Source organism: Agrobacterium sp. H141 (assembly GCF_057158725.1).
Window position 1 is genome coordinate 1 of sequence record NZ_JBXENI010000003.1, and the last position, 47,500, is coordinate 47,500.

The following is a 47,500-nucleotide window of genomic DNA, read 5'->3' on the forward strand; positions in this document are numbered from 1 at the left end:
GCCGGGATGCCACGACGATATTGAAAAGGCGGTGGCGGCAATTATTGCCCAGGGCGTTCTTCCGCTTTCGGTCGGGGGCGATCATTCGATCTCCCTGCCGATTTTGAGAGCCCTTGGCGCCAAACACGGTCCGGTGGCAATGATCCATATCGACGCCCATTGCGATACCGGCGGCCCGTTCGAGGGTAACCGGTTCCATCACGGCGGCCCGTTCCGTCATGCCGTTCTGGAAGGCAAGCTCGATCCGCGCCACACCATCCAGATCGGTATCCGCGGCTCTGCGGAAATGCTGTGGGAGTTCTCCTATGATTCCGGCATGACGGTTATTCACGCCGAAGAATTCGCCGCGATGGGCATCGATGCGGCGATCGCAAAGGCCAAGACCCTTGTGGGCGACATGCCGGTCTACCTCTCCTTCGACGTCGATAGCCTCGATCCAGCCTTTGCCCCCGGAACCGGCACTCCGGAAGTGGGCGGCCTGACAACCCGCGAGGCGCAGGCTTTGTTGCGCGGCCTGACCGGACTTAATCTCATCGGCGGCGATGTCGTGGAGGTCGCACCACAATATGACGCGACGACCAACACCGCGCATGCCGGCGCGCAGATGTTGTTCGAGATCCTGTCGCTGATGGCGGTTGCCAAGGCAAAATAATAGCCGAGCGAGCTTGTTTCGTTAAAACGACAGCGGCCCGGCGAATGACGGGCCGTTTGTCATTCCGGATTGTATTGGCCAAAGGAATTGGCCGGACGCCGATCAATCTTCCGAAAGTTCCAGCTTGCGGCTGACAGCCAGTGCGCCGAGCGTACAGAGCGCACCCGACAGAAGATAGATGCCGACATATTGGACGCCAAATGTGCTGGCGACACCAAGGGCCACAAGCGGTGCGAAGCCGGCGCCGATCACCCATGCCAGATTGGATGTGAGGGCGGCACCGGAATAGCGATATTCCCGTCCGAACCGCGACGACACGGCACCGGCCGCCTGACCGAAGGACAGGCCGAGAACAGCAAAGCCGATCAGCACGAAGGCATCTTCACCCCAGGTGCCGGCCGCCAGCATGAAGGGTGCAGTGACGCTGAAGATGGCGATGATGACGGCAGCAACCGCCAACTGGCCACGTCTGCCGATACGGTCGGCAAGAACGCCGGAAAAGATGATCGTACCGGTGCAGATCAACGCACCAACCATTTCAACCAACAGGAAGCTGGTGATCTCGTGCTGGGAGTAAAGACTGATCCAGCTGAGCGGAAACACAGTGACCAGATGGAACATGGCAAAACTTGCAAGCGGCGTAAACGTACCGATCAGCACGTCCAGACCATGGTTGCGCAGAAGGTCTATGGTGCGCACGGGTGCCAGTTCCAGACGGTCGAGCATGGAGCCGAATTCGGTGGTCGCCACCAGCCGCAAGCGAGCGAAGAGAGCGACCACGTTGATGGCAAAGGCGACGAAGAACGGATAGCGCCAGCCCCAGTCGAGGAAGTCTGCCGAGCTCAAAGAGGCATAAAAGAAGGCAAACAGGCCACTGGCAAGAATGAAGCCGAGCGGGGCTCCGAGCTGCGGCATCATGGCATACCAGCCGCGCCGGTTATGCGGTGCATTGAGCGCCAGAAGCGAGGCAAGTCCGTCCCAGGCGCCGCCAAGTGCGAAGCCCTGGCCGAGCCTGAAGATGATGAGGAGAATAATCGCCAGGCTGCCGATGACATCATAGCTTGGCAGAAAGCTTATGGCGGCCGTGGAACCGCCCAGAACGAAGAGTGCCACGATCAGCTTGGTGCCGCGTCCATAGACCCGGTCGATCGCTGTGAAGACAACCGTGCCGATAGGTCGTGCAATGAAGGCCAGCGAGAAGATTGCAAAAGACAGCAAAATCCCGGTGAGGCGGTCATACATGGGAAAGAAATGCGCTGGAAACACAAGCACTGAGGCGATTGCGTAAACGAAGAAGTCAAAAAACTCGGAGGACCGTCCGATGATGACGCCAAGCGCAATATTGCCCGGATTCGAGCCGGTATCCGCATGCATTGAGCGGGCATCGCGTTCCATATCGGACGATGTGGGTTGATCCATCGTGAAAATTCCTGCGCTCATGTCGTCTCCGTTATTTCGGCGCTGCCATTATCGGTGTGAAAGCAGTTGTGGCGAACCCGATACCACACATCCCGTTAACCGCAGCATTTGATTGCGTAGTATGCGCCGGTGGCCAATGGCCGTCAAATCGCTTATAAGAAAATTATCATACGTGTTGAAAAATGCCTTCTGCATTCGTGTCTCGCTGATCTTCCAACTTGGTCCCGGCATTTTTTTGGGGGCGCGGCATCTTACCTCATCGTAATTTGATTGCGATCAATTATGATCTGGTTCCTGGGAGGGCAGACAACTTGGAAATGAAAGCTTGCGCACTCCGTTCAAAAATCTTTGCAGATTGGCAGTTGTAGCGTCCCTCGCGGCGATTCTCTCCTCGTGCAATCTCGTCGTCATGGCGCCATCTGGCGATATCGCCTCGCAGCAGCGTGATCTGATTGTCGTATCGACAATCCTCATGCTCATTGTGGTCGTCCCGGTCATATTCCTCACGCTGTTCTTTGCCTGGCGTTATCGACAGTCGAACACAGAAGCCAAATACGATCCCGAGTGGAGTCACTCCACGAAGCTCGAGGTGATTATCTGGTCTGCTCCGCTGGCCATCATCATTGCCCTTGGCGCCATCACCTGGATCAGCACGCATACGCTTGATCCCTACCGGCCGCTCGACCGTATTTCCGCGACAAAGGAAATCCCGGCCGATGTGAAGCCGCTGACGGTGGAAGTTGTCGCGCTCGACTGGAAGTGGCTGTTCATCTATCCCGATCTCGGTATTGCTACCGTGAATGAACTCGCGGCTCCGGTCGATGTTCCGATCAACTTCAAGATCACAGCATCCTCGGTCATGAACTCGTTTTATGTGCCCGCCCTTGCCGGACAGATCTATGCCATGGCGGGTATGGAAACGAAGCTGCATGCGGTCATCAACAAACCGGGCGATTATGACGGCTTCTCCGCAAACTATAGCGGCGCAGGCTTTTCCAACATGCGTTTCAAATTCAAAGGGCTTGAGCAGGCCGATTTCGATCAATGGGTCGACAAGGTCAGAAACGACGACCAGAAACTGACACGCGATGTCTATCTGGAACTCGAAAAGCCGAGCGAGAAGGAGCCGGTCCATTACTATGGCGGCACCGATCCCGAGCTTTACACCGCCATCCTCAACATGTGCGCAGATCCATCCAACATGTGCATGAGTGAAATGGCGATGATCGATGCGGGCATGATTTGCCGCGCACCGGAAAACTTGCCTCAGCAATCGGCAGCCATCGACGAACGGAAGCGTTACCTGCCCTGACACGATGGCGAAGCCTTGTGGGTCTCGGCCCATGCGGAAAATGGCGTCCGGTGCATCACTGCCCGGATATGGAAAAGACGTTCAGCATTAAGGAAATCCGATGCTATCAGATCCGGATTTGATGAAATTTATATTTGGCAAGCTGACATGGGATGTGATCCCGCTGCACGAGCCAATTCTTGTCGTCACCTTTGCGGTGGTGGCTCTCGGCGGTATCGCGGTCCTGGGCGCGCTTACCTATTTTCGTCTCTGGGGTTATCTCTGGAACGAATGGTTCACGTCGATCGACCACAAGAAGATCGGCATCATGTATATCTTCTTCGCCATCATCATGCTGTTGCGCGGTTTTGCCGACGCGCTGATGATGCGTTTGCAGCAGGCCATTGCCTTCAATGGTTCCGAAGGCTTCTTGCCGCCGCATCACTACGACCAGATCTTCACCGCCCATGGCGTGATCATGATCTTCTTCGTGGCCATGCCTTTCGTCACCGGCCTGATGAACTTCGTCGTGCCGTTGCAGATCGGTGCCCGCGACGTCTCGTTTCCGTTCCTCAACAATTTCAGCTTCTGGATGACCGTGGCTGGGGGTGTCGTTGTGATGATTTCGCTGTTTATCGGCGAATTCGCAAAGACCGGCTGGCTGGCCTATCCTCCGCTGTCAGGTATCATCTATAGTCCGGATGTCGGGGTCGATTATTATATCTGGGGTCTACAGATCGCCGGTATCGGAACGCTGTTGTCCGGGGTCAATCTGATCGCCACCATCTTGAAGATGCGCGCTCCCGGCATGTCCATGATGAAGATGCCAATCTTCACCTGGACTGCATTTTGCACCAACGTTCTGATCGTTGCTGCATTCCCCGTTCTGACAGCCGTTCTGGCGCTCCTGACCCTTGATCGCTATGCGGACATGCACTTCTTCACAAACGACATGGGCGGCAACGCCATGATGTATGTGAACTTGATCTGGATCTGGGGCCACCCGGAAGTCTACATCCTCATTCTTCCCCTGTTTGGCGTCTTTTCCGAAGTGGTCTCGACCTTCTCGGGCAAGCGCCTGTTCGGTTACACATCCATGGTCTACGCGACGGTGGTTATCACGCTGTTGTCCTACATGGTCTGGCTGCACCACTTCTTCACCATGGGATCGGGCGCCAGCGTCAACGCCTTCTTCGGCATCACCACCATGATCATCTCGATCCCCACGGGCGCGAAGATGTTCAACTGGCTTTTCACCATGTATCACGGGCGCATTCGCTATGAAGTGCCCATGCTGTGGACCATCGGCTTCATGGTGACCTTCGTCATCGGCGGCATGACCGGCGTTCTGCTGGCCGTTCCACCGGCCGACTTCGTGCTGCACAACTCGCTGTTCCTGATCGCCCACTTCCATAACGTGATCATCGGTGGCGTTGTCTTCGGCGTCTTCGCCGGCATCAACTTCTGGTTCCCCAAGGCGTTCGGCTTCAAGCTCGATGCATTCTGGGGCAAGATGTCCTTCTGGTTCTGGCTGACCGGCTTCTACTTCGCCTTCATGCCGCTCTATGTTCTGGGCCTGATGGGCGTGACCCGCCGTATGAACCAGTTTGACGACCCGTCCTTGCAGATCTGGTTCATTATCGCGGCCTTTGGTGCCTTCCTGATCGCGCTCGGCATCGCTGCCTTCCTCATCCAGATTGTTGTCAGCGTCAAAAATCGCGAGCAGCTTAAGGATGTGAGCGGCGACCCATGGGGTGCCCGGACGCTGGAATGGTCGACATCATCGCCACCGCCTTCCTACAACTACGCATTCACACCGATCGTTCACGATCACGATGAATGGTGGTTCATGAAGAAGCACGGCTATAAGCGCCCTGAGGAAGGTTTCATACCGATCCATATGCCGAAGAGCACGGCAACAGGTGTGATTATCGGCGGTCTGAGCGTTGCCTTCGGCTTTGCCATGGTTTGGCATATCTGGTGGCTGGCAGTTCTGTCCTTCGTTGCCATCGTCGGCGTTACCATCGCCCACACCTTCAACTACAAGCGCGATTTCTACATTCCTGCAGAGGAAGTGGATCGCGTTGAAAGAGAACGCACCCGCATCCTTGCGGCGGAGGCTTGATCCATGACTGACGTGATCGTTGAAAACGGCAAGAAGCCGGACTTCTACATGACCACCGAGCATCACCCGGAATCCGGCACGATGGTCGGGTTCTGGATCTATCTGATGAGCGACTGCCTCATCTTTGCGATGCTGTTTGCAACCTATGCTGTGCTCGGCCACAGTTATGCCGGAGGCCCGAATCCAAAGGAATTGTTCGAGCTTCCATTGGTGGCCGTCAACACTGCCATGCTGCTGTTCTCGTCCATCACCTACGGCTTTGCCATGCTGCAGATGGAAAAGGGTGCAAAGAATGCGGTTCTGGGTTGGCTGGCTCTAACCGGGCTGTTTGGTCTGGCCTTCCTGTGCATTGAACTCTACGAGTTCTCGACCTTGATCCATGAAGGGGCAGGACCTGGCCGCAGCGCCTTCCTGTCAGCCTTCTTCACACTGGTGGGTACCCACGGTCTTCACGTCACCACCGGCCTCGTCTGGATGGTCACGCTGATGGTTCAGGTATCCCGTTATGGCCTGATCCCGGAAAACAAGCGTCGCTTGATGTGCCTTTCGATGTTCTGGCACTTCCTTGACGTCATCTGGATCGGCGTCTTTTCCTTCGTCTACCTCATGGGAGTCCTGTGATGAGCGCACCAACCCATTCAGATACTGCCGCTGATCACAGCCACGATCATCATCACGGCGATCATGCCAGCCATGGCTCGTTCAAGTCCTACATGACCGGATTCGTGCTGTCGGTCATCTTGACGGCCATCCCCTTCTGGCTGGTCATGGGCGAGGTCTTTGCCAGCAGCACACTGACGGCCACTCTGGTCATGGCCTTCGCGCTCGTTCAGATCGTCGTGCACATGGTCTACTTCCTGCACCTGGACACCAAGTCCGAAGGTGGATGGAACATGATGGCGCTGATGTTCACGGTCGTGCTGGTTCTGATCGGCCTGACCGGATCGCTCTGGGTCATGCATCACCTCAACACCAACATGATGCCCATGTCGCCCGAGATGATGAAAAACCTTCCCTAAAGGGCCATAGCTATTCGCATCAACGCTCTTCCCGTCTGCAAATGACGGGAAGAGGTCGCGAGACAACCATGACAGACACTCCCGATCAGCCAACAGCATCGCCAGCGCGCCCGCGTAGATCGCGCATGCTTGTTCTGGCTGGTCTTTCGCTTTTCTTCGTTGCGATCTTTGTGGCGCTTGGCATCTGGCAGGTGGAGCGCCTTCAGTGGAAGCGTGATCTCATCGCCCGTGTCGATGCCCGCGTTCATGCGCCTGCATCAGCGCTGCCCGACCCGTCGAACTGGGCCTCGGTCACTGCGGCCGATGACGAATATCGCCATGTCAGCGTGACCGGTCGATTTGCCCAAGGCAAGGAAGCCCTTGTCTATGCATCGACGGCTATCGGTCCAGGATACTGGGTCCTTGCGCCGCTGATTAGGGAAGACGGTGCTGCCGTGTTCGTCAATCGCGGCTTTGTCCCGCTAGACGACAAGGATGCGCAGTCGCGCCGGCCCGTCGCGCAAGACCCCGTGACCGTAACCGGGCTCCTGCGCCTGAACGAGCCGAACGGGACCTTGCTCAGATCCAACAATCCGGATGACGATCGCTGGTATTCGCGCGATGTGGTGGCAATGGCAGCACATCTGCATGTGACCAACGTCGCGCCTTTCTTCATCGATGCAGATACCAGCCCACACGTCAAAGCCGATGGCTCCCCCATTGGGGGACTGACGATCGTTCAGTTCCCCAACAGCCATTTGTCCTATGCCATCACCTGGTTCGGCATGGCGCTTCTCTCGCTGGTCGGTGGATTCATTCTTCTGCGAGCCGAGAAGGGCAGGGGCGTCTCTGCCTGAAATGCCGCACTGTCGAATTGAAGTCCGCCCCGACACTTTCGAATAGCATCACTGTGCCGAGCCCACCGAGGTAATTCCGTATTCTGGCCTGCCAGTTTCACCATTGGTTAACCATATTTCCTGCATGATTCAGGGGTCTTAGAATACGTAACGGCTGCGCGCGCAGCCAGCCCCAGGAATGGAACCGGATATGGCCATAGTGACTTTCGCCAACACCAAAGGTGGCGCAGGCAAGACGACGGCGGTTCTTCTGATCGCCACGGAACTGGCACGGATGGGCTTGCGCGTCGCAGTACTCGATGTCGATCCGCAACACTGGATCTCGCGTTGGCATGAGCAGTTGGGCAAGAACTGCCCCGAACGGCTTGAGGTTGTTCCCTATGTCTCCGGCGCCAATCTGGAACGGCATATTCGCAACTACCGCGACAATGTCGACTTCGTTCTGCTCGATCTCCCGGGCGCCAGAAGCCCGCTTCTGGCCCAGGCACTCGGTTATTCCGATTATGTGCTGATCCCCGCCCAAGGCTCGGCCATGGATGCGCAAGGCGCTGCCAACGTGATCGATCTGCTGCATTATCTGGAAGACAAGGCAGGAATCCGAATTCCGCATTCGGTGGTGCTGACACGTATCAATCCGATCATCACCACGCGCGCCTTGCAGGGTGTGAAAGCTCTGCTGAAAGAGAAACGCGTTCATCTGATCGGCACGCCAATTGTCGAGCGTGCGGCCTTCCGCGATGTCTTCAGCTGCGGCGAAACGCTTTACACGATGGATCCAGACAAGGTCAGCAATCTCCCGCGTGCGCAGGAAAATGCCCAGCTTCTCGGTCGCGAGGTGCTGGCCCGCGTGCTCAGATATTGTACGAACGAGGCCCATCTGGCCGAGGCCGCTCGACTGGTTGCCTGAACCACAGTCAATTCAATACTGAAGCCTGACCGAAGCCCTCAAAAAAGGGCATCGTCGAACAGATCGTCGTCCGACATGGTCTGGGCTGCGGCAGGAGCCGCCTTGTCTTCAGTCCCGGATGGCGTGCCGAAGATGACCGAGTGGACATCGCGCTCCGACTTCATCGTATAGGTGGAGAAGATCTCGGCAGAGACACCTGCCAAGATGTCTTCCAGACCATCGCAATGCGGCTCATAGGGGAGCGCCGCTGCGGCAAGCGATGAGCAATCGCGCAAGATTGTTGTCAGCTCCTGATGGAAATCCAGCCCCGCGGTCGCTGCCGCCACCTTGATGGCGACGTCCTGACCACGATCGACAAGATCGCCGACTTTCGCATCGAGGGTCTCTCCGGCCAGTGTGACATGGGCGAGCGCGATCTCAATGCGCGCCACAAGATCCGGACCCGCATCGCCATCGTCGTCGCCTTGCATCTGGCGCAGACCCAGCGCCTGCTCGTTGAGCTGCCTCAGATTTTCCAGGGCGCGGTCGGTCACATCATCGAGCCTTGCCGAATAGGCTCGCAACTCGTTGGTCACAACATTGATGGCACGGCTTTCTTCGCCCAGTTTGCTACAGCGCAGATTGGTATTGAGGGCCATATACTGGATGTCGGTTCTGACGATCTGGATCGTTTCCACACTTTCCACCAGGTGCTTGACCATGGAACTGGCTGCACCGCTCAGCCGTGAGGCTTCACCTGCGGATTGCTCGATGGTCCCCACGACAGTGCGCGCGGTCTCGAGGCTTTCCTGCACGCGCCCCATGGCCGAACGTTTGGACGTGTCCGTGTTGCCGGGAAGCATGGCTTGTTGCAGGTTCATCAGGGCCGTCACGTCATTGGTAAAGGCCCCGATATTTTGAACGATCGCCGCGCACTGCGCCTTGAAGTCAACGGAAATCGCCTCAAGCTGATCGCGCACGAGCCGGATCGCCAGCAAGACAACCCGATTGCGATCATCGGACGAAAGATAGGCAGCATCGTCGCGGGCAAGATGGTCTTTCGCGATCTCAAAGGCTGCCTGGCAGTGTTCGATCCGCTGGCGCGTCACGTCTCCGATCTGCAGAGAGGACAGAGTGCTTGCAAGCCGGCCCTGAACCTTCATGGCAAGACCCGTCACCTGGCGGGCCATATCGGCAAGTGCGGTGCGCTGGGTCTGGATGGCTTCCGCATTTTGCCTGAGATCACCGACGATGGCGGAGATGTCGTGCCGGGGCGATGCGATCGCCCCGGTGCCGATATGGACGTGACTGATTAGTTCCTGCAACGCATGAATCCGCTCGGCAAAGCCCTTAACCTCAGAGCTTGCAAACTGGATGCGCTCGACAATTTCTTCGGCAAAGCCGGCGAAATCGGCAATTCCGGCGCCCGTGATCTTTGCGGTGACGGCAAAGGTGCGCAGATAGCGCAGGGTATCTTCCATTGCCACCACTTCGTCTGCCAGTGACTGGCCGTGTTCGCTGATATGGGAAAAGCGCTGATGCCGTTCCAACTGTTGCGCCGGCAGGGCGGCGATCAGTTCGCCGGTGCGCATGAGCTCGGCGGTGGCTTCGGCTGCCTCGTCCTCCTTCAACGCATTCGAAATGCCTTCAAGCGCGCCCAACAGATCGGTAAAGACATCGAGCACGGAGACGAGCACAGTTCCGCCATCGAGGAAGCGCTGTTCGATCTGGACCAGTGCTTCTTGCAGCTTGGCGCTGATATGTGCCGTCGGCGCGAATATCTCTGCTGCCTTGTGCGATCTCTTGGTGTTCATTTTGAACCCTCGTTACTCTTACTAATGCGTTCCCGGCCGGAACGTCCGTCCGGCTGATTGTTGTTCAGGCGAGATGGCGGCGATCGGCTGCCAGGATTTCCCGCGCGATCTGTTCCAAGGGCACCACCCGGTCGACGCCACCCCGGGCAATCGCTTCCTTGGGCATGCCAAAGACCACGGATGTCGCCTCGTCCTGCGCCAGCGTAAAGGCACCGGCCTTGTGCATTTCGTCCATGCCGCGCGCGCCGTCATCGCCCATCCCGGTCATGATCACGCCCATGGAATTCGAACCGGCAGAGCGGGCGGCAGAGCGAAACAGCACGTCCACCGAAGGGCGGTGGCGCGACACAAGGGGGCCTTCCTTGATTGCCACCATGTAGCGGGCCCCTTGCCGCTCCAGCAGCATGTGCTGTCCGCCGGGGGCAATGAGCACATGGCCGCGCAAGACGGGATCGCCGTGCTCGGCCTCTTTGACCTCGACCTGGCAGAGCGTGTTGAGCCGTGAGGCGAATGCGGATGTGAACTTTTCCGGCATGTGCTGAACAATCACGATACCCGGCGCGTTGGCCGGAAGCGCCATCAGAAGCTCACGCAGCGCCTCGGTCCCACCAGTGGATGCTCCGACGCAGATGACCATTTCGGTGGTTTTTGCCATTGCCCGTCCGGTTGGCGGCGGCAGAACGGCATCGGCCGTCAGCTTGGCTTCCGTGGCACCGGCAAAGGCCACTCGCCGGCGATCGGATTTCACTCTGGCAAGAGCTGCCCCCTTGACCGTCTGGCGGATCATCTCGCCGGCTTCGGCAAGGTGATCCGCTGCACCGATCTTCGGCTTGAGAATGATGTCCACCGCACCGGCTTCCAGCGCCTGCATCAGCGTCTGCGATCCAGCCTCGGTCAGAGACGAGCACATCACGACAGGGATCGGATGCTGCGCCATCAGTTTACGCAGGAAGGTGATGCCATCCATTTTCGGCATTTCCACATCCAGCGTTACCACATCGGGCACTTCTTCCTGAATGCGACGCGCTGCAACAAAGGGATCCGAGGCAACCCCCATCACCTCTATATCGCCATCGGCTTCCAAGACACGCGTCAGCGCCTGGCGGACGCTCGCGGAATCATCGACGATCAACACACGTATCTTTTTCGCCATTTGAGCGCTCAGACTTTCTGGAAAACCGTATTGGCAACCTGCTTTACGGGCAGATCAAAGCCGGTGATGGTTTCGGAGTGACCGACATAGAGATAGCCGCCGGGCAGAAGCTTGTCGCAAAGCCGCTGAAGCACTTTTTCCTGCGTCGGCTTGTCGAAATAGATGAGCACGTTGCGGCAGAAGATCACATGCATGGCATCGCCCACGACATAGGACGAATCCATGAGGTTCAGCCGGGCAAAGCCCACCTTCGACCGCAGCTTGGGATGGATGCGCACTTCGCCGCGATTGCGGTCTAGCGGCTCCATCACATACCGTTTTCGTCGCTCGGTATCGACGGGGTCGATCATGGCGGTCGAGAAAACACCGCGCCGGGCGACCTGCAACACATCGGTGGAGAGGTCGGTGGCAAGGATCGAATAATCCGGTCCACCCTTGGCCTTGATGAAATCCTCAATCACCATGGCAAGTGTGTAGGGCTCGGCACCGATCGAGCAGGCCGAACTCCACACACGCAAGCGGCGGTGTCCCTTGGATACGAGATCGGGTAGCGCGTTATCGATCAGATGCTCGAAGTGTTTCGGCTCCCGAAAGAAGTCGGTCTTGTTGGTCGTGACCACATCGATGAGGTGAATGGCCTCGCTCTGGATGCCGTCATGCTTGAACAGATAGTCGCAATATTGGTCGAGGCTATCGATGCCGACCACGCGCAAACGACGGCGCAGGCGGCCTTCCAGCATCGTCTTCTTGCCGATCGGCATCTTGATCCCGCTATAGTCATAGATATAGCGCGAGAGGAGCTCGAAATTGCGCGCACTTAGACCTTCAATGGCCGGATCTCGCAAGGAAACGTGGTTTGTCTCTCGGACCGATGCGGCAGCAGATGACATTCTCGAAGCCATAGTGCTCATGCGGGTTCCATCGGGTTTGCAGCAACCGAACCCAATGAGCGTGCATCTGTTCCCGCAAACAGTTTCGTCAGGTTGACGATCACGACAAAATCGCTGCTGCGGCGAACAACGCCGGCAATATAGTCTGACGGCCAGCGCACGCCGATATCGGGTGCCGCCTCGATCGCGTCACAGCGGAATGAGGTGACTTCGAACACCCTGTCGGCCACAAGGCCGAGCGTCAGCGAACGTCCGTCTATTGTCACGTCAATGACGAGGATCCGCGTATGGGGTGTCTTCTGTGTCTGCGACATACCAAGACGAAGGCGAAGATCGATCACCGGCACGCCCTGACCGCGCACTTCGCGCAGGCCGAGAAGATAATCGGGGCCGTGGGGGATCTTGAAAGGGTCCTCGTGATCGAGAATTTCCCGTACGACCTCGACTGGAACGGCGAAGCATTCATTTTCGAGGCTGAAGGTCACATATTGCGATTCAGATGCTGCATTGGCCATGAGGCGCTCTCCTTGAGATCGGCTCCGCTGTGAGATCGGTTGTCGCAACTATGACGAATAGCAGGACACCGATCGGTGGCGGTTGGGCTCCGGCCCACGTCTCGAAAATTGACGTGGGCCGGTTATCTGATTTTGTTTCTGCGGCGCGGTTATGCCGTCTGGCGGAAGTCGGCGTCGTCGCTGTCTGGACCACCCATGTTCATGTCCAGCGCAAAGCCCGAGGATTTTGGCATCGGAGCGGGCTTGGCCGTCGGACGCTTTGCAGTCGGGTTTGAAGCCATCTTTTGCGCGACGTTTTTCAGCTGTTTCGCCTGATGGCTGCTGTCCTTGTTGGTGCCGGTATCGACCTTGAAGAAGGCGATGGATGCCTGAAGCTCTTCTGCCTGTGCCGCCAGTTCTTCCGAAGTCGCGGACATCTCCTCGGATGCACCGGCATTCTGCTGGGTCACCTTGTCGAGCTGCTGGATGGCTTCGTTGATCTGGTTGGAGCCGATATCCTGCTCGCGGCAAGCGGCCGAGATTTCGGAAATCAGTTCTGCGGTCTTGCGGATATCCGGCACCAGACGCGTCAGCATTTCGCCGGCCTGGGTGGCAACCGTCACGGTCTCACCGGACAGGCCGGAGATTTCGGCTGCGGCCGACTGGCTGCGCTCGGCAAGCTTGCGCACTTCAGAAGCAACGACTGCAAAGCCCTTGCCATGTTCGCCGGCACGGGCAGCTTCGACAGCCGCATTCAGGGCAAGCAGGTCGGTCTGGCGGGCAATTTCCTGAACGATGGAGATCTTTTCGGCGATTGTGCGCATGGCAGTGACGGCCTTGTCGACTGCCTGACCGCTCTCTTCTGCATCGATTGCAGACTGACGGGCGATCTTCTCGGTCTGGGCAGCGTTGTCTGCGTTCTGCTTGATGTTGGCCGCCATTTCTTCCATCGAGGCGGATGCCTCTTCGGCAGACGATGCCTGTTCCGTGGCCCCTTGCGAGAGCTGCTCGGAACCCGAGGAAAGCTGCTGGCTTCCGGCAGAAACATTGTCCGAAGCCGACAGCGCGTCAGCAACAACCCCACGCAGACGCTCAACCATGCTTTCCAGTGCCAGACCAAGCGTATCCTTGTCCGACAAAGGCTTGGGGGCAACGGTCAGGTTGCCGTTGGCAATTTCATCGGCAAGGTTAGCGGTAACGCGCAGATTGCCGGTCATGATATTGACCGTATCGACGAGATCCTTGATTTCGTCGTTCGTCTTGATCTCGATATTCTGGTCGAGATCGCCGATAGCAACGCCGTTGATAACAGCCTGGATCTTTTTCAGACCGCTGTTAATGCCCAGTGCGATCCACAGAGCGATAGCAGTAGACATAACGAACATCAAAGCGAGAGAGCCGATCAAGAGATTGCGGGACCAAGAATATTGTTCGTTGGTCGCATTATCCGTCGAGCGCAGGTCAGCGGCAATTTGTTCATTCAACGCGCCGAGGGACGCCAGCACAGCAGCTGCGGCATCTCGTCCTTCGCTCATCGTTATGTCTGAAGCTCGCCGATTGCTGAATTCGGTGTTTTCAACTGCCAATGCGATCACGCTGTCTTGCAGTTTTTTCCATGCTGGGACGAGCCCAAGAAATTGCTGTATTTTTTCTTTGATGCCTGGATCACGATCCTTGCCGATTTCGGCAGCCAAGGTTTGAATTTTCTCTTGGTTCGCAGCAACTTCCTGAACGAAGACCTCGATCAACTTAGGATCCGTATTGAGGACTGCATTCTTTTCGTTGCGAATCGCATTCAGAACTGCATCTGACAGGTCACTGGAATTACGGAGATTTGTTGCGGGACCTTGGATGATGTCGGTAATCGCTGTGTTGAGCGACGAGAGGTTTGTGATTGCCATAACCGACATGATTGTCGACATGACGATCAGAAGACCAAAAGCGAGTGCCAGTTTAAGCTTGATAGTAAAGCGCATGGAACTAAATCCTGAGATTTGATGACAGTAGTTTGGCTAGGTTTCATTCGACGGATCGTCGTCGCACGTCTGAAGACTAAGACACTCACTCTTCTGAAGGCCTTATGAGGCCTCTAACCCGGCAACATCATGTGCCGGGGTGTTCGACGCCTCTTGGTGGCGCCGAACGTTTTTAAAGACTGGACCCCGCCTCACGCGCTCTGGCGAAAGTCGTCGTCGTCGCTGTCGGGGCCACCCATGGCCATGTCGAGAGCGAAGCCCTGCGGCTTGGCGTTCGATACGCTCGGCTTTGAAGCCGGGCGTCTGGCTGGCTGATGGCCAGCCATCTTGGCCGCAACCGTCTTCAACTGCTTGACCTGTTTGCCGGTCGCCTGCTTGGACGCACCATCGACCCTGAAGAAGGCGATGGATGCCTGAAGCTCTTCTGCCTGTGCCGCCAGTTCTTCCGAAGTCGCAGACATCTCCTCGGATGCGCCGGCATTCTGCTGGGTCACCTTGTCGAGCTGCTGGATCGCCTCGTTGATCTGGCTGGAACCGATGTCCTGCTCACGGCAGGCCGCCGAGATTTCCGAGATCAGTTCTGCGGTCTTGCGGATATCCGGCACCAGACGTGTGAGCATTTCGCCAGCCTGGGTGGCAACCGTTACGGTCTCACCGGACAGGCCGGAGATTTCCGCTGCGGCCGACTGGCTGCGCTCGGCAAGCTTGCGCACTTCGGAGGCAACGACTGCAAAGCCCTTGCCATGCTCGCCGGCACGGGCAGCTTCGACAGCCGCATTCAAGGCAAGCAGGTCGGTCTGGCGGGCAATTTCCTGAACGATGGAGATCTTTTCGGCAATCGTACGCATGGCAGTGACGGCCTTGTCGACGGCCTGACCGCTCTCTTCTGCATCGATTGCAGACTGGCGGGCGATCTTCTCGGTCTGGGCAGCATTGTCAGCATTCTGCTTGATGTTGGCCGCCATTTCTTCCATCGAGGCGGATGCCTCTTCGGCAGACGATGCCTGTTCCGTTGCCCCTTGCGAGAGCTGCTCGGAACCCGATGAGAGCTGCTGGCTACCGGCAGAGACATTGTCGGATGCCGACAGAGCATCGCCGACGACGCCGCGCAGACGTTCGATCATGGAATTGACGTGCCCCAGCAGCATGCCGATTTCATCGCTGGTCCTGATCTCTGCAAAGCTTGTGAGATCGCCATCCGCAACACGCTGCACCGTCGTAACAGCAGTATTGATGCCCTTGCTGATGGAGATGATGATCCAGATCGCGGCCCCCAGCGCTGCAAGCGAAGCAACGACTGCAACACCGACGACGATCGAACGGATATTCGTATACTCATCGGTTGCATTTTTATCTGCAGCGATCAGGCGATCGCGTTCAAGGTCGAAGACCTCCGTCAGGAGTGCGTCGATCTCCGAGGTCGTTGCGCGGGCCGTCGTGGACGACACACGAAGGGCAGCCTCCGGATTGCCGGCCAGCATGTAATTGCGGATCTGATCGTCCTGCTTGCGGAAGTCAGAGGTCAGTCCCTTGAGCTTGTTCCAGAGAACCATACCCTTGTCTGTGGCCTTGCTGAGGATGACCTCAAATGTCTCGTCAAATTCTGTGCGCGCACTATCGCTATTGGCGATATATTTTTCCGTCTCGGCCGTGGAATTCGACGACAGCATATTTTTCTGCTGCCGGATCTGCTGCAGCTGAGCGATGTTGAGATCCTGAGCAGCGCTCAGGCGTTCTGCCGGCCCATGCAACGTATCGCTCCAATGATCATTGACGTTGGCCAGGCTCGACACGCTGTAGATGGCCGTGCCGACCAGCATTGTGACGATGAAGCCAAAGGCCAGGAAGAGTTTGAGTTTGATTGTGAAGCGCATAGTCCCCTCGCGTTCTATCAAGCTGTCGCTTTGATGTTGGATCCGCGCTGCGACGAGAAAATCGCCTGCAGGTTTGGAAGAATGATGAATTCGCCGTCCCTCTTCACGAGGGCATGAATGTAATCGGGCCGCCACCGCATCCCCACGATCGGTGGTGGTTCGCTTGCCGATACCGGAAGCCTTGTGACCTCGTGCACCTTGTCGGTGCGGATGCCGATCAGAGCCAGTTCGCCGTCGAGGTCGAGTTCGGTTACAACGATCCGGCTGTCGATCGTCACGTCGCCGGCCTCCATGCCGAAGGCAACACGGATATCGGCCAGCGGAATGACCTTGCCGCGGAAGTTGATCACGCTGCCAACGAAGGGCAGGCTGCCGGGCACACTGGTTTCCGGCAGAAGATCGAGGATTTCCTGAACCACAGTCGCCTCGATGGCGAAGGTTTCGCCGTTGAGGGTGAAGGTGAGAACCGATAGGTCGTCTGCGCCCATGAAGACTGCGCGGTGGTCTGTCTGGATCTGTTTCTCACTCATCCTGCTGCACGCATTTGCGCCTCCTGTTGCTGGCCGGCTGCGATCAGATGCGCGACATCCAGGATAAGCGCGACATTGCCATCGCCAAGGATGGTTGCGCCTGAGAATGACGACACCTGATCATGCAGCTTCGACATGGATTTGATCACCGTCTGGTGGTCGCCGATAATCTGGTCGACGACCAGACCGACGCGTTCGCGGCCGGTCGAGATGACCACGACCTTCTGGTACTGGTCCGGCTGGCTGCCGGTCCGGAACAATTCCCGCAGACGCAGAAACGGCACGAGGTCGTCTCGAAGCGAGATGAAGCTGCGGCCGCGCGAACGGAGATCTTCTTCTATGGAAAGCTCGAGGCATTCCTCAACCGCAGACAGTGGAATGACGTAGTTTCCGTTACCAACCCGCACCAGCAGTCCGTCGATAATGGCCAGTGTCAGCGGGATGCGCAGGGCAATTTCGGAGCCTGCACCCTGTTCGCTCTTGACGTCGATGGAACCGCGCAGGGCTTCGATGGTCTTCTTGACCACGTCCATGCCCACGCCGCGCCCGGAAAGATTGGTCACCTTCTCGGCCGTCGAGAAACCCGGCTGGAAGATCTGCTGCAGCAATTCCTGATCCGACAGCGTCTGACCGGGTTGGATAAGTCCGCTGGTTTCCGCCTTGGTCCGCACACGCGCCCGATCGATACCGCGGCCATCATCCTTGATGGTGATGACCACTTCACTGCCGGTCTGATGAGCCGAGAGCGTGACTTTCCCGGCTGCAGGCTTGCCGGCGGCAATACGGTCTTCTGGCAATTCCAGTCCGTGATCGATGGAGTTGCGCACAAGATGGACCAACGGATCGGCCAGCCTGTCGATCACAGTCTTATCGACCTCGGTACTTTCACCGGTGGTCACAAGCTCGATTTCCTTGCCGGTTTCGCGCGCAAGATCGTGCACCAGGCGGCGGAAGCGACTGAAGAGGCTGGCGACCGGCATCATGCGCAGGACCATCATCGTGTCGCGCAGTTCACCGGCCAGTCGCTCGATTTCTTCAGAAACGGAGCGGAGGCCCAGATCAACAACCGAGCCTGCCATCTGGCTGAGACGCGACTGGGCGATGACCAACTCGCCGACCCGGTCCATCATCTCATCGAGACGAAGTGCCGGAACACGAACATTGTCAGCCTGCCTCTGGGACTTGGCATCGTTTGCCGGCATGCGCTGCTCGTCCCGGGACATGCCGCTGGTGTCGGCCTGCGCTGTCGCCGGCTGAGCATCTTCAACGACGCGTGTTGCGGCTACAGCTTCCGGCGTGACGTCCTTCAGCTCCATGACCATGTCGTCCATGACGAAGATGAAGACATCCTCGATGTCGGAGCGCGGCTTTTCGGTGACGATGGTTGCGCTCCAGCCGAGATGAAGTTCTCTCGGATCGAGCGCTTCCAAAAGCGGTAGCGCTTCGGCGCTGACACTCAGCGAGCATTCGCCAAGGTCACGCAATTCGTCGAGCAGCCCCAGCGGATTGGTGCCGTTGATCATGGAATCGGCGGGCAGCCGGAAGTCCAGTTGCCAGGTACGCGTCGACGCCTGCTCAGGCGTGTCAGCCTTGTTAACGGAGACAGAAGGCTGCCTGGAGCCTGTGGCCTCGCGACCGACTGCCTGCTGCAATTGCTCAAGAAGTCGCGAGCTCGTTGCATCATGCTCGCCATTGGGTTGGTCGAGCAATGCCTGCATATGACCCTGGGCGTCGAGCACCGCGGAGATGAGTTCATGCGTTGCCGGGGCTTCGCCCTTGCGCACACGGTCAAATGCCGTTTCGCAATGATGGGTGAAGGCTGCAAGCTGGTCGAAACCGAACATCGAGCCCGATCCCTTGAGGGTGTGCAGGCCGCGGAACACCGCGTCTATCTGCGCCTTGTCGCCGAGGTTACGCGTAAGGTCCAATAGACCCGCCTCGATCACCTCCAGCTGTTCGGCAGCTTCCGTCCGGAAAACCGCAATGGGGTCGAGATTGTTCATCGGCCGAGAACCTTGCGCGCAATCTTGGTGAGGCTTTCAGCGTCGAATGGCTTGGTCAGCCAACCGGTCGCGCCGGCAGCCTTTGCCTGCTGCTTGATTTCCCCGTCGGATTCGGTGGTGAGGAAGATCACCGGCGTACCCATATAGGCCGGGAGCTGCCGCAGGTTCCGGATCATCGTCAGGCCATCCATGTTGGGCATGTTCAGATCGGTGACGATCAGATCAAAGCTGCCAGCCTTCATTTTCTCCAAGCCGTCCGCGCCATCAACCGCCTCGGTGACGGAATAGCCGGCGTTTGTGAGTGCGATCCGCGTGGTCATTCGAATGCTGGCGGAATCGTCTACTGTGAGAATGTTTGCACTCATCTCTGGTCTCCATTCATGGTCAATAGTGAGCCACTGTCGATGGCGGCGGTAATGCCCGCCCGTTCGAGAGTGGCAGCAAATGCGCCGTTGACGGCTGTGCGGATTCGAAGTGCGATGCCCTCTTTCTCAGCCGTTTTTTCTGCTGACAGCAGAAGCTGCGGGAGTGTGAGATCGCATTCGCAATCCGCGGAAATATCGATTTCCAACGGCTGCTTGGCTGTGCGGGCTTCGCTAAAAGCGGCGATCAGCCGATCGCGCGTTTCAGCAACCGTCTTAATCGTCAATGCCCCTTCGAGACGGAGCGTCGTAATGGCTTCGGTCATGCTGCAGTTCCCAGTTTCTGGCTTTTTGAAGGGGTGTCGCGACGGGCATCTTTGATCAGCAATTCAGCTTGCTCGACACCCGCAGACTTGCTGTAGAGAGGACGTATCTGTTCCCATCTGCGATCGAAGGCAGCGACACAGACCGGGTCAAAATGGGTTCCGCTGCATCTCAGGATCTCGCGATGGGCTTCGTCTATCGGCCACGCCTTCTTGTAGGGACGTTCAGAGCAGAGAGCGTCGAAGACATCGGCGATGGCAACGATGCGTCCCTCCAAGGGAATCTCTTCCCCCGACAGCTTTTGCGGATATCCCGTACCGTCCCATTTCTCGTGGTGGCTTTCGGCGATGGTGGCTGCCGTACGGATAATGTCGGAGGCGCTACCGCCGAGGATCTCTGCTCCGAAGGCGGCGTGCTCGCGCATCTGAGCCATCTCGTCGTCATCAAGAGGACCAGGTTTCTGCAGCACCGCATCCGAGACACCGATCTTGCCGACGTCGTGCAGCGGGCTTGCCACATAGATTTTCTCAGCGGCGTTTGCATCGATCCCAAGTTCCTCTGCGATCATCTTTGTAACGACTGCGACCCGTTCGAGATGGAGGGCCGTCTCGCCGTCGCGGCATGCCATGGCTTTCGACAGCCGCCAGATGATCTCCCTTTCCTGGTCGGCGATCCGCTTCTTGGCAGCATCGATTTCCGTTTCGAGATCTTCTGCGCGGCGCGAGAGTGCCCGCTGGGCAATCCGCAGGCCGAGAAGATTGCGCACACGGATAGTCAGCTCCGCCTTGTCGATCGGCTTGGTCAGGAATTCCGTTGCACCGGCTTCGATCGCTGCAAGCTTGATGGCCGGATCGGTTTCCGACGTCAGCATGATGATCGGAATGTCACTGTAGCGTGGCAGCAGGCGAACCTGTGAAATCAGTTCGATACCGTTCAGCCCCGGCATATTGTAGTCGACTAGAATAAGATCCGCCTGCTGCGTTCTCAGGACCTTGAGCGCATGATTGGGGTCCAGAAATGTCAGGACTTTGCACGCATCAATAGCCTCGATGCATATCTGCATAAATGAAAGAACTGATGGGCTATCGTCTATTGCGAATATATGCATAGCTTCTCCTGGGCCAGGCAGGATTAACTGCAGGGCAGGACAGATTTATTGTGAAAAATGTGATTACTTCCGCGTCATGCGGGGAAAGCCTTCATGATGAAGGCTGGAATATGCAACAATAGGCGGCACTGCATCTTAACGCAGACTTAAGCCTATATTGTTTTTGAGCTTCACACCAAGAATATGCGCGTTCGTGATAAGCTTGCGTTTTTGTGATGCCGATAAGCGTGCTTACTGGTCGTTCGCGCGTTCTCTGCGGGTGGCAGATGGCGATTCGCCAAACATGCCGCGATAACGGGCCGCGAAATATCCCATATGGCTGAAGCCCCAGCGCGATGCGATCTGTTCGATCGTTTGGCTCTCATTCCCATACAGGAGTTCGTGGCGCACGCGGTTCAGCCGAATTTGCTGGATATAGGCATTGGGGCTTGTGGACAGATACTGCCGGAACGAATTCTGCAAAGTGCGGATGCTGGCGCCTGACCGCCGGGCAAGTTGTTCGATCGAAAATTCCTCGCCTGCATGTTGGTCGAGCCAATCGACGGCACGCTCGAGATGTCGTGGCAATGCAACCGTGGGGGCCAGTGAATCTTCGCGTCGAGGCCAAAAGCTTGCAAAAGTCATGATCAACGCATCTCGAAGCAGAAGCGCACCAGTCGGGGCTTCGAGGAAAGGATGCGATTGGTCGATATCGCCGATCAGCAGCATGGCGATTTGCAAGATGACCTCAATGCCGGCAACACTAATCCCGACTTGGGAGAGAAAGTTGCCAAGCAGTGCTGCTTTACTGGAGTGCTTGCTCCCTAAAAGAGCGGTCAAACGATTGAAGGGAACGGCAATTCCGATCTTGCTGGAGCCCTGGCTCGCGATCACTTCGACATTTTTGGTATCCTTTAGGAGCACAGCGCTGTTGGCAGATGCGTGAATTTCTTCACCGTTGGCGCGAAACGTGAATTTGCCGGCTTCGATGAAGTGAATTTCGAAATGATACTGGTTTGGGCATCCGTAACGGACGCCGTAGCCAGACTGTGAGGCTGAACGCCAGAACGTCATATTCTGAACAATTGCCAATTCCACCTTCAGGTCGAACGTGTCCGAGGGTTGGTGAAGATCCAGATCTATTGGCCTGAACACTTTTTCGACAACGGTCTGCGCGTCAATTGTACTGTTTGATTCGATGATATGTTTTCTCAGATGGGGCATAAAATACGGCTTTGTCGCAAATTCGTTTAGTGAGAAGAGTTGGCTGAGCGACAGTTGCATCCGATCGCGCACGGCGAGTTGCACACTTCATCGCTGTAAAAAGTGGTTGTGCCGTTGCTGATATTTGCGGCGTCACATTTGGACCCACTGCAGTATCAAGCTCGCGGTACCACATGGAATTTCAAGCCTGCATACCTGCTTGTTTGCAAAATTCGAATATTTCAATCTGAGGATAAGGTAACAAAGCTGTGATGGCAACAAAGTGTATGCGACGCAAATTGGAGCGACGCGATCGCAGTGGTTCCACATCCAAAGAGGTTGCTTTTCTGCCCATGCCTTCTTCGTGAAGCGGGTTGTCGCCAAACGCAAAACCGGGGCGCTTCAGCGAAGCGCCCCGGTCCATTCTCACTCACAACTTGAGTGGAATTATTTCTGCCAGCTCTTGACCAATTCGTCATAATTGACAGTCAAAGGCTTTTCTTTCTCGTTCTCGATCTTCAGCTGCGGTGCAAGGTTGCCCTTGGCGACCGCATCCTTGTTCCAGTATTCCAGATCATGCTCTTCGGCGAGCTTCGGCCCGATATCACCCTGGATGCCGGAGCGCTCGATACGCGCCATGACCTTTTCCTGCTCTTCGCAGAGCGAGTTCATGGCTTCCTGCGCGGTCTTTGCCCCGGAGGATGCATCGCCGATGGCCTGCCACCAAAGCTGAGCCAGCTTCGGATAGTCAGGCACGTTGGTGCCGGTTGGCGACCACTGAACACGGGCTGGCGAACGATAGAACTCGATCAGGCCGCCGAGCTTTGGTGCGCGCTCGGTGAAGCTCTTGTCCTGGATCGTCGATTCACGTGTCAGTGTCAGGCCGACATGGCTCTTCTTCACATCGACCGTCTTGGATGTCACGAACTGCGCATAGAGCCATGCGGCCTTGGCGCGGTCGTCCGGGGTGGACTTCATCAGTGTCCAGGAACCCACATCCTGATAGCCGAGCTTCATACCGTCTTTCCAGTAGACGCCGTGTGGGCTTGGAGCGAAGCGCCACTTCGGAGTGCCGTCCTCGTTGACCACTGGCAGGCCATCCTTGACCATGTCTGCGGTAAACGCCGTGTACATGAACATCTGCTGGGCAATCTCGCCCTGGGCCGGAACCGGACCGGATTCAGAGAAGGTCATGCCTTCGGCTGCGGCCGGAGCATAGGCCTTGATCCAGTCGAGATATTTCTGGATGGAGTAGACAGCTGCAGGGCCATTGGTGTCACCACCACGGGCAACGCAGGAGCCGACCGGACGGGAGTTCTCGTCCACCTTGATACCCCATTCGTCGACCGGCAAGCCGTTCGGCAGGCCCTTGTCGCCATTACCAGCCATGGAGAGCCAGGCATCGGTGAAGCGCCAGCCAAGCGACGGGTCCTTCTTGCCGTAGTCCATGTGGCCATAGACTTTTTTGCCGTCGATCTCGCGTCCGGTAAAGAATTCGGCGATGTCTTCATAAGCCGACCAGTTGACCGGTACACCGAGGTCGTAGCCATATTTGGCCTTGAAGTCGGCCTTGTTCTTCTCGTCGTTGAACCAGTCATACCGGAACCAGTAGAGGTTGGCGAACTGCTGGTCGGGCAGCTGGTAGAGATCGCCATCCGGTGCCGTGGTAAAGCTCAGGCCAATGAAATCGTCGAGATCGAGCATCGGATTGGTGACATCCTTGCCCTCATTGGCCATCCACTTTGTCAGCGAGCGGGCCTGCTGGTAGCGCCAATGGGTACCGATCAGGTCACTATCGTTGACATAGGCGTCATAGATGTTCTCGCCGGTCTGCATCTGCGTCTGCAGCTTCTCGACCACATCGCCTTCACCGATCAGGTCATGGGTGACCTTGATGCCGGTGATGGCAGTAAATGCGGCGGCCAGTGTCTTGGATTCATATTCATGCGTGGTCAGCGTTTCGGATGCGACCTTGATATCCATGCCGGCAAATGGCTTCGCGGCATCGATAAACCACTGCATTTCCTTTTCCTGGTCGGCGCGCGAGAGCGTCGACAGATCGCCGATCTCGGCGTCCAGGAATTGTTTTGCCTCGTCCATGCCGGCAAAGGCCGAGCCGGTAAAGGCCAGCAGCATGGCTGCTGTCGATGTGAGTAGGTGCTTTCGCATAGGTTTCCTCCCAAAGTGTGCGATTGCCATTTCTTAAGTTCTGGATGGCGGATGATGCCGCCAGCAGCCTTGGCTTGCCTCAGACGAAGCGGAAAACGCCGATCGCGTAAACCACCGACAAGGCGAGAGCCCACCACAGGCTGGGGCCTCCCAGGCCCAGCCATGCGAGATGAATGAATGCGGCGCCGAGCAGCGACACGAACAGGCGGTCGCCCCGCGTCGTCTCGAAGCGCAAGATACCGACGCGCGGATTGCCGCCCGGCGAGACATATTCCCAGACCGCCATGCCGGCGATCAGCGAGAAGATGCCGATGAAGAACAGGGCCGTGGGCAGCGTCCAGGCCATCCATGAAAAATCCATAAGAGCCTCCCTTCTTCACACCCGCCCGAGGGCAAAGCCCTTGGCGATGTAGTTGCGGACGAAATAGATGACGATGGCGCCGGGAATGATGGTCAGCACACCGGCAGCAGCCAGCACGCCCCAGTCCATGCCCGATGCAGAAACCGTACGGGTCATGATCGCGGCAATCGGCTTGGCATCCGTCGTCGTCAGCGTACGGGCGATCAGGAGTTCTACCCAGGAGAACATGAAGCAGAAGAAGGCTGCGACCCCGATGCCCGATGCGATCAGCGGCACGAAGATGCGGGCAAAGAAGCGCGGGAACGAGTAGCCGTCGATATAGGCCGTCTCATCGATCTCCTTCGGCACGCCCGACATGAATCCTTCGAGGATCCAAACCGCCAGAGGTACGTTGAACAGGCAGTGCGCCAGGGCAACTGCGATATGGGTGTCGATCAGTCCGAAGGCTGAATAGAGCTGGAAGAAGGGCAGGGCAAACACGGCCGGCGGTGCCATGCGGTTGGTCAGCAGCCAGAAGAAAAGATGCTTGTCACCGAGAAAGCGGTAGCGCGAGAAGGCATAGGCTGCAGGCAAGGCGGCGGCCACGGAGATCACCGTGTTCATCACCACATAGATGATCGAATTGATGTAGCCCTTGTACCAGGACGGATCAGTGAAAATCACCACGTAATTGCCGAGCGTCGGATTGTGCGGATAAAGCGAAAACGATCCGGTAATCTCGATATTGGTCTTGAAGCTCATGTTGAGGAGCCAGTAGATCGGCAGCAAAAGGAACAGGATATAGATTGTCGGGATGAGCCAGGACAGGTTCCGTCCCTGCGTCTGGCCGGCTTGGGTCTGTTGCACGTGAGCACTCATGATCTCGCCTCCCTTCAAGACTGTTCGTCACTGCTGGTCATGATCGTATAGAAGACCCATGACAGCAGGAGGATGATGAGGAAGTAGACAAGCGACATGGCAGCAGCCGGTCCAAGGTCGAACTGTCCGACGGCCATCTTGACCAGATCGATGGACAGGAAGGTGGTCGAATTGCCAGGCCCGCCGCCGGTCACCACGAATGGCTCGGTATAGATCATGAAGGAATCCATGAAGCGCAGCAGTACCGCGATCAGCAACACGCGCTTCATCTTCGGCAACTGGATGTAACGGAAGACGGACCAACGCGAGGCGCCGTCGATCTTGGCCGCCTGGAAATAGGCATCCGGAATGGAGACCAGTCCGGCATAACAGAGCAGAACGACAAGGCTCGTCCAGTGCCAGATATCCATGACGATCAGCGTGACCCAGGCATCTCCGACATTGCCGACATAGTTGTAGTCGATGCCGAGCGAATAGAGCGTGTAGCCCAAAAGGCCGATATCGACGCGACCGAAGACCTGCCAGATGGTACCGACCACATTCCACGGGATCAAAAGCGGTAACGCCATCAGCACCAGGCAGACTGGCACGCCCAAGCCCTTCTTCGGCATGTTGAGGGCAATGAGAATGCCAAGCGGTATTTCGATGGCCAGGATGACGATCGAGAAGAACAGGTTGCGCGCCAGCGCCTGCCAGAAACGATCGGAGTGCAGAAGATCGACGAACCAGTCCGTACCGGCCCAGAAGAACTGATTATTGCCGAACGTGTCCTGAACCGAATAGTTGACAACTGTCATCAGCGGAATGACCGCCGAAAATGCCACCAGCACCAGCACCGGCAACACCATGAACCAGGCCTTGTTGTTCCAGGTCTTTTCCATGATCAGCCCTCCATCCCAGTGCGCCAGCTATCGGCGTAGATTCCGATTGCAGCGGTGTCGAAGGTCACCCTTGCGTCTGCCGGTATGTCGCTGTCTTCGCTAAGAACAATGGCGAGCGGTTCGCCGCAGAATTCTGCGCGCACGATTTTCTGTCGGCCGATGTCTTCAACCTTGCGGATCGTCACTGGCATGCCTTCATGACCGAGCCTGACGAATTCCGGGCGAATGCCCAGCTCTGTCTTGGGTTTGCCGGTTATTTTCGGCGTTGAGGGCAGGGCGATCGTCTGGTCGCCGACGACGGCGCTTGCGCCATCAATTCGGGCAGGCATCAAGTTCATGCCGGGCGACCCGATGAAGTAGCCGACAAAGGTGTGGCTTGGCCGCTCAAACAGCTCCGCCGGCGTGCCGATCTGCACGATCTCGCCATCATACATCACCACCACCTTGTCGGCGAAGGTGAGCGCCTCCGTCTGGTCATGGGTCACATAGACCATGGTGAAGCCCGATTGCCGATGCAGGCGCTTCAATTGCGAACGCAAAACCCATTTCATATGCGGGTCGATCACAGTCAGCGGTTCGTCGAACAGGATGGCATTGACGTCGGCGCGCACCAGACCGCGACCAAGCGAGATCTTCTGCTTCTGGTCTGCAGTCAGCCCTTGCGCCTTCTGCTTTGCCATGTCGGCCAGATCGATCATCGCCAGAATTTCATTGACGCGTTTGGTCACATCCGCTTCCGGAACCTGTCGATTGCGCAGGGGAAAGGCGAGATTGTCGAACACGCTCATGGTGTCGTAGACCACCGGGAACTGGAAGACCTGAGCGATATTGCGCTGCTGGGTGGACAAATGGGTGACGTCCACACCGTTGAACTCAATGCGGCCGTCCGAGGGTTGCAACAGCCCGGAAATGATGTTGAGCAAGGTGGTCTTGCCGCAGCCGGAGGGACCGAGCAGCGCATAGGCGCCACCATCGTCCCATTCGTGATGAACTTCCTTCAGCGCATAATCGCCGGCAGCTTTTGCCTGGGCGCTGTAAGCGTGGCGGATGTGGTCGAGATTGATGCGAGCCATGGTTCTCTCCCTTAATCCGCTTCGTGACCGGCACCGGCCAGCGAACGGCCTGTCCGCTGGTCGAATGCCATCAGGTGGCGTGTATCGAGATAGACCTCGATGGTCTGGTCCGCGTCGATGTCGTGAATGCCGTGCGCCAGCATCACCCAGCGGGCGCCGGCATATTCCAGGTGAATGAAGCTTTCCGAACCGGCAATTTCCGAGACCAGCGTGCGCGCGCTCAAGGCGGTGGATAAGCCGTCACGGGGCTTCAGGAACAGGTGATGCGGTTGAAACGCAACCGTCACCGGCCCGTCCGGAATACCCGTCAGATGGACGGGCAGGGGCATGACGGTTGCGCCATTCAGCGTCAACACATCGCCGGACTTGACCAGTTCCAGGGTGTTGAGCGGTGGATCGGCAAAGGTCTTGGCCGTCAGCAGGTCGACCGGATTGCGATAGATCTTGATGGTTTCGTCGAACTGCGTCACCCGCCCCTCGCTGAGGGTCGCCGTGTGCCCGCCCAGCAGAAGAGCCTCGGACGGTTCCGTTGTCGCATAGACGAAGATCGCGCCGGATTCGGCAAACAGCTTGGGCAGCTCTTCGCGCAATTCTTCACGGAGCTTGTAGTCCAGATTGGCAAGAGGCTCGTCGAGCAGCACCAGATTGGCTTTCTTGACGATGGCGCGGGCAAGCGCTGTGCGCTGCTGCTGGCCGCCGGACAGATTGAGAGGCGTGCGATCCAGATAAGGTGTAAGCCGCAGCAGTTCGGCGGCCTTGCGAACCTCCTGATCGATGGTTGCCTTGTCGGCCCCGGCAATACGCATCGGCGAGGCAATGTTCTCATAAACGCTGAGCGCCGGGTAGTTGATGAACTGCTGGTACACCATCGCGACATTGCGCTTTTGAACCGGCATGCCGGTGACATCCTCGCCGTCGAAATGGATGCTGCCGTCGGTCGGCTTGTCCAGCCCCGCCATCAGCCGCATCAGCGAGGTTTTGCCGGACAGCGTTGGCCCGAGCAACACGTTCAGCGTACCCCGCTGAAACGTCAGGTCGGTCGGGTGGATATGATATCCACCGCCTGCCATCTTCGACACATTGCGCAATTCAAGCATGTTTTCCTCGGGCCTCCTCCAAACCGTCGGTCTATTTCAAGGTTACCGGCAGAGCCGGTCAGGCAGCGTGTTGCGCCTTCATATAGTCTCCCAGTTCCGCGGCCTGTTCAGCCGACAGGAACAATCCCTGTTTGGTGCGCCGCCAGAGAATATCCTCCGCCGTGCGCGCCCACTCCTTGTCCATCAGATATCGGACTTCCGCCTCGTAGAGCGTGCCCCCGAAATGCCGTCCGAGATCTGCGGCACTGGCCGCATCTCCCAGGATCTCCCGAGCCTTCGTTCCGTAGCATCGCACCAGTCGTTCGGCGCAAAGCTCACCAACAAACGGATGCGCCGTCATCAATTTGTCGACCTGCTGGCGATAGCCCGTCGCAGGGAAATCGCCACCCGGAAGCGCGCTTCCCTCTGTCCACGGCGAGCCCTTGGTGCCGATCATCTCGGCGATCTTCTCGATCGCGTGTTCGGACAGCCGACGATAGGTTGTCAGCTTGCCGCCGAATACGTTGAGAAGGGCCGCACCCTCGGCGGGTGCGTCGAGCTTCAGCACATAATCCCGCGTCGCTTCCTGGGCTTTCGAAGCACCATCGTCGTAAAGCGGGCGCACTGCCGAATAGCTCCAGACGATATCGTCAGGGCGAACCGGTTCGGCAAAATACTCACTTGCTGCATTGCAGAGATAGCTCACCTCTTCTCCACTGATTTTCACATCTTTCGGATCGCCTGTATAGTCACGATCCGTGGTGCCGATCAGGGTGAAATCCTTTTCATAGGGGATGGCAAAGATGATGCGATTGTCGGGGTTCTGAAAAAAGTAAGCGCGCGGATCGGAGAATTTCTTCTTCACGACGATATGGCTGCCCTGCACCAGGCGGACATTATGGACATTGTTGCGCCCGAATGTGCCGGCGAGAACATTATCCACCCACGGACCCGCCGCATTCACCAGCATTCGCGCCGTGTGAGCCGTCGTTTCACCGCTATGCTCATTGCGCACCGTGACCTGCCAGACAGCGCCCTCACGGCGGGCCGACACGACCTTTGTGCGATTGAGAATGGTTGCACCGCGATCCGCTGCATCGCGTGCATTGAGCACCACCATGCGGGCATCATCGACCCAGCCATCGGAATACTCGAATGCCTTGCTGAACAGGGGTTTCAACGGCTTTCCTGCCGCATCGTGGCGCAGGTCCAGCGTCTTGGTTGCGGGTAAAAGTTTACGGCCGCCCAGATGATCGTACAAAAACAGACCGAGCCGGATTAACCAGGCCGGACGGATACCGCCCTTCTGGAAGGGCAGCACGAAACGCAGCGGCCAGATGACATGTGGCGCCATGGCCCACAGCACTTCGCGCTCCATCAACGCTTCGCGGACCAGTCGAAATTCAAAATGTTCGAGATAGCGCAGACCGCCATGGATCAGCTTGGTGGCACCGGACGATGTGCCCGATGCGAAATCGTTCATTTCGGCAAGCGCGACCTTGTAGCCGCGACCGGCCGCGTCACGCGCAATACCGCAGCCATTGATGCCGCCGCCTATGACGAAAAGATCGAATTCAGTATCGCTGGACATTCCCCACCCACTTTCGCATTGCAGCATTGTATTGCGCTTGCGAACATATTTATATTTAATTTGAAATGAAAACGAATGTCAAACGAAACATAAAATGAAAGTGTCAATCAGCTGTGGAATCGACGCCGCTGGTCTCGATCAGCCGTACTTCATTATCCACACAGACCCGCCGAACCGATGCAACGGGACAGCAATCGGTGATAAAGGTGTGGACTTGGCTTAAATGACCGATACGGACCGGCGCTGTGCGCTCGAACTTCGACGCATCGGAGACCAGAATGACGTGGCGGGCGTTGGCAATGATCGCCTGTGCCACCTTCACTTCGCGATAGTCGAAATCCAGAAGTGCGCCATCGCTGTCGATCGCCGATACCCCAATAACCGCAAAATCGACCTTGAACTGCTTGATGAAATCAACTGCCGCTTCGCCGACGATGCCGCCATCCGATCCGCGCACAACACCGCCTGCAATGACCACTTCGATGGATGGAAAGACACGCAACCTGTTGGCAACATTGATGTTGTTGGTAATGACCATCAATTCCTTGTGGTCTGCCAAAGCCTCGCCAACCGCCTCTGTCGTGGTGCCAATATTGATAAAGAGAGAGGAGTTGTCGGGAATGAGGGCTGCGGCGGCCTCGCCGATGGCCTGCTTTTGCGTAGCGGCAATGGAGCGGCGCGCCTCGTATTTGACGTTCTCGTTGCCGCTTGGAAACAGCGCGCCGCCATGGATGCGGGTCAGTGCCTTTCCATCGCACAGATCGTTGAGGTCTTTACGGATGGTTTGGGGCGTCACCTGAAACAATGTCGCGAGGTCATCGACCAGAACCCGGCCCTGTTCCTTGGCAAGCGCCACGATTTCCGTCTGTCGGCTGCTCAGCAACATGGCGATACTTTCCTTGCAGATGCGTTTCGCCATCATTTTACGAGAAAACGAAAGTCTGCCAAGCATTCGTTTTCGGGTTGCTACGGTAAAGAGTGGGTAGCACGAAAACGGGCAGGGCTGCGGTCGGCCAATTTCAGCCCGCAGCGACGGCTTTTCGATTTTGACAAGATCACGAACCGCTGCGGGTCGCGCTCGCTCATCGCTATCAATCGCCAACGTCCGATCTGACGCCGGTCTGCAAGGGTGAGATGGATGTATCCAGTCTTCAGTCAGGATGTCCTTTCGATCTTCAACATCCTGTCACACTTTAAGAGTCGCACTTCATCCTTGAACCCACCCAGCTACACTATCCGCTCGCGTAATACGAATTATGGAACTTGCTGGAAACGATACGGCATCCACACTGTCATACGCGTCGACGACGTAGGTCTTGTCAACACGATCGTCTCACCGAACCCCACGTCACTAGTTGGCGATCACGTCCGTGTCGACCGCACATCGCCACACCTCCGATAATATTATCGACCACCGGCTCATCGTCGAAGCTCTCCGTCATCCGACTTATCCGGAATTGGAGATGCCGCCGACGCTTCCTGCACGGTGAGCCTTGCTATATCGCCGTCGATTTGCGCCATCACCCCATTCACAGCTGATTGGCGCTCTTCGAACGCCATTTATGGTGTATTCCTGCATGCCTCCGTTCACCGCGAATCCGGACATGATGCTCGGCCCATATAACGAGACAATACCTGCAGCCAAACAGGCAATCAGCCTAACCGCCTGCGGCGCGTAGCCCCGGAGCTTCCTGCCCGGTGCGTTCCACATATTCGGTATAGCCACCGCCATACTGGTGAACACCATCCGGCGTCAGTTCCAGAACGCGATTGGAAAGCGCTGCCAGAAAATGGCGGTCATGGGATACAAAGAGCATCGTGCCCTCGTAAGCCGAAAGCGCCTTGATCAGCATCTGCTTGGTATCGACATCGAGGTGGTTGGTCGGCTCGTCGAGCACGAGAAAGTTCGGCGGATCAAACAGCATGGCCGCCATGACAAGACGGGCCTTTTCGCCGCCGGACAGCACGCGGCAGCGCTTTTCGACATCATCACCGGAAAAGCCGAAACAGCCCGAAAGGGCGCGAAGCGGTGCCTGCCCCGCCCGGGGGAACCGCTGCTCCAGCCATTGCAGAATGGTGAGATCGCCATCGAGAAGGTCCATCGAATGCTGCGCGAAATAGCCGAGCTTCACGCTCGCCCCGAGGTTTACCGATCCCTCATCCGGCTCAGTCGTGCCGGTGGCAAGCTTCAGCAGCGTCGATTTTCCGGCACCGTTCACCCCCAGAATGCACCAGCGCTCACGCCGGCGCACCATGAAATCCAACCCCTCATAAATGCTACGGCTACCATAGGCCTTGTGCACGCTTTTAAGGTTGACCACGTCCTCGCCGGACCGTGGCGCGGGAAGGAAGTCGAAGGCCACCGTCTGGCGTCTTCGCGGTGGCTCGATGCGGTCAATCTTGTCCAGTTTCTTGACGCGGCTTTGAACCTGGGCTGCATGCGAAGCGCGCGCCTTGAACCGTTCAATGAACTTGATTTCCTTGGCAAGCATTGCCTGCTGGCGCTCGAACTGGGCTTCCTGCTGGCGCTCGTTCTGCGCCCTCTGCGCTTCGTAAAAGGCATAGTCGCCGGAATAGGAATTGAGCGATCCGCCATCGATTTCGATGATCTTGCCAATGATACGGTTCATGAATTCGCGGTCGTGCGAAGTCATCAAAAGCGCCCCGTCATATCCTTTCAGAAAATCCTCGAGCCAGATCAGGCTTTCAAGATCGAGATGGTTGCTCGGCTCGTCGAGCAACATCACGTCGGGGCGCATGAGAAGGATGCGGGCCAGCGCAACGCGCATCTTCCAGCCACCCGAGAGCTTGCCAACATCGCCGTCCATCATCTCCTGGCTGAAGGACAGGCCGGCCAGCACTTCGCGCGCCCGGCCTTCCAGGGCGTAACCATCCAGTTCCTCGTAACGCGACTGGACCTCGCCATAGCGCTCTATGATGGCATCCATCTCATCCATGCGGTCGGGGTCCGACATGGCGGCCTCCAGCGAGCGCAGCTCGGCTGCCACCTCACTGACCGGCCCCGCCCCTTCCATGACTTCGGCCACGGCGCTCATGCCGGACATTTCGCCGACATCCTGGTTAAAATAACCGATGGTTACGCCTTTATCGAGGGAGACCTGGCCTTCATCCGGCTGTTCCTCACCGGTGATCATGCGAAAGAGCGTCGTCTTGCCCGCGCCATTCGGCCCGACAAGTCCGATCTTCTCACCCCTGTTCAGTGCTGCCGAAGCTTCTATGAAAAGGATGCGGTGGCTGTTGGACTTACTGATGTTCTCAATGCGGATCATGAAGGGGGGCCTGATGAAAAAAGGAGGCTCCCTATGCCACGCCGGGCTTCCCATGTCACGCCTGCGCACGATACTGACGTTGAGCAGTGGATAGTGGAACGCCGGCCAGTCAAACGCTAGTCATCCCGGATCATCCGGCACTGGCTCGTGAGAGCCAATGCAGGCCTGCGGCAGGGCAAGACACAACCGCGCCGATTTCAAGCGGCGACGCTCTCCCTGACATCATCCAGAAGAAAATGCACCATCACATAATGGGTCGTATATTTCTGACCGCTGTCGGACACGCTCTCAACACTGCCACCCTCGGACGGATGCCATTTCTGATAGTGCGGGTTGTTGGTGATCAACGTGATCGCTTTGCCCGAAAAACGTCCGGAAAGCCGATAGCGAGCCTCTGAAAGGGGCCAGATTTTCTCGAAATCCTGTTGGCTGATGCGAACTTTCAAGGCCTTTCTGGTGATTGCCTTTTCGGTTGGACCATCGCTTTGTTCCACCGGGGGAATATGAAGGTCAACTTCCTCTGCATCGTCCAGCAGAAAGGCATATTCGTCTGGCCACATCCGTTTCACGTACCGCTCCTCCCAAAGCTTTCCGTCCATTCGCACCGCGAGTGTAGCGCTTCTGTTGTGGGAGGCAAGACAGATATGACCCGTCCGTGTTGTCACGTTCAGTTTACCAGTCAGCGGCAATTGTCGACCCGGCGGCCCAGGCAGGATGCATCTGTTTCGACGAAATGGCCTTGTGTCATTTGGCCGTTGACGGTCTATGCCGCTTCAGCCGCCCTGTGTCCTGCCGGTCGACGCTGGATCCGTTGCCGTTCGGCTTTTCAGCCGCTCGATATTGGCGACAAGGTCACTGAAGCGGTCCCCCTGAACGGCAATATGACCGCGCAAAAGCGTGCGCGCCAATTCGTCATTGCCCTCGAGAATGGCATCGACGATCTTGCCGTGCTCCTCGAGGGAAACCTTCATGCGGTTGCGCACGCGCAACTGCAGACGCCGGTAAGGGCGAAGACGCCGGTGAAGGGCGACACACTGCTCCCTGAGAAACCCGCTATGGCTGGCATCATAGATCGCGTGGTGGAACACTTCGTTCTCGTAGTAATAGCTGTCCGTGTCATCGCTGAGCGCCGCATCCCTGCATCGGGCATGGGCCGCGCGCAGCACGTGCGCATCGTCCGCCGAGTGACGGCGCGCCGCATGGGCGCCGGCCATTCCCTCGAGCTCTGCCATCACATCAAACATCTCAAAGACGTAATGGGGGCCTGGATCAACAACAATGGCACCGCGGCGCGGCCTGATCTCGACCAGACCGATGGCACTCAATTGCATCAATGCTTCGCGAATGGGCGTGCGGGACACGCCGAAGCGTGTGGCGAGTTGCGTCTCATCCAGACGGTCGCCCGGTTCGAACTCGCCCGTCACGATACCATTCTCGATATCGTCCCGTAGTTTGTGAAAAGTGCTTTGTTCGCTCACACCCAGCCTCGCGTACAAGATTTACTCATCTCGTATACAAGATGATTGACATCGTGCGCAAGATGGTTTCAACATTGCCCCAATCCGGCGGGGAGGCCGGTTCAAGGGAGGAAACCTATGAAGAAGCTCACACGCATGCTGGGTCTTGGCGTTGCCATGGCCGCAATTACGTTCGGTGCCGTCTCGGCCCAGGCGGAAACCATTCTCAAGGCCTCGCACCAGTTTCCCGGTGGCAAGGGCGATATTCGCGACGAGATGGTTCAGCTCATTGCCAAGGAAGTCGAAGCGGCCAATGTCGATCTGAAGATTCAGGTCTTTCCGGGCTCGTCACTGTACAAGCCCAATGATCAGTGGAACGCCCTCACCCGCGGTCTGCTCGACCTCACATCGTTCCCGCTGGACTATGCGTCCGGTCGCCATCCGGAATTTTCGGCAACGCTGATGCCGGGTCTCGTTGGCAATTTCGACCGTGCCATGCGGCTCAACGATTCACCGTTCATGGCGGATATCAAGAAGATCATCGAAGATCAGGGCGCCATGGTGATTTCAGATGCCTGGCTTTCCGGGGCTTTTGCATCGAAGAAGAACTGTATTACCTCGCCCGACACGATCAAGGGTCAGGTCATCCGTGCAGCAGGTCCTGCCTTCGAGGAAATGTTGGCCGAAGCCGGGGCCTCGATTGCCTCGATGCCATCCTCGGAAATCTATTCCGGCATGCAGACCGGCGTTCTGGACGCCGCCAACACCTCGTCGGCAAGCTTCGTGTCCTACCGCCTGTTCGAGCAGGCCAAGTGCCTGACTGCGCCGGGCGAAAACGCACTCTGGTTCATGTATGAGCCGGTGCTCTTGTCCAAGCAGACCTATGACAAGCTCACGCCTGAACAGCAGAAGGCGCTGCTCGCAGCCGGTGAAAAAGCGGAAGCGTTTTTTAACGAGGAAGTGCGCAAGGGCGATCAGGTTATGATCGATGCCTACAAGAATGCAGGTGTCGAGGTCGTCGAAATGTCCAAGAGCGACTATGACGCCTGGCTCGAGATCGCCAAGCAGTCGGCCTACAAGAAATTCGCCGAAAAGGTCGAAGGCGGCGACAAGCTGATCGAAAAGGCGCTCGCTGTCGAGTGATGGCAAACCTGCGGGGCGGCAGCCTTCTGCCGCCCACGATCCCGACACTTCTGAGGAAACTGCCATGGTAAAGGCCTATATCTGGGCCATCAGCCAGATCTCGCGTCTGTTCGCGCTGATCTCCACCGCATTGATCATCGCTGCCATGCTGGTCGTCTGCCAGATGATCCTGATGCGCTATGTCTTCGCCTGGCCAACGATCTGGCAAACCGACTTCGTCGTCTTTTCGGCAACGGTGGCGATCTTCCTGGGGGCACCATACGTGCTTTTGACCGGAGGTCATGTCGGCGTCGATGTGGTTGAGGTCATGGTGTCTCGAAAGACCAGGTCACGCCTGCAAATCGTCGGCAGCGTCTTCGGACTTCTTTTCTGCGCGATCATGTTTGTCGCCGGGTGGATACAGTTCCATGATGCCTGGGCTGGAAACTGGAAGCATTCCAGTATTTGGGCACCGCCGCTCTGGATCCCGCTGATGGCCCTGCCCATCGGCTTTGGATTGCTGTGTCTGCAATATGTGGCACGTATCCTTGGCCTCGTCTTCGATACGCAGGGCACAATCCCTGTCAGCGGACCGCATATGATGTCCGACGCCGAGATCCCCGCGCAAGCCACCACGTCCAAGGAGGCCATCCGATGAGCCCGACCGTCGCCGGATCACTGCTGATCCTTTCGCTCTTCGTGCTTCTGGGCACCGGCATGCCAATTGCCTTTGCGCTCGGACTTGCCGCTGTCACAGCGCTCTATTTTCAGAGCGGCTTCGATATCTTCTACGTGCTCGGTGACACCATGTTCTCCGGCATCGCCAATCTCGCATATGTATCCATCCCGATGTTCGTGCTGATGGGGGCCGCTGTCGCGTCATCGCCGGCGGGCTCCGACCTCTACACAGCACTCGACCGCTGGCTGAACCGTGTGCCGGGCGGCCTCGTTTTGTCCAATATCGGTGCCTGCGCTATCTTTTCCGGCATGACCGGCTCATCGCCCGCCACCTGCGCTGCGATCGGCAAGATGGGCATTCCGGAAATGGTGAACCGTGGATACCCGAATTCCGTCGCCACAGGATCCATCGCGGCTGGCGGCACGCTGGGCATCCTCATTCCGCCCTCGGTGACTCTGATCGTCTACGGCATCGCCACCGAAACCTCTATTGGCCGGCTGTTCATGGCAGGCGTCATTCCCGGCGTCATGCTGACAGCCATGTTCATGACCTGGGCCATCATCGACTGCAAGCGCAAGGGTTACGTCTTCGACGGTGCCGGTATACGCTATACCATGAAGCAGCGTTTCTCCGCCCTTCCGCGCATTCTGCCCTTTTTGCTCATCATCGCAGGCACGCTTTATGTGCTCTATGGCGGCGTGGCCACGCCATCCGAAGCCGCCGGCGCCGGCGCGCTTCTAACGCTGCTCGTCGTCATCATTGCCTACCGTCTTTTCCGCTTCAAACCGGTTGCGCACATCTTTTCCTCTGCCATGCGCGAAAGCGTGATGATCATGATGATCATGGCGGCAGCCGAACTCTTCGCTTTCGCCCTGTCTTCGCTCTACATCACCCAGTCGGTTGCGACGTTCATTGCTGACCTCGACGTCAATCGCTGGGTACTGCTGGCCATCATCAATGTCTTTCTGCTGGTTTGCGGCATGTTCCTACCGCCAGTCGCTGTGATCGTGATGACCGCACCGATGCTCTTTCCGATCGTCACCCAGGCAGGCTTTGACCCCTACTGGTTTGCAATCGTGCTGACCATCAATATGGAGGTCGGATTGATTACGCCGCCGATTGGCCTCAACCTCTTTGTGATCAATGCCATCGCACCCAAAATCCCGACCAGGGATATCCTCTGGGGCGCGCTTCCTTACGTGCTCGTGATGTTTCTGGCGATCCTCATCCTCTGCATTTTTCCCGGTATCGCCACCTGGCTGCCAAATCGAATGCTCGGAGGTATCTAATGAACACGACATCCTTCCTTGGTGACATGCTTCAGGCTATTGCCGATCGCGGCCGCAAACTGCTGTCCTCAAGCCCCCGCGTCGACGGCAATAATCCGGTCGACACGATGGAGGCCCTTTGCGAGGCGTTGCTGTCAGGGCGCGGCGAAGCCTCCGGCATGGCGCTTGCCAACGATATTCTGACATCCTGGCGCCGACTGAACCCAAGTGAGCAACTGGATTTCATGCAGCGCCTGCTCTCCCGCTTTGGCCCGAGAACCGAACAGCTGGAACAGGCGATAGACGCTTATCGAAACGACCCGACGCCTTCAGCTCTGCTGACGCTTCATGAAGCGGCAGAACCTCGCCGACAGGAGCTTATCCGCCGCTTCAATCTGGCACCCCATGGCATCGAGAGCCTTGTGCGGATGCGTGAAGCACTCCTCAAGATGAAGAGCGAGCGGCCCGATCTGGAGGCCGTGGATTCCGATTTTGCCCATCTGTTCGGCTCCTGGTTCAACCGTGGCTTCCTGATGTTGAAGCCGATCAGCTGGTCGACACCGGCCGATATCCTGGAAAGGATCATTCGCTACGAGGCCGTGCACCATATTGGCGGTTGGGAGGAATTGCGGCTTCGGCTGGCGCCGAAGGATCGGCGCTGTTTCGCATTTTTCCATCCACAGCTTGCCGATGATCCGCTGATCTTTGTGGAAGTGGCGCTCACCCGCGATATCCCGGACAATATCGGCGACCTGCTGCGCGAGGATCGCGTACCGATCGCGGAAGCTGACGCGACCACTGCCGTCTTTTACTCGATCTCCAATTGTCAGGATGGCCTGCGCGGCATTTCCTTCGGCAATTTCCTGATCAAGCAGGTGGTGGAGGATCTGAAGCGCGACTTGCCGGGGCTGGACACTTTCGTCACGCTCTCCCCGGTCCCAGGCTTTGCCGCCTGGCTGGCTGAGGAACGACGTGCCGACACGTCCGACGCCCTGACGGCAGCCGACAAGACGAAGCTCGAAGCTCTCGATGAAAGTGGCTGGGCTGATAACGAGGAACTGAAGGCCCGCGTTCAGCCTGTGCTGACGGCTGCGGCTGCCTGGTATTTCCTGAAAGCGCGCAATTCCCGTGGAAGGGTGATCGATCCGGTCGCCCGTTTCCACCTCGGCAATGGCGCGCGGCTCGAGCGGATTAACGTCCTGGCGGACCGCTCGCCGCGCGCCATGCGCCAGTCCCACGGGCTTATGGTCAACTATCTCTACAAATTCGACGACATCGAGAAAAATCACGAGGCCTTTGCAGCACGAAGCGAGGTCGTGGCCGCTGGTCCGGTGCGCAAGCTGGTGCCGGCGGACAAGGGCCCGAAAAACCCTCTTCCGATGGGCGGCACCACCCCGGCAAACAGCCAGAATGAAAAAGGCAGCAAGGAGTTCAGCGCATGAGCAATCACCTTTTTGACGCGATCCGCAATGGCATCCGCCCCGAGGCCTCGTTCATCGAGACGGCACCCGGTCAGCGCTGGACCTATGGTGACATGCTCGCCCTCTCCGCCCGCTTTGCCGGCGCGCTTACGAAACTCGGCGTAAAACCGGGCGACCGGGTCGCGGTGCAGGTGGAAAAGAGCCCGGAAGCGCTGATGCTTTACCTCGCTTGCGTGCGGGCCGGTGCCGTTTATCTGCCGCTCAACACGGCCTACACGCTGGCCGAACTTGACTACTTTATCGGCGACGCGGAACCGCGCCTGGTGGTCTGCGCGCCAGGCGCCAAGGAAGGCCTGCAGTCGATTGCAGTGCCAAAAGGTGCAGTCGTCGAAACAATGGATGACAATGGTGGCGGCAGCCTGATCGATCTGGCCCGCTCAGAGCCGGACAGTTTCGACGATGTTTCACGCGGTGCCGACGATCTTGCTGCCATCCTTTATACGTCCGGCACCACGGGACGATCGAAGGGTGCCATGCTCAGCCACGACAACCTTCTGTCGAATGCGGCGACGCTGCGCGATTACTGGCGTTTCACCAGCGACGACAAGCTGATCCATGCCTTGCCGATCTTCCACACCCACGGTCTCTTCGTCGCCTCCAACGTCATCCTGCTCGCAGGCGCATCCATGGTGTTCCTGCCGAAATTCGATGCCGAGCAGGTTCTGGCGCTGATGCCAAAGGCGACCTGCATGATGGGCGTTCCGACATTCTATGTCCGCCTCATCCAGAGTTCGGCACTGACCAAAGAGCGCACCGCCAATATGCGTCTCTTCATCTCCGGCTCCGCACCGCTTCTGGCGGAAACCCATCGCCAGTTCGAGGCAATGACAGGCCATCGTATTCTGGAGCGCTACGGTATGACCGAAACCAATATGAATACCTCAAACCCCTATGAGGGCGAGCGGGTGGCGGGCACAGTGGGCTTTCCGCTGCCAGGCGTTTCACTGAGGGTTTCCGATCCGGAGGACGGCAAGCCGGTCCCCGATGGCGAGACCGGTATGATCGAAGTGAGCGGTCCGAACGTGTTCAAGGGCTATTGGCGCATGCCCGAGAAGACCGCTGCCGAATTCCGTGCCGACGGGTTCTTCATAACCGGCGACCTCGGCATGGTCGATAAGGCAGGCTATGTCCACATTGTCGGTCGCGGGAAGGATCTCGTGATCTCAGGCGGATACAATATCTATCCGAAGGAAGTCGAAACCGAGATCGACCAGCTGCCGGGTGTCTTTGAAAGCGCCGTTATCGGTGTTCCCCATCCCGATTTCGGCGAGGGCGTGACTGCCGTTGTGGTGCGCAAGCCCGGCGAGACAGTCGAGGAGAAGGATATTCTGGCGGCATTGCAGGAAAGGCTTGCCCGTTACAAGCAGCCGAAACGCGTCATCTTCGTCTCCGATCTTCCACGCAATACGATGGGGAAAGTGCAGAAAAATGTCCTGCGCGAGACCTATGGCAAGCTTTTTGAACCAGTAAGCTAGCGGGATGTTCGAGGTCCGCACACAATGTGTCCGGTTGGGGTTGATCGAACAAGTCGACTTCCCCGTCGGGCACCAAGTCATGGCCTGTCCGATCAACGCTTTGCGGCGCTCGGACAGGCCATGACTTTAATGCGGTGCCGCGCCGAATTAAAGTATCCCCGCACACCAGGCGACATCGAGCGTCGCCATGGCATCGTGGCGCGATACTTCGCGGCAAAACTTGCCAGTTCCCGCAGGCCGAACGACCACGCCGAAAGGTCCAGCCTAGTTGTTTCGAGTGTGCGGGACTTGGTAGTTTCATCTCCTTACGATCCATCCGAAGCGTGATTGCCCGAATTGCGCCGCGCAATTCGCCAAGGCCCTTTAGCCTTCCAATATTGGAGTGGCCGGGATTGGTCTCTTTCGAACTCCACGTTACGCGAGCTTTGCCTCGCGGTCCCAGAAGCGAAGGTCTCGGCACATATCGATGAAGGCGGCCCCGTCATTTTTCTTCGACAGCATCTTGCATCCGTCATCGATATCGCTCCAGATTCCGGCTTTCTCGAGCAAGGCCCTGGCCTCTTCACTGTAGCCAATGAACTTGCAATGCGCGAAAGCATCTGCGGCAAAATCACGGGCAGCAGGCTGCTTGGCAAGAGCCGCAGCGCCATCCTTGGAGACGAGTAGCGCAACCGCGTCGTAAAGGATTGACGGACCACCATCGATCTTCTGGCCCGCCTCGATCAGCGTACCGTCGCTGGCCTTCACGCCACCGATCTTCGGAGCGACGAACTCGATCTGGCCGCCTTCTTTTGCAACCGCCGTCTTGAGTGCATCGACGAGATCGATATCGACACCATCGGTAACCAGCGCGCCAAGCTTGCGGCCCTTGAAGCTCTTGGGGCCATTGAGGATAATGGACAGCGTGTCCGAGGTCTTGAGATCGGTAATCGTCGGGCGAGCCGCATCGGCCGGCTTCGGCATTGATTTCAACCCGAGACCGTCGGCCACTTTGCCGGCAAGATCCTCATCCACGTTCAACAGATGCGCGACAATGCGCTCCCGGATGGCCATGGTTTCGACCTTCGAAAGTTCGAAGACAAAGGCATCGGCAATGTGCCCCTGTTCGACCGGCGTCTGCGAGGCGTAGAATTGTCGCGCCTGGCTGTAATGATCGGCAAATGTCTCAGACCGGTAGCGGCCCTTTGCGCCTTCCATGTCTTCGCCATAAGACTGGAAGCCCTTTTCCGGGTTTTCGCGCGGCCCGCCCTCCTTGCCCCAGGAATTGGGCTCGTAGTTTGCACGCCCTGTCGGGTTGTGAAACGCCATGTGACCGTCCTGCTGGAAATGGTGGAAGGGACAGCGCGGAGCGTTGACCGGCAGGTGGTTGAAATTGGTCGATCCCAAACGGCTCAATTGGGTGTCGAGGTAGGAGAAGTTCCGTCCCTGAAGCAGCGGGTCATTGGTAAAGTCGATGCCGGGCACCAGATTTCCGGTCTGGAAAGCCACCTGCTCCGTTTCGGCAAAAAAATTGTCGACGCAGCGATCCAGGACCATTCGGCCGACGATCCTCACCGGCACCTGTTCCTCCGGAATGATCTTGGTCGGGTCGAGGACATCGAATTCGAACTCGTCTGCAAATTTTTCGTCGAACACCTGAAGGCCAAGTTCCCATTCGGGATAATTTCCCATCTTGATGGAGTTCCACATGTCGCGACGATGGAAATCGGGATCGGCACCGTTCAGTTTCACGGCCTCGTTCCACACCACCGACTGCAGACCCTGCTTCGGCTTCCAGTGAAACTTGACGAAGCTGGACTTGCCCTCGGCATTGATCAAGCGGAAGGTATGAACGCCAAAGCCTTCCATGAACCGCAGCGAGCGCGGAATGGTACGGTCGGACATGATCCACAACGCCATGTTGATCGATTCAGGCGTCAGCGAAATGAAGTCCCAGAAATTATCGTGTGCAGTTTGCGCCTGCGGGAAGCCACGATCCGGCTCCTGCTTGGCGGAATGGATGAGGTCGGGGAATTTGATCGCGTCCTGGATGAAGAAGACCGGGATATTATTGCCGACCAGATCCCAGTTCCCTTCCTTGGTGTAGAACTTGACGGCAAAGCCGCGCACATCGCGCGCCAGATCCGGCGACCCCTTGTTGCCGGCAACAGTTGAGAAACGGGCAAACAATTCGGTCTTTTCGCCCTTGCGCTGAAAGATGTCAGCCTTGGTAATATCCGCGAGCGATTCATAGGCTTCAAAATAGCCATGGGCACCGAAGCCGCGGGCATGGACGACGCGTTCTGGAATGCGCTCGTGATCGAAGTGGAAGATTTTCTCTCTGAAATGCTGGTCTTCGAGAAGTGTAGGACCGCGATGCCCGGCCCGAAGCGAGTTCTGGTCATCTGCGACCGGCGTGCCCTGCTGGGTGGTCAATGTCGGAATGTCACCGCCGGCTGTCTGGTGAAGCTCACCACCCGTTCCGCGCAATATTTTCTGATCGCCAATGGCGACGGTGTCCAGCTTGCCCACTTTGTTTTTCGCCATGTCGCGCTCCTATAGGTAATGAAAGCGGATGTGGCGGTCGTACGGCTGTACGTTTGTGCCATCCATCCGAATCGAGGAACGGTAGGCTGGTCAGTTTGTTCCGGCATGCAAGGGAAGGCGTGCGATAAACCGTTGGATGTTTGATGGGGTCACGTTTTCGTGAAGCGGTGATCGTGGCATTCCGCGTTTGCAGACGCATTGAACGCCCGGGCGTTTTGAGGTCCGGGATTTATTTTCATATCTTATATTTGATATGCTGATTGAATTTGTGTTTTTGATTTTGGTTGGATTTTGGTTGCGGGGGCAGGATTTGAACCTGCGGCCTTCAGGTTATGAGCCTGACGAGCTACCGGGCTGCTCCACCCCGCGGAATAATGTTTGGACAGCAAGATGGCCGCTATTTGAGCGACCTCATTTTGGGACGAGGCCCGATTGTTTTGCGATGAGAAGATTATGATTTCATTGCCTTTTGCAGACCTGGCAGCGACCTACTCTCCCGCGTCTTAAGACGAAGTACCATTGGCGCTGGGGCGTTTCACGGCCGTGTTCGGAATGGGAACGGGTGCGGCCGCCCCGCCATAACCACCAGGTCGGCAAAGGGCAATGTTGATGCTTGGCATCAACGTTGTTCCCATTTCTTTGGCAAACCTTAGGTCTTCGCTTTCGCTCAGAAGGGTGCCAAAGCGTTAATACGGAACCGTATTGATGCTTTGCATATTGAGAAGCTGGTTGAGGTTACCCTCATTTGTCTTAGGCGAACACGTTTTGGTTTGTTTCCCTTGCAGTGATCGGACGAAGTCCGCAAGCGCAAGGCGCGTCGCCGAAGGTTCGGCGCGTGGTTCTCAGCGACGGCAAAAAGGGCCGACAGCGTGAGAACAAAACAGATGGCATCATCGAAGCCTTTGGCTTTGATGAGCATGGTCAATGAGAACGATTAAGCCGATCGAGCTATTAGTAACGGTAAGCTTCACACATTGCTGCGCTTCCACACCCGTCCTATCAACGTGGTAGTCTTCCACGGCTCTGATAGGGAATACTCGTTTTTAGGTTGGTTTCCCGCTTAGATGCCTTCAGCGGTTATCCATTCCGTATATAGCTACCCTGCTATGCCGTTGGCACGACAACAGGTCCACCAGAGATACGTCCATCCCGGTCCTCTCGTACTAGGGACAGATCCTATCAATATTCCTACACCCACGGCAGATAGGGACCGAACTGTCTCACGACGTTCTGAACCCAGCTCACGTACCGCTTTAATTGGCGAACAGCCAAACCCTTGGGACCTGCTCCAGCCCCAGGATGCGATGAGCCGACATCGAGGTGCCAAACAACCCCGTCGATATGGACTCTTGGGGGTCATCAGCCTGTTATCCCCGGCGTACCTTTTATCCGTTGAGCGATGGCCCTTCCACGCGGGACCACCGGATCACTATGACCGACTTTCGTCTCTGCTCGACTTGTCAGTCTCGCAGTCAGGCGGGCTTATGCCATTGCACTCGACGACCGATTTCCGACCGGTCTGAGCCCACCATCGCGCGCCTCCGTTACTCTTTCGGAGGCGACCGCCCCAGTCAAACTACCCACCATACACTGTCCCGGATCCGGATAACGGACCGCGGTTAGACATCCATGACGATAAGGGTGGTATTTCAAGGATGGCTCCACAAGAACTGGCGTCCCTGCTTCAAAGCCTACCACCTATCCTACACATGCCGACACGAATGCCAGTGTAAAGCTATAGTAAAGGTGCACGGGGTCTTTCCGTCTGACCGCAGGAACCCCGCATCTTCACGGGGAATTCAATTTCACTGAGTCTGCGTTGGAGACAGCGGGGAAGTCGTTACGCCATTCGTGCAGGTCGGAACTTACCCGACAAGGAATTTCGCTACCTTAGGACCGTTATAGTTACGGCCGCCGTTTACTGGGGCTTCAGTTCAAAGCTTGCACCTCTCCCTTTAACCTTCCAGCACCGGGCAGGCGTCAGACCCTATACGTCGTCTTGCGACTTCGCAGAGCCCTGTGTTTTTGATAAACAGTCGCTACCCCCTGGTCTGTGCCACCCCAAAACACTTGCGTATCCTGGGGTCACGCTTCTTCCGAAGTTACGCGTGCAATTTGCCGAGTTCCTTCAACGCAGTTCTCTCAAGCGCCTTGGTATACTCTACCTGACCACCTGTGTCGGTTTCGGGTACGGTCTATACGGTGGAGCTATTTCCTGGAACCGCTCCACTGCAACACCAATCCAATAAGGTGTTACAATTTGTGCGATCCGTCACTACCACCAGGCCCACGAATATTAACGTGGTTCCCATCGACTACGCGTGTCCGCCTCGTCTTAGGGGCCGGCTAACCCTGCTCAGATTAACTTTAAGCAGGAACCCTTGGTCTTTCGGCGAGGGGGTCTCTCACCCCCTTTATCGTTACTCATGTCAACATTCGCACTTCCGATACCTCCAGGAGCCCTCACGGGTCTCCCTTCACAGGCTTACGGAACGCTCCGCTACCACTGCAGTGACAAGTCACTACAATCCTCAGCTTCGGTGCATGGCTTTAGCCCCGGTACATTTTCGGCGCAAAGACCCTTATTTAGACCAGTGAGCTGTTACGCTTTCTTTAAATGATGGCTGCTTCTAAGCCAACATCCTGGTTGTTTTGGGATCCTCACATCCTTTCCCACTTAGCCATGACTTGGGGACCTTAGCTGGAGGTCAGGGTTGTTGCCCTCTTCACGACGGACGTTAGCACCCGCCGTGTGTCTGCCGATTAGTACTCCTCGGTATTCGGAGTTTGGTTAGGATCAGTAAGACGGTGAGTCCCCATAGCCCATCCAGTGCTCTACCCCCGAGGGTATTCGATCGACGCACTACCTAAATAGTTTTCGCGGAGAACCAGCTATCTCCGAGTTTGATTGGCCTTTCACCCCTAGCCACAAGTCATCCCGATCTATTGCAACAGATATGGGTTCGGTCCTCCAGTTGGTGTTACCCAACCTTCAACCTGCTCATGGCTAGATCACTCGGTTTCGGGTCTAATGCATCTAACTCAATCGCCCTATTAAGACTCGCTTTCGCTGCGCCTACACCTACCGGCTTAAGCTTGCTAGATACACTAAGTCGTTGACCCATTATACAAAAGGTACGCCGTCAGGCTTGCGCCCTCCGACTGCTTGTAGGCATCCGGTTTCAGGTTCTATTTCACTCCCCTTGTCGGGGTGCTTTTCACCTTTCCCTCACGGTACTGGTTCACTATCGGTCATGCACGAGTACTTAGGCTTGGAGAGTGGTCTCCCCATGTTCAGACAGGATTTCACGTGTCCCGCCCTACTCAAGGACAATCAGTGTTCTACGCCTACGGGGCTGTCACCCACTTTAGCCAAGCTTTCCAACTTGTTCGGCTTTATTCCTGATTGCCACTGGCCTGGTCCGCGTTCGCTCGCCGCTACTAACGGAGTCTCGGTTGATGTCCTTTCCTGCAGGTACTTAGATGTTTCAGTTCCCTGCGTTCGCTTCTTACCCCTATGTATTCGAAAGTAAGATACCTTATATCAATGCTTGGAAACCCAAACCGAGCCTAAACTCAATTTGGATTCTCCAAGCATCTAAGGTGGGTTCCCCCATTCGGAAATCCATGGATCAAAGCTTATTCGCAGCTCCCCACAGCTTATCGCAGCGTATCACGTCCTTCATCGCCTGTGCATGCCAAGGCATCCACCAAATGCCCTTAAAACACTTAATCGTTCTCATTGCCAATGCTCATCCTTATTCGAACCTAAAGCCAGATCTCAAAGCCTAAACTTCAAAATCAAACCAAAGGTCTGGCCACCGGGGAAGTGTTAAAAACCCCGTACCAATCACCCCAACACACAAGGTAAAACCCAATGCATAACGAATGACCAAAAGACCGGTTACCTTTTACAACCAGCCCTGTCAGATGCCATCGACGTGTTCGATCCGGTCCCTTTCTTGGAGTTACGCCGAGCAACTCACACGGAACCAGATCTTTAAGACCAGCTTCTCGAGATCAAATCCGGTACCGCGCGGTCAGGCAACGGTAATCCGATGTGCCGTCAGACAAGGGCCTAAACCCTCAAACAACGACAGCATCCAGAGTGACAAGCTTCCCACCTACATCCAATCCCTCACCAAAATCCGGTCGGCTAGACCGTCATAAGGTTCACCGGGAAAGGGTTCGGACATTGCAAGCCTAAACTCACAATACCTGGAAGCCTCCAGATCAATCTTCTCTTCACAATGTA

Annotated in this window: 38 protein-coding genes, 1 tRNA gene and 2 rRNA genes; 12 read left to right on the forward strand and 29 right to left on the reverse strand. The window is 57.1% G+C overall.

Features of this window, described 5'->3' with window-relative positions:
- Window positions 1-652, forward strand: a 652-nt coding sequence (locus tag ACWPM9_RS21935) for an arginase family protein (RefSeq protein WP_484758001.1), incomplete at its 5' end; no start/stop codon positions are given.
- A gap of 102 nt (window positions 653-754) precedes the next feature.
- Here the strand turns inward: ACWPM9_RS21935 and ACWPM9_RS21940 are convergent.
- Window positions 755-2,092, reverse strand: coding sequence for an MFS transporter (locus ACWPM9_RS21940; protein WP_428188729.1), 1,338 nt, complete (start codon window positions 2,090-2,092; stop codon window positions 755-757).
- Window positions 2,093-2,426: 334 nt separating this feature from the next.
- Between ACWPM9_RS21940 and cyoA the strand changes: the two genes are divergently transcribed.
- The 6 genes from cyoA to ACWPM9_RS21970 all read left to right on the forward strand — a co-directional run bounded on the left by cyoA (window position 2,427) and on the right by ACWPM9_RS21970 (window position 8,249).
- Window positions 2,427-3,383, forward strand: a complete 957-nt coding sequence (gene cyoA / locus ACWPM9_RS21945) for a ubiquinol oxidase subunit II (RefSeq protein WP_428188728.1) — start codon at window positions 2,427-2,429, stop codon at window positions 3,381-3,383.
- A 100-nt stretch (window positions 3,384-3,483) separates the two neighbouring features.
- A complete protein-coding gene (cyoB, locus tag ACWPM9_RS21950; RefSeq protein WP_428188727.1) occupies window positions 3,484-5,487 on the forward strand; it encodes a cytochrome o ubiquinol oxidase subunit I in 2,004 nt (667 codons plus the stop codon).
- A gap of 3 nt (window positions 5,488-5,490) precedes the next feature.
- The gene (gene cyoC, locus ACWPM9_RS21955; RefSeq protein WP_428188726.1) at window positions 5,491-6,108 is read left to right on the forward strand and encodes a cytochrome o ubiquinol oxidase subunit III; all 618 of its coding nucleotides are present in this window, start codon (window positions 5,491-5,493) and stop codon (window positions 6,106-6,108) included.
- Window positions 6,108-6,506 (forward strand): cytochrome o ubiquinol oxidase subunit IV, encoded by a 399-nt coding sequence (gene cyoD, locus ACWPM9_RS21960; protein ID WP_428188725.1) that lies wholly within the window; start codon window positions 6,108-6,110, stop codon window positions 6,504-6,506. Before cyoC ends, cyoD begins: the two co-directional genes overlap by 1 nt.
- 68 nt (window positions 6,507-6,574) lie before the next feature.
- Window positions 6,575-7,342 carry an SURF1 family protein gene (locus ACWPM9_RS21965; protein ID WP_484758002.1) on the forward strand — a complete coding sequence of 256 codons (768 nt, stop codon included), beginning with the start codon at window positions 6,575-6,577 and terminating at the stop codon, window positions 7,340-7,342.
- A gap of 190 nt (window positions 7,343-7,532) precedes the next feature.
- Entirely contained in the window at window positions 7,533-8,249 is a 717-nt protein-coding gene (locus ACWPM9_RS21970; protein WP_428188723.1) for a ParA family protein, read from the forward strand.
- Between the two features lie 38 nt (window positions 8,250-8,287).
- On the opposite strand, the gene ACWPM9_RS21975 is transcribed toward ACWPM9_RS21970, so the two are convergent.
- From ACWPM9_RS21975 to ACWPM9_RS22090, 24 genes are all read right to left on the reverse strand, one after another.
- Complete coding sequence (locus tag ACWPM9_RS21975) at window positions 8,288-10,042, reverse strand: hypothetical protein (RefSeq protein WP_484758003.1); 1,755 nt, start codon at window positions 10,040-10,042, stop codon at window positions 8,288-8,290.
- Window positions 10,043-10,106: 64 nt separating this feature from the next.
- Complete coding sequence (locus ACWPM9_RS21980; RefSeq protein WP_428188721.1) at window positions 10,107-11,195, reverse strand: protein-glutamate methylesterase/protein-glutamine glutaminase; 1,089 nt, start codon at window positions 11,193-11,195, stop codon at window positions 10,107-10,109.
- Window positions 11,196-11,203: 8 nt separating this feature from the next.
- Entirely contained in the window at window positions 11,204-12,106 is a 903-nt protein-coding gene (locus ACWPM9_RS21985; RefSeq protein WP_484758004.1) for a CheR family methyltransferase, read from the reverse strand.
- Complete coding sequence (locus tag ACWPM9_RS21990) at window positions 12,103-12,600, reverse strand: chemotaxis protein CheW (RefSeq protein WP_484758005.1); 498 nt, start codon at window positions 12,598-12,600, stop codon at window positions 12,103-12,105. The genes ACWPM9_RS21985 and ACWPM9_RS21990 overlap by 4 nt, the downstream gene beginning before the upstream one ends.
- A gap of 149 nt (window positions 12,601-12,749) precedes the next feature.
- The gene (locus ACWPM9_RS21995; protein ID WP_484758006.1) at window positions 12,750-14,555 is read right to left on the reverse strand and encodes a methyl-accepting chemotaxis protein; all 1,806 of its coding nucleotides are present in this window, start codon (window positions 14,553-14,555) and stop codon (window positions 12,750-12,752) included.
- A 191-nt stretch (window positions 14,556-14,746) separates the two neighbouring features.
- The gene (locus ACWPM9_RS22000) at window positions 14,747-16,429 is read right to left on the reverse strand and encodes a methyl-accepting chemotaxis protein (protein WP_484758007.1); all 1,683 of its coding nucleotides are present in this window, start codon (window positions 16,427-16,429) and stop codon (window positions 14,747-14,749) included.
- Window positions 16,430-16,446: 17 nt separating this feature from the next.
- A complete protein-coding gene (locus ACWPM9_RS22005) occupies window positions 16,447-16,959 on the reverse strand; it encodes a chemotaxis protein CheW (RefSeq protein ID WP_428188717.1) in 513 nt (170 codons plus the stop codon).
- Window positions 16,956-18,962 (reverse strand): chemotaxis protein CheA, encoded by a 2,007-nt coding sequence (locus tag ACWPM9_RS22010; protein ID WP_484758008.1) that lies wholly within the window; start codon window positions 18,960-18,962, stop codon window positions 16,956-16,958. The genes ACWPM9_RS22005 and ACWPM9_RS22010 overlap by 4 nt, the downstream gene beginning before the upstream one ends.
- Complete coding sequence (locus tag ACWPM9_RS22015; RefSeq protein ID WP_428188715.1) at window positions 18,959-19,327, reverse strand: response regulator; 369 nt, start codon at window positions 19,325-19,327, stop codon at window positions 18,959-18,961. The genes ACWPM9_RS22010 and ACWPM9_RS22015 overlap by 4 nt, the downstream gene beginning before the upstream one ends.
- The gene (locus tag ACWPM9_RS22020; RefSeq protein WP_428188714.1) at window positions 19,324-19,650 is read right to left on the reverse strand and encodes an STAS domain-containing protein; all 327 of its coding nucleotides are present in this window, start codon (window positions 19,648-19,650) and stop codon (window positions 19,324-19,326) included. The genes ACWPM9_RS22015 and ACWPM9_RS22020 overlap by 4 nt, the downstream gene beginning before the upstream one ends.
- The gene (locus tag ACWPM9_RS22025) at window positions 19,647-20,756 is read right to left on the reverse strand and encodes an HD domain-containing phosphohydrolase (RefSeq protein ID WP_484758009.1); all 1,110 of its coding nucleotides are present in this window, start codon (window positions 20,754-20,756) and stop codon (window positions 19,647-19,649) included. The genes ACWPM9_RS22020 and ACWPM9_RS22025 overlap by 4 nt, the downstream gene beginning before the upstream one ends.
- Before the next feature lie 231 nt (window positions 20,757-20,987).
- Window positions 20,988-22,043 carry an AraC family transcriptional regulator gene (locus ACWPM9_RS22030; RefSeq protein WP_484758010.1) on the reverse strand — a complete coding sequence of 352 codons (1,056 nt, stop codon included), beginning with the start codon at window positions 22,041-22,043 and terminating at the stop codon, window positions 20,988-20,990.
- A gap of 97 nt (window positions 22,044-22,140) precedes the next feature.
- Window positions 22,141-22,362, reverse strand: coding sequence for a hypothetical protein (locus ACWPM9_RS22035; RefSeq protein ID WP_484758011.1), 222 nt, complete (start codon window positions 22,360-22,362; stop codon window positions 22,141-22,143).
- Between the two features lie 23 nt (window positions 22,363-22,385).
- The gene (locus ACWPM9_RS22040) at window positions 22,386-24,107 is read right to left on the reverse strand and encodes an ABC transporter substrate-binding protein (protein WP_484758012.1); all 1,722 of its coding nucleotides are present in this window, start codon (window positions 24,105-24,107) and stop codon (window positions 22,386-22,388) included.
- 79 nt (window positions 24,108-24,186) lie between these two features.
- Entirely contained in the window at window positions 24,187-24,468 is a 282-nt protein-coding gene (locus ACWPM9_RS22045; RefSeq protein WP_428188710.1) for a DUF2160 domain-containing protein, read from the reverse strand.
- Window positions 24,469-24,483: 15 nt separating this feature from the next.
- Complete coding sequence (locus ACWPM9_RS22050) at window positions 24,484-25,326, reverse strand: carbohydrate ABC transporter permease (protein WP_484758013.1); 843 nt, start codon at window positions 25,324-25,326, stop codon at window positions 24,484-24,486.
- 14 nt (window positions 25,327-25,340) lie between these two features.
- Window positions 25,341-26,207, reverse strand: coding sequence for a carbohydrate ABC transporter permease (locus ACWPM9_RS22055; protein ID WP_428188708.1), 867 nt, complete (start codon window positions 26,205-26,207; stop codon window positions 25,341-25,343).
- Window positions 26,208-26,209: 2 nt separating this feature from the next.
- On the reverse strand, window positions 26,210-27,280 hold the full coding sequence (locus ACWPM9_RS22060; RefSeq protein ID WP_484758014.1) for an ABC transporter ATP-binding protein: 1,071 nt from the start codon (window positions 27,278-27,280) through the stop codon (window positions 26,210-26,212).
- Between the two features lie 11 nt (window positions 27,281-27,291).
- Window positions 27,292-28,377 (reverse strand): ABC transporter ATP-binding protein, encoded by a 1,086-nt coding sequence (locus ACWPM9_RS22065; protein WP_428188706.1) that lies wholly within the window; start codon window positions 28,375-28,377, stop codon window positions 27,292-27,294.
- Between the two features lie 58 nt (window positions 28,378-28,435).
- On the reverse strand, window positions 28,436-29,947 hold the full coding sequence (gene glpD, locus ACWPM9_RS22070; protein WP_484758015.1) for a glycerol-3-phosphate dehydrogenase: 1,512 nt from the start codon (window positions 29,945-29,947) through the stop codon (window positions 28,436-28,438).
- A 103-nt stretch (window positions 29,948-30,050) separates the two neighbouring features.
- Window positions 30,051-30,833, reverse strand: a complete 783-nt coding sequence (locus ACWPM9_RS22075; protein ID WP_484758016.1) for a DeoR/GlpR family DNA-binding transcription regulator — start codon at window positions 30,831-30,833, stop codon at window positions 30,051-30,053.
- A gap of 772 nt (window positions 30,834-31,605) precedes the next feature.
- Window positions 31,606-33,237, reverse strand: a complete 1,632-nt coding sequence (locus tag ACWPM9_RS22080; RefSeq protein ID WP_484758017.1) for an ABC-F family ATP-binding cassette domain-containing protein — start codon at window positions 33,235-33,237, stop codon at window positions 31,606-31,608.
- Window positions 33,238-33,434: 197 nt separating this feature from the next.
- Window positions 33,435-33,797 (reverse strand): hypothetical protein, encoded by a 363-nt coding sequence (locus tag ACWPM9_RS22085; protein WP_484758154.1) that lies wholly within the window; start codon window positions 33,795-33,797, stop codon window positions 33,435-33,437.
- 213 nt (window positions 33,798-34,010) lie between these two features.
- A complete protein-coding gene (locus ACWPM9_RS22090) occupies window positions 34,011-34,715 on the reverse strand; it encodes a GntR family transcriptional regulator (RefSeq protein ID WP_428188701.1) in 705 nt (234 codons plus the stop codon).
- Window positions 34,716-34,850: 135 nt separating this feature from the next.
- Between ACWPM9_RS22090 and ACWPM9_RS22095 the strand changes: the two genes are divergently transcribed.
- The 5 genes from ACWPM9_RS22095 to ACWPM9_RS22115 all read left to right on the forward strand — a co-directional run bounded on the left by ACWPM9_RS22095 (window position 34,851) and on the right by ACWPM9_RS22115 (window position 40,719).
- On the forward strand, window positions 34,851-35,837 hold the full coding sequence (locus ACWPM9_RS22095; protein ID WP_428188838.1) for a TRAP transporter substrate-binding protein: 987 nt from the start codon (window positions 34,851-34,853) through the stop codon (window positions 35,835-35,837).
- Between the two features lie 64 nt (window positions 35,838-35,901).
- Window positions 35,902-36,474 (forward strand): TRAP transporter small permease subunit, encoded by a 573-nt coding sequence (locus ACWPM9_RS22100; RefSeq protein WP_428188700.1) that lies wholly within the window; start codon window positions 35,902-35,904, stop codon window positions 36,472-36,474.
- Complete coding sequence (locus ACWPM9_RS22105) at window positions 36,471-37,784, forward strand: TRAP transporter large permease (RefSeq protein WP_484758018.1); 1,314 nt, start codon at window positions 36,471-36,473, stop codon at window positions 37,782-37,784. The genes ACWPM9_RS22100 and ACWPM9_RS22105 overlap by 4 nt, the downstream gene beginning before the upstream one ends.
- Complete coding sequence (locus ACWPM9_RS22110; protein ID WP_428188698.1) at window positions 37,784-39,205, forward strand: malonyl-CoA decarboxylase; 1,422 nt, start codon at window positions 37,784-37,786, stop codon at window positions 39,203-39,205. The genes ACWPM9_RS22105 and ACWPM9_RS22110 overlap by 1 nt, the downstream gene beginning before the upstream one ends.
- Complete coding sequence (locus ACWPM9_RS22115) at window positions 39,202-40,719, forward strand: malonate--CoA ligase (RefSeq protein ID WP_484758019.1); 1,518 nt, start codon at window positions 39,202-39,204, stop codon at window positions 40,717-40,719. The genes ACWPM9_RS22110 and ACWPM9_RS22115 overlap by 4 nt, the downstream gene beginning before the upstream one ends.
- A gap of 414 nt (window positions 40,720-41,133) precedes the next feature.
- On the opposite strand, the gene katE is transcribed toward ACWPM9_RS22115, so the two are convergent.
- The 4 genes from katE to ACWPM9_RS22135 form a co-directional block, all read right to left on the reverse strand.
- The gene (katE, locus tag ACWPM9_RS22120) at window positions 41,134-43,245 is read right to left on the reverse strand and encodes a catalase (protein ID WP_484758020.1); all 2,112 of its coding nucleotides are present in this window, start codon (window positions 43,243-43,245) and stop codon (window positions 41,134-41,136) included.
- A gap of 292 nt (window positions 43,246-43,537) precedes the next feature.
- Window positions 43,538-43,614, reverse strand: a tRNA-Met gene (locus ACWPM9_RS22125).
- A 106-nt stretch (window positions 43,615-43,720) separates the two neighbouring features.
- A 5S ribosomal RNA gene (gene rrf, locus ACWPM9_RS22130) occupies window positions 43,721-43,835 on the reverse strand.
- A gap of 340 nt (window positions 43,836-44,175) precedes the next feature.
- A 23S ribosomal RNA gene (locus tag ACWPM9_RS22135) occupies window positions 44,176-46,980 on the reverse strand.
- Between the last annotated feature and the right edge of the window lie 520 nt (window positions 46,981-47,500).

What these genes read in the sequence shown, in the direction of transcription:
- ACWPM9_RS21940 (WP_428188729.1), bottom strand. Translation starts at nt 2,092, where the DNA reads ATGAGCGCAGGAATTTTCACGATGGATCAACCCACATCGTCCGATATG.
- cyoB (WP_428188727.1), top strand. Translation starts at nt 3,484, where the DNA reads ATGCTATCAGATCCGGATTTGATGAAATTTATATTTGGCAAGCTGACA.
- cyoC (WP_428188726.1), top strand. Translation starts at nt 5,491, where the DNA reads ATGACTGACGTGATCGTTGAAAACGGCAAGAAGCCGGACTTCTACATG.
- cyoD (WP_428188725.1), top strand. Translation starts at nt 6,108, where the DNA reads ATGAGCGCACCAACCCATTCAGATACTGCCGCTGATCACAGCCACGAT.
- ACWPM9_RS21965 (WP_484758002.1), top strand. Translation starts at nt 6,575, where the DNA reads ATGACAGACACTCCCGATCAGCCAACAGCATCGCCAGCGCGCCCGCGT.
- ACWPM9_RS21970 (WP_428188723.1), top strand. Translation starts at nt 7,533, where the DNA reads ATGGCCATAGTGACTTTCGCCAACACCAAAGGTGGCGCAGGCAAGACG.
- ACWPM9_RS21975 (WP_484758003.1), bottom strand. Translation starts at nt 10,042, where the DNA reads ATGAACACCAAGAGATCGCACAAGGCAGCAGAGATATTCGCGCCGACG.
- ACWPM9_RS21980 (WP_428188721.1), bottom strand. Translation starts at nt 11,195, where the DNA reads ATGGCGAAAAAGATACGTGTGTTGATCGTCGATGATTCCGCGAGCGTC.
- ACWPM9_RS21985 (WP_484758004.1), bottom strand. Translation starts at nt 12,106, where the DNA reads ATGAGCACTATGGCTTCGAGAATGTCATCTGCTGCCGCATCGGTCCGA.
- ACWPM9_RS21990 (WP_484758005.1), bottom strand. Translation starts at nt 12,600, where the DNA reads ATGGCCAATGCAGCATCTGAATCGCAATATGTGACCTTCAGCCTCGAA.
- ACWPM9_RS21995 (WP_484758006.1), bottom strand. Translation starts at nt 14,555, where the DNA reads ATGCGCTTTACTATCAAGCTTAAACTGGCACTCGCTTTTGGTCTTCTG.
- ACWPM9_RS22000 (WP_484758007.1), bottom strand. Translation starts at nt 16,429, where the DNA reads ATGCGCTTCACAATCAAACTCAAACTCTTCCTGGCCTTTGGCTTCATC.
- ACWPM9_RS22005 (WP_428188717.1), bottom strand. Translation starts at nt 16,959, where the DNA reads ATGAGTGAGAAACAGATCCAGACAGACCACCGCGCAGTCTTCATGGGC.
- ACWPM9_RS22010 (WP_484758008.1), bottom strand. Translation starts at nt 18,962, where the DNA reads ATGAACAATCTCGACCCCATTGCGGTTTTCCGGACGGAAGCTGCCGAA.
- ACWPM9_RS22015 (WP_428188715.1), bottom strand. Translation starts at nt 19,327, where the DNA reads ATGAGTGCAAACATTCTCACAGTAGACGATTCCGCCAGCATTCGAATG.
- ACWPM9_RS22020 (WP_428188714.1), bottom strand. Translation starts at nt 19,650, where the DNA reads ATGACCGAAGCCATTACGACGCTCCGTCTCGAAGGGGCATTGACGATT.
- ACWPM9_RS22025 (WP_484758009.1), bottom strand. Translation starts at nt 20,756, where the DNA reads ATGCATATATTCGCAATAGACGATAGCCCATCAGTTCTTTCATTTATG.
- ACWPM9_RS22035 (WP_484758011.1), bottom strand. Translation starts at nt 22,362, where the DNA reads ATGGACCGGGGCGCTTCGCTGAAGCGCCCCGGTTTTGCGTTTGGCGAC.
- ACWPM9_RS22040 (WP_484758012.1), bottom strand. Translation starts at nt 24,107, where the DNA reads ATGCGAAAGCACCTACTCACATCGACAGCAGCCATGCTGCTGGCCTTT.
- ACWPM9_RS22045 (WP_428188710.1), bottom strand. Translation starts at nt 24,468, where the DNA reads ATGGATTTTTCATGGATGGCCTGGACGCTGCCCACGGCCCTGTTCTTC.
- ACWPM9_RS22050 (WP_484758013.1), bottom strand. Translation starts at nt 25,326, where the DNA reads ATGAGTGCTCACGTGCAACAGACCCAAGCCGGCCAGACGCAGGGACGG.
- ACWPM9_RS22055 (WP_428188708.1), bottom strand. Translation starts at nt 26,207, where the DNA reads ATGGAAAAGACCTGGAACAACAAGGCCTGGTTCATGGTGTTGCCGGTG.
- ACWPM9_RS22060 (WP_484758014.1), bottom strand. Translation starts at nt 27,280, where the DNA reads ATGGCTCGCATCAATCTCGACCACATCCGCCACGCTTACAGCGCCCAG.
- ACWPM9_RS22065 (WP_428188706.1), bottom strand. Translation starts at nt 28,377, where the DNA reads ATGCTTGAATTGCGCAATGTGTCGAAGATGGCAGGCGGTGGATATCAT.
- glpD (WP_484758015.1), bottom strand. Translation starts at nt 29,947, where the DNA reads ATGTCCAGCGATACTGAATTCGATCTTTTCGTCATAGGCGGCGGCATC.
- ACWPM9_RS22075 (WP_484758016.1), bottom strand. Translation starts at nt 30,833, where the DNA reads ATGTTGCTGAGCAGCCGACAGACGGAAATCGTGGCGCTTGCCAAGGAA.
- ACWPM9_RS22080 (WP_484758017.1), bottom strand. Translation starts at nt 33,237, where the DNA reads ATGATCCGCATTGAGAACATCAGTAAGTCCAACAGCCACCGCATCCTT.
- ACWPM9_RS22085 (WP_484758154.1), bottom strand. Translation starts at nt 33,797, where the DNA reads ATGTGGCCAGACGAATATGCCTTTCTGCTGGACGATGCAGAGGAAGTT.
- ACWPM9_RS22095 (WP_428188838.1), top strand. Translation starts at nt 34,851, where the DNA reads ATGCTGGGTCTTGGCGTTGCCATGGCCGCAATTACGTTCGGTGCCGTC.
- ACWPM9_RS22100 (WP_428188700.1), top strand. Translation starts at nt 35,902, where the DNA reads ATGGTAAAGGCCTATATCTGGGCCATCAGCCAGATCTCGCGTCTGTTC.
- ACWPM9_RS22105 (WP_484758018.1), top strand. Translation starts at nt 36,471, where the DNA reads ATGAGCCCGACCGTCGCCGGATCACTGCTGATCCTTTCGCTCTTCGTG.
- ACWPM9_RS22110 (WP_428188698.1), top strand. Translation starts at nt 37,784, where the DNA reads ATGAACACGACATCCTTCCTTGGTGACATGCTTCAGGCTATTGCCGAT.
- ACWPM9_RS22115 (WP_484758019.1), top strand. Translation starts at nt 39,202, where the DNA reads ATGAGCAATCACCTTTTTGACGCGATCCGCAATGGCATCCGCCCCGAG.
- katE (WP_484758020.1), bottom strand. Translation starts at nt 43,245, where the DNA reads ATGGCGAAAAACAAAGTGGGCAAGCTGGACACCGTCGCCATTGGCGAT.